General features: G+C 41.4%; 51 protein-coding genes and 2 pseudogenes (1 of these 53 running past the window's edge). 26 read left to right on the top strand and 27 right to left on the bottom strand.

What is annotated here, in order from left to right; genetic code table 11:
* Positions 1 to 637: the 5' portion of a DUF1995 family protein gene (locus V7K27_RS28910; RefSeq protein ID WP_334951856.1), read on the bottom strand. Its footprint begins 98 nt before the window's first position; 637 of the gene's 735 nt are visible here — the first part of the coding sequence; its start codon is at positions 635 to 637; its stop codon lies beyond the left edge, outside the window.
* 135 nt (positions 638 to 772) lie between these two features.
* On the opposite strand from V7K27_RS28910, the gene V7K27_RS28905 reads away from it, so the two are divergent.
* The 3 genes from V7K27_RS28905 to V7K27_RS28895 all read left to right on the top strand — a co-directional run bounded on the left by V7K27_RS28905 (position 773) and on the right by V7K27_RS28895 (position 3,394).
* Entirely contained in the window at positions 773 to 1,447 is a 675-nt protein-coding gene (locus V7K27_RS28905; protein WP_334951855.1) for a cold shock and DUF1294 domain-containing protein, read from the top strand.
* Positions 1,448 to 2,216: 769 nt separating this feature from the next.
* Positions 2,217 to 2,480, top strand: coding sequence for a helix-turn-helix domain-containing protein (locus V7K27_RS28900; protein WP_334951853.1), 264 nt, complete (start codon positions 2,217 to 2,219; stop codon positions 2,478 to 2,480).
* Positions 2,477 to 3,394 carry a hypothetical protein gene (locus V7K27_RS28895; protein ID WP_334951852.1) on the top strand — a complete coding sequence of 306 codons (918 nt, stop codon included), beginning with the start codon at positions 2,477 to 2,479 and terminating at the stop codon, positions 3,392 to 3,394. The genes V7K27_RS28900 and V7K27_RS28895 overlap by 4 nt, the downstream gene beginning before the upstream one ends.
* Here V7K27_RS28895 and V7K27_RS28890 read toward each other — a convergent pair.
* From V7K27_RS28890 to V7K27_RS28880, 3 genes are all read right to left on the bottom strand, one after another.
* Positions 3,360 to 4,448 (bottom strand): DNA methyltransferase, encoded by a 1,089-nt coding sequence (locus V7K27_RS28890; protein WP_334951851.1) that lies wholly within the window; start codon positions 4,446 to 4,448, stop codon positions 3,360 to 3,362. The two genes, V7K27_RS28895 and V7K27_RS28890, sit on opposite strands and share 35 nt — an antisense overlap.
* Before the next feature lie 67 nt (positions 4,449 to 4,515).
* Positions 4,516 to 5,394: a DUF2726 domain-containing protein gene (locus tag V7K27_RS28885; RefSeq protein ID WP_334951850.1), complete on the bottom strand. Its 879-nt coding sequence runs from the start codon at positions 5,392 to 5,394 to the stop codon at positions 4,516 to 4,518.
* 111 nt (positions 5,395 to 5,505) lie between these two features.
* On the bottom strand, positions 5,506 to 6,675 hold the full coding sequence (locus tag V7K27_RS28880) for a cysteine desulfurase family protein (RefSeq protein ID WP_334951997.1): 1,170 nt from the start codon (positions 6,673 to 6,675) through the stop codon (positions 5,506 to 5,508).
* Between the two features lie 344 nt (positions 6,676 to 7,019).
* On the opposite strand from V7K27_RS28880, the gene V7K27_RS28875 reads away from it, so the two are divergent.
* The gene (locus V7K27_RS28875; protein WP_334951849.1) at positions 7,020 to 8,651 is read left to right on the top strand and encodes a DUF655 domain-containing protein; all 1,632 of its coding nucleotides are present in this window, start codon (positions 7,020 to 7,022) and stop codon (positions 8,649 to 8,651) included.
* Positions 8,652 to 8,868: 217 nt separating this feature from the next.
* Here the strand turns inward: V7K27_RS28875 and V7K27_RS28870 are convergent, their stop codons facing one another.
* The 4 genes from V7K27_RS28870 to V7K27_RS28855 all read right to left on the bottom strand — a co-directional run bounded on the left by V7K27_RS28870 (position 8,869) and on the right by V7K27_RS28855 (position 12,019).
* A complete protein-coding gene (locus V7K27_RS28870; RefSeq protein WP_334951847.1) occupies positions 8,869 to 9,954 on the bottom strand; it encodes a glycosyltransferase family 4 protein in 1,086 nt (361 codons plus the stop codon).
* Positions 9,955 to 10,288: 334 nt separating this feature from the next.
* Positions 10,289 to 10,504: a hypothetical protein gene (locus V7K27_RS28865; protein ID WP_334951846.1), complete on the bottom strand. Its 216-nt coding sequence runs from the start codon at positions 10,502 to 10,504 to the stop codon at positions 10,289 to 10,291.
* Positions 10,505 to 11,346: 842 nt separating this feature from the next.
* Complete coding sequence (locus V7K27_RS28860) at positions 11,347 to 11,718, bottom strand: helix-turn-helix domain-containing protein (RefSeq protein ID WP_334951845.1); 372 nt, start codon at positions 11,716 to 11,718, stop codon at positions 11,347 to 11,349.
* A 7-nt stretch (positions 11,719 to 11,725) separates the two neighbouring features.
* Entirely contained in the window at positions 11,726 to 12,019 is a 294-nt protein-coding gene (locus V7K27_RS28855) for a type II toxin-antitoxin system HigB family toxin (RefSeq protein ID WP_334951995.1), read from the bottom strand.
* A gap of 704 nt (positions 12,020 to 12,723) precedes the next feature.
* Between V7K27_RS28855 and V7K27_RS28850 the strand changes: the two genes are divergently transcribed.
* The 4 genes from V7K27_RS28850 to V7K27_RS28835 all read left to right on the top strand — a co-directional run bounded on the left by V7K27_RS28850 (position 12,724) and on the right by V7K27_RS28835 (position 17,109).
* Positions 12,724 to 13,305, top strand: a complete 582-nt coding sequence (locus V7K27_RS28850; RefSeq protein WP_334951844.1) for a hypothetical protein — start codon at positions 12,724 to 12,726, stop codon at positions 13,303 to 13,305.
* A 341-nt stretch (positions 13,306 to 13,646) separates the two neighbouring features.
* Positions 13,647 to 14,456: an ABC transporter permease gene (locus V7K27_RS28845; RefSeq protein WP_334951843.1), complete on the top strand. Its 810-nt coding sequence runs from the start codon at positions 13,647 to 13,649 to the stop codon at positions 14,454 to 14,456.
* Positions 14,457 to 14,781: 325 nt separating this feature from the next.
* Positions 14,782 to 16,620, top strand: coding sequence for a bifunctional serine/threonine-protein kinase/formylglycine-generating enzyme family protein (locus V7K27_RS28840; protein ID WP_334951842.1), 1,839 nt, complete (start codon positions 14,782 to 14,784; stop codon positions 16,618 to 16,620).
* 27 nt (positions 16,621 to 16,647) lie between these two features.
* The gene (locus tag V7K27_RS28835; RefSeq protein ID WP_334951840.1) at positions 16,648 to 17,109 is read left to right on the top strand and encodes a hypothetical protein; all 462 of its coding nucleotides are present in this window, start codon (positions 16,648 to 16,650) and stop codon (positions 17,107 to 17,109) included.
* 568 nt (positions 17,110 to 17,677) lie between these two features.
* Here V7K27_RS28835 and V7K27_RS28830 read toward each other — a convergent pair.
* Complete coding sequence (locus tag V7K27_RS28830) at positions 17,678 to 19,219, bottom strand: phytoene desaturase family protein (protein ID WP_334951839.1); 1,542 nt, start codon at positions 19,217 to 19,219, stop codon at positions 17,678 to 17,680.
* Between the two features lie 374 nt (positions 19,220 to 19,593).
* On the opposite strand from V7K27_RS28830, the gene V7K27_RS28825 reads away from it, so the two are divergent.
* The 5 genes from V7K27_RS28825 (at position 19,594) to V7K27_RS28805 (ending at position 24,396) form a co-directional block, all read left to right on the top strand.
* Positions 19,594 to 20,442 carry a prohibitin family protein gene (locus tag V7K27_RS28825; RefSeq protein WP_292760917.1) on the top strand — a complete coding sequence of 283 codons (849 nt, stop codon included), beginning with the start codon at positions 19,594 to 19,596 and terminating at the stop codon, positions 20,440 to 20,442.
* A gap of 210 nt (positions 20,443 to 20,652) precedes the next feature.
* Positions 20,653 to 21,069: a DUF1824 family protein gene (locus tag V7K27_RS28820; RefSeq protein WP_334951837.1), complete on the top strand. Its 417-nt coding sequence runs from the start codon at positions 20,653 to 20,655 to the stop codon at positions 21,067 to 21,069.
* A gap of 72 nt (positions 21,070 to 21,141) precedes the next feature.
* A complete protein-coding gene (locus tag V7K27_RS28815; RefSeq protein WP_334951835.1) occupies positions 21,142 to 23,067 on the top strand; it encodes an ABC-F family ATP-binding cassette domain-containing protein in 1,926 nt (641 codons plus the stop codon).
* A 215-nt stretch (positions 23,068 to 23,282) separates the two neighbouring features.
* A complete protein-coding gene (locus V7K27_RS28810; protein WP_334951834.1) occupies positions 23,283 to 24,254 on the top strand; it encodes a putative nucleotide-diphospho-sugar transferase in 972 nt (323 codons plus the stop codon).
* A 16-nt stretch (positions 24,255 to 24,270) separates the two neighbouring features.
* Positions 24,271 to 24,396 carry a hypothetical protein gene (locus tag V7K27_RS28805; RefSeq protein ID WP_334951832.1) on the top strand — a complete coding sequence of 42 codons (126 nt, stop codon included), beginning with the start codon at positions 24,271 to 24,273 and terminating at the stop codon, positions 24,394 to 24,396.
* A gap of 235 nt (positions 24,397 to 24,631) precedes the next feature.
* Here V7K27_RS28805 and V7K27_RS28800 read toward each other — a convergent pair whose 3' ends face one another.
* Positions 24,632 to 24,877 (bottom strand): hypothetical protein, encoded by a 246-nt coding sequence (locus V7K27_RS28800; protein WP_334951831.1) that lies wholly within the window; start codon positions 24,875 to 24,877, stop codon positions 24,632 to 24,634.
* Between the two features lie 236 nt (positions 24,878 to 25,113).
* Positions 25,114 to 25,569, bottom strand: coding sequence for a DUF29 domain-containing protein (locus tag V7K27_RS28795; RefSeq protein ID WP_334951829.1), 456 nt, complete (start codon positions 25,567 to 25,569; stop codon positions 25,114 to 25,116).
* A gap of 149 nt (positions 25,570 to 25,718) precedes the next feature.
* On the opposite strand from V7K27_RS28795, the pseudogene V7K27_RS28790 reads away from it, so the two are divergent.
* Positions 25,719 to 26,051 (top strand): annotated as a pseudogene (locus tag V7K27_RS28790) (Rpn family recombination-promoting nuclease/putative transposase); the annotation flags it as partial.
* Positions 26,052 to 26,409: 358 nt separating this feature from the next.
* On the opposite strand, the gene V7K27_RS28785 reads toward V7K27_RS28790, so the two are convergent.
* The 4 genes from V7K27_RS28785 to V7K27_RS28770 form a co-directional block, all read right to left on the bottom strand.
* The gene (locus V7K27_RS28785; RefSeq protein ID WP_334951827.1) at positions 26,410 to 29,097 is read right to left on the bottom strand and encodes a GAF domain-containing sensor histidine kinase; all 2,688 of its coding nucleotides are present in this window, start codon (positions 29,095 to 29,097) and stop codon (positions 26,410 to 26,412) included.
* Between the two features lie 379 nt (positions 29,098 to 29,476).
* Positions 29,477 to 29,641 carry a hypothetical protein gene (locus V7K27_RS28780; RefSeq protein ID WP_334952004.1) on the bottom strand — a complete coding sequence of 55 codons (165 nt, stop codon included), beginning with the start codon at positions 29,639 to 29,641 and terminating at the stop codon, positions 29,477 to 29,479.
* 4 nt (positions 29,642 to 29,645) lie between these two features.
* A complete protein-coding gene (petN, locus tag V7K27_RS28775; protein WP_012408302.1) occupies positions 29,646 to 29,735 on the bottom strand; it encodes a cytochrome b6-f complex subunit PetN in 90 nt (29 codons plus the stop codon).
* Between the two features lie 42 nt (positions 29,736 to 29,777).
* Entirely contained in the window at positions 29,778 to 30,059 is a 282-nt protein-coding gene (locus V7K27_RS28770) for a hypothetical protein (RefSeq protein WP_334951825.1), read from the bottom strand.
* Here V7K27_RS28770 and V7K27_RS28765 point away from each other — a divergent pair.
* The 3 genes from V7K27_RS28765 (at position 30,058) to V7K27_RS28755 (ending at position 34,133) form a co-directional block, all read left to right on the top strand.
* Positions 30,058 to 32,010, top strand: a complete 1,953-nt coding sequence (locus tag V7K27_RS28765; protein WP_334951823.1) for an ATP-binding protein — start codon at positions 30,058 to 30,060, stop codon at positions 32,008 to 32,010. The genes V7K27_RS28770 and V7K27_RS28765 overlap by 2 nt on opposite strands.
* A gap of 255 nt (positions 32,011 to 32,265) precedes the next feature.
* Positions 32,266 to 33,528, top strand: a complete 1,263-nt coding sequence (locus V7K27_RS28760) for a sensor histidine kinase (protein WP_334951822.1) — start codon at positions 32,266 to 32,268, stop codon at positions 33,526 to 33,528.
* Between the two features lie 170 nt (positions 33,529 to 33,698).
* Positions 33,699 to 34,133, top strand: coding sequence for a hypothetical protein (locus V7K27_RS28755; RefSeq protein WP_334951992.1), 435 nt, complete (start codon positions 33,699 to 33,701; stop codon positions 34,131 to 34,133).
* Between the two features lie 23 nt (positions 34,134 to 34,156).
* Here V7K27_RS28755 and V7K27_RS28750 read toward each other — a convergent pair whose 3' ends face one another.
* Entirely contained in the window at positions 34,157 to 34,546 is a 390-nt protein-coding gene (locus tag V7K27_RS28750) for a hypothetical protein (protein WP_334951821.1), read from the bottom strand.
* Between the two features lie 983 nt (positions 34,547 to 35,529).
* Between V7K27_RS28750 and V7K27_RS28745 the strand changes: the two genes are divergently transcribed.
* The 5 genes and pseudogenes from V7K27_RS28745 to V7K27_RS28725 all read left to right on the top strand — a co-directional run bounded on the left by V7K27_RS28745 (position 35,530) and on the right by V7K27_RS28725 (position 39,073).
* Positions 35,530 to 35,958: a hypothetical protein gene (locus V7K27_RS28745; RefSeq protein ID WP_334951820.1), complete on the top strand. Its 429-nt coding sequence runs from the start codon at positions 35,530 to 35,532 to the stop codon at positions 35,956 to 35,958.
* A 136-nt stretch (positions 35,959 to 36,094) separates the two neighbouring features.
* Positions 36,095 to 36,275, top strand: a pseudogene (locus V7K27_RS28740) (SDR family NAD(P)-dependent oxidoreductase); the annotation flags it as partial.
* A 57-nt stretch (positions 36,276 to 36,332) separates the two neighbouring features.
* The gene (locus V7K27_RS28735; RefSeq protein ID WP_334951818.1) at positions 36,333 to 37,736 is read left to right on the top strand and encodes a glycoside hydrolase 100 family protein; all 1,404 of its coding nucleotides are present in this window, start codon (positions 36,333 to 36,335) and stop codon (positions 37,734 to 37,736) included.
* Between the two features lie 431 nt (positions 37,737 to 38,167).
* Entirely contained in the window at positions 38,168 to 38,470 is a 303-nt protein-coding gene (locus tag V7K27_RS28730; protein WP_334951816.1) for a hypothetical protein, read from the top strand.
* 123 nt (positions 38,471 to 38,593) lie between these two features.
* Positions 38,594 to 39,073, top strand: coding sequence for a hypothetical protein (locus tag V7K27_RS28725; protein ID WP_334951814.1), 480 nt, complete (start codon positions 38,594 to 38,596; stop codon positions 39,071 to 39,073).
* Positions 39,074 to 39,392: 319 nt separating this feature from the next.
* On the opposite strand, the gene V7K27_RS28720 is transcribed toward V7K27_RS28725, so the two are convergent.
* The 5 genes from V7K27_RS28720 to V7K27_RS28700 all read right to left on the bottom strand — a co-directional run bounded on the left by V7K27_RS28720 (position 39,393) and on the right by V7K27_RS28700 (position 44,040).
* Entirely contained in the window at positions 39,393 to 39,575 is a 183-nt protein-coding gene (locus V7K27_RS28720; protein WP_334951812.1) for a hypothetical protein, read from the bottom strand.
* A gap of 185 nt (positions 39,576 to 39,760) precedes the next feature.
* Entirely contained in the window at positions 39,761 to 42,928 is a 3,168-nt protein-coding gene (locus V7K27_RS28715; protein ID WP_334951810.1) for a UPF0182 family protein, read from the bottom strand.
* A complete protein-coding gene (locus V7K27_RS28710) occupies positions 42,898 to 43,035 on the bottom strand; it encodes a hypothetical protein (RefSeq protein WP_334952002.1) in 138 nt (45 codons plus the stop codon). The genes V7K27_RS28715 and V7K27_RS28710 overlap by 31 nt, the downstream gene beginning before the upstream one ends.
* A gap of 194 nt (positions 43,036 to 43,229) precedes the next feature.
* Positions 43,230 to 43,439: a hypothetical protein gene (locus tag V7K27_RS28705; protein WP_334951808.1), complete on the bottom strand. Its 210-nt coding sequence runs from the start codon at positions 43,437 to 43,439 to the stop codon at positions 43,230 to 43,232.
* Positions 43,440 to 43,800: 361 nt separating this feature from the next.
* Positions 43,801 to 44,040, bottom strand: coding sequence for an EF-hand domain-containing protein (locus V7K27_RS28700; RefSeq protein WP_334951806.1), 240 nt, complete (start codon positions 44,038 to 44,040; stop codon positions 43,801 to 43,803).
* Positions 44,041 to 44,184: 144 nt separating this feature from the next.
* Between V7K27_RS28700 and V7K27_RS28695 the strand changes: the two genes are divergently transcribed.
* Positions 44,185 to 44,535, top strand: coding sequence for a hypothetical protein (locus V7K27_RS28695; protein ID WP_334951804.1), 351 nt, complete (start codon positions 44,185 to 44,187; stop codon positions 44,533 to 44,535).
* Positions 44,536 to 44,562: 27 nt separating this feature from the next.
* Here V7K27_RS28695 and V7K27_RS28690 read toward each other — a convergent pair whose 3' ends face one another.
* The gene (locus V7K27_RS28690; protein ID WP_334951802.1) at positions 44,563 to 48,795 is read right to left on the bottom strand and encodes an nSTAND1 domain-containing NTPase; all 4,233 of its coding nucleotides are present in this window, start codon (positions 48,793 to 48,795) and stop codon (positions 44,563 to 44,565) included.
* Positions 48,796 to 48,995: 200 nt separating this feature from the next.
* Between V7K27_RS28690 and V7K27_RS28685 the strand changes: the two genes are divergently transcribed.
* Positions 48,996 to 49,331 (top strand): CU044_2847 family protein, encoded by a 336-nt coding sequence (locus V7K27_RS28685; RefSeq protein WP_334951800.1) that lies wholly within the window; start codon positions 48,996 to 48,998, stop codon positions 49,329 to 49,331.
* Between the two features lie 310 nt (positions 49,332 to 49,641).
* Here the strand turns inward: V7K27_RS28685 and V7K27_RS28680 are convergent, their stop codons facing one another.
* The 3 genes from V7K27_RS28680 to V7K27_RS28670 form a co-directional block, all read right to left on the bottom strand.
* The gene (locus V7K27_RS28680; protein ID WP_334951799.1) at positions 49,642 to 50,115 is read right to left on the bottom strand and encodes a hypothetical protein; all 474 of its coding nucleotides are present in this window, start codon (positions 50,113 to 50,115) and stop codon (positions 49,642 to 49,644) included.
* A 146-nt stretch (positions 50,116 to 50,261) separates the two neighbouring features.
* Complete coding sequence (locus tag V7K27_RS28675) at positions 50,262 to 50,597, bottom strand: type II toxin-antitoxin system RelE/ParE family toxin (RefSeq protein ID WP_334951798.1); 336 nt, start codon at positions 50,595 to 50,597, stop codon at positions 50,262 to 50,264.
* Complete coding sequence (locus tag V7K27_RS28670; protein WP_334951797.1) at positions 50,581 to 50,871, bottom strand: type II toxin-antitoxin system Phd/YefM family antitoxin; 291 nt, start codon at positions 50,869 to 50,871, stop codon at positions 50,581 to 50,583. Before V7K27_RS28670 ends, V7K27_RS28675 begins: the two co-directional genes overlap by 17 nt.
* A 349-nt stretch (positions 50,872 to 51,220) precedes the next feature.
* Here V7K27_RS28670 and V7K27_RS28665 point away from each other — a divergent pair, with 349 nt between their 5' ends.
* Together V7K27_RS28665 and V7K27_RS28660 are read left to right on the top strand one after the other, a co-directional pair.
* The gene (locus tag V7K27_RS28665) at positions 51,221 to 53,650 is read left to right on the top strand and encodes a GH116 family glycosyl hydrolase (protein WP_334951796.1); all 2,430 of its coding nucleotides are present in this window, start codon (positions 51,221 to 51,223) and stop codon (positions 53,648 to 53,650) included.
* Between the two features lie 1,257 nt (positions 53,651 to 54,907).
* A complete protein-coding gene (locus V7K27_RS28660; protein WP_334951990.1) occupies positions 54,908 to 55,378 on the top strand; it encodes a HetP family heterocyst commitment protein in 471 nt (156 codons plus the stop codon).
* Positions 55,379 to 56,690: 1,312 nt separating this feature from the next.
* Here V7K27_RS28660 and rpe read toward each other — a convergent pair.
* Complete coding sequence (rpe, locus tag V7K27_RS28655) at positions 56,691 to 57,398, bottom strand: ribulose-phosphate 3-epimerase (RefSeq protein WP_334951795.1); 708 nt, start codon at positions 57,396 to 57,398, stop codon at positions 56,691 to 56,693.
* Between the two features lie 13 nt (positions 57,399 to 57,411).
* A partial coding sequence (locus V7K27_RS28650) for a hypothetical protein (protein ID WP_334951794.1) occupies positions 57,412 to 57,671 on the bottom strand: 260 nt, incomplete at its 5' end.

Raw genomic sequence — 57,671 nt, 5'->3', positions numbered from 1 at the left:
AAAGGATGAGATCCAACTCATCACCCGATGGTTTTGTGGGTAATTCGGCAATTGTTTGATATTCGCCGTTAGTTTCCAGCCAAACTTCCCACTGTCCTGGATAGCAGCGACGTAGGGCACTTTGATCGTCTATGGGGCGCAGGTAATAGGCGGATTCAATCGTACTGATAAAACGATCGCGGATTTTTCTAGCTGTATAACCAATGCCCACAGTTCCAGAATCTTCTAGACGGGGACTTAACAAGACTAAAGGGCGATCGCCTATTTCTTCACACAGCTTTTCCACTTGCGGTACTTCTACGGAAGTGGGGGCAATGAATAAGAAAATTTCATCCTCTGGCTGAATTTTTGTCTGCAAGGAAGCAGCCCTACCCGTACCAATATCCAAAATTTGAAATGGTGCATCAGCCCAATTGCGGCGGGCTAAGGCCGCAGCCCCAGCGTCAGCAAAGAAAATCTTCAAACGGGAATCATATTCTGTAAACAGGGGCAGAAATTGTTCCGCCACCGGCATATACTTGAGTTCTGGGAACAGGAACTCAACTTGTAGGCGAGTACAGCCATCTGCAAGGGCAGCTTGGACGGCTACACGAGATTGGGCGATCGCATCTTCAAGACTGTTAGGTAGTTGACTCATAGTTTATATCTCACTCTAGCATTAGTTCCATTGTTTCAGTATTAGCTCTGATTTTGGCGTTGCTAAATTTGAATATGAATAATTTGGTCTTGATATGGGAACCTTAAAAATAAAGTATTGATATCAAGGTCTTTCATGAAACCTGTTTTGCGTAAAGGAAAATTAACAAGATGGAAGGATGACAAAGGTTTTGGGTTCATCCGCTCCAGTGATGGCACTCAAGACGTTTTTCTTCATATCACTGCAATCAAAGAAACAAATCATCGTCCACAAGTTGGTGATGTGATTTGCTATCAGCTAACGGTTGGTAAAGACGGCAGAATTCATGCTTGCAACGCCTTTATTGAAGGAGTTGTATCCAAACCTATGCCGATCGCGTCATCTTTCGCAATCGAGAAAGAAACATTCCAGCCTCAAGCTAAATATTCTTTAATATTCGAGGTATTGCTCTTATCTTTATTACCAGGTTTAGGAGCAATGCATTTTGCCTTGACGACTTTCAACCCAATTCCTCTGATTCTCTATCCTGTAATGAGTTTTGTTACCTTTGCACTGTACGCGGATGATAAATCTCGTGCAAAGCAGGGGCGTTGGAGAATATCAGAAAAGAGATTACATTTGTGTGAATTCATGGGTGGATGGTTGGGTGGATTCATCGCCCAACGAAGATTACGTCACAAAAATAGGAAGGTTTCATACCAAGTTGTATTTTGGGTAATAGTAGCTATTCATCTGATATTTTGGTTGGATTGGCTTTTCTTTGGGAAAAGACTGGTGGGTTTATTTTTCAGCGTTGTTTTTAGAGGGTAGCAGAAAACTCTTGCAAAACAAACTGCTCAGTCGAGATTCCCTGACTGCTTGCCCATTTTTCAATCTGCTGTTGAAGTTGAGGAGGAAAGTTTATAGGAGTAAATGCAAAGGTGCTTCACATCCCAATTTTAGAAGTGTGATGCCTGCGGCGGGCGGAGCCATCGCATAGAAGACACACTCAAAATTTTACCTGTTGATAAAAGACTCGTTTAAGGCTTTCAGGGACAGTGACATAGAGCGCCAATCAGATAAAACCTAGATATTTTGATACGCGATACCCAAGCCAAATCCCCACAAGGCCACCAATGACGCCCAAGAAGATCGAGGTGAACGATAGCAAACTTCCACCCCACAATGCAGGGAGGTAACTGCCAATCGTAGAGCCAAGAAACATCCCAATTCCAATGATGGTTTTACTCATTCAAGAAAAGCCTTAATCAAAAGTAATGAAAATAAGTCATGATTAAACTCCTTTATGACTCAAAATATTACCTTTTGGGAAAAGACTTGTTTAACCCTTTCGGCAGGCGTGACATAGAGAATTGCGTAGGCGTAGCCCGTCGTAGACTAGAAAACACTCCGACAAATGCTGTATCTAAATTTTAGTATGAGCGATCAACGCTTAACTAAAGATAAATCCGGTGTCAGCCTTTGCAAAACTTGCTTCAACACTATTACAGCTAGGATATATCTAAATATCCTATTTTGGGATTATCCTAAAATAGGTTTATTGTGTTCAACGTATATATAGTGCTAAAGCCAAGGCACAATGAAATTTGTTTTCAGTCACGACTATAAAATATTCCGTCGCTGTCTGATTGCGGCTCGTAAGGAGGCAAAACTAACTCAAGAAACGCTTGCTAAATCCTTGAAAAAGCCACAATCTTTCGTAGCCAAATATGAAAACGGTGAACGGCGGTTAGATGTAATTGAGTTTCTGTTAGTTACTCGCGTAATCGGCGTAGATCCTTGCGATATTCTCAGAAAAATTGAACAAGGAATATCTGAAGCATCTTGTGAGGAGGAGGTATGAATACACAGGATGTAATCGGGCTGGCATCTCAATATCTAGATAATTTATCGGGTCATATTTTTGACGTGTTAGATATATCTAAGCCTGTAACTGTAGACGCAGCGCTAAACTTGGCTAAAGTTATCTCAAAGCTTTCACCCTTACTCGGAAATTTAATCGAATTTAACACAGTTGAATTTTTGAATAAACAAAATGAATTTTCTGAGTTTGGAAAGTGGCAGAGGCAAGATCCAGGTTTTCCAGATACTATTTTTGTGGGAAAAGTTCAACCGACGCCAGGATTAGAGATTAAAGCATGGTTTCCATTAGCAACGGAAATAACAGCACGCTTTAAAGACAGCCAAAATCACTTTCAGTATGATCAGACCTATGTTGCTATGCTGGCATGGTTGCCTGAGAAAATTATCTATGGCAAGCCTCGTATTCTTGATGTATGTGTTGTCTCTGGTTTGTCGGTAGCTTTAGCTAGAGATACTCATTATCATAATCCGCCAGATTATCTTGTTTTGGAGCCAGAAGATACAACTCAAAGAACAGCAAATTTACAGCAGACAAACACTAGCGGTTATAAATTTCAAGGTTCTGTTGAAGAGTTCTTAGAAGCTCAAAAAATAGTTAATTCATGGGGTATAGAAGGAAAAATCTATAAACCAACTAGAGAATATCAGCACCTTTTGCGTGAACTATTGATCCGGTATAAATACAGATTGGATACTAATTTCGCAAAGATGGACAGAATCGTGCATCCAGGTATTGAAAAATTTAAGCGGCGTGTCTATAATATTGAAGTTTCTAGTATTACGGTTGGTCAATGGAATAGACTTCTATCAAGCCGTAGAGAAGATAGTATCAAGAAATCTCTACAAGATTATCTAGAGATTAGAGAAGAGAGTATTGATGAACTTCTTGATTAAATCTCTGCACTCCATAATAAAAATAATCTGGGTCAATTTCGCAAGAGTAAGCTTTTCGTCTCAGTTGACGTGCTGCTAGAGATGCACTGAATAGTCCTCCGAAAGGTTCCCAGATAACATCGTTTTTATCACTTGACGCTTCAACAATAACGCTCATTAAGTCGAGGGGCTTCTGATTAAGGTGTAATGCTTTTCCAGAAGTAATCTTAACTCTCTCATCACCCCGTAGAGCTTGCCGATCCCAAACATTTGTAAAACCATGAGGGCATCTGAATTTGGAGCGCATCTTACTCCATTCTTGCCCTGTTAAAGATTGGTTTCCATCCAAAGAAAAATAAGGTCTTCCTTCTGGATTCCCATGCTCATTTGCATAGTTCACTAACCTCTCAAACATCTCTGGAGGAGGGAAATACCATAAGTGTCCTTGATCGAAATACTTCCTAGTTGCAGCATTGGCTACACCACAAGCATCGTTTGCCCGTCTTAGTTGTAATCCAGAACGTTTCCACTCTTTTAGCAACCATTCTTTCAACGTCAGTTCGTTGACTTTAACTTCTCTTACATATTGAACACACACTTCTGTAACTACAGGGAATCTACGAATTTTTTCTGTATTAACATTCCCTGCTATATGACCTTTTCCTTTATTCCAAATATTACAATTTACATAACGCCAACCGTGCTTTTCTAAAAGTGGATGCACAACAGCCCAGCCAATTTCTGAATTCCAAAACCACAGTGTTGTGCATGGTATAGCTGCTTTTGACCATGCTTCAATATGAGGTTCATACCAATTAGGTAAATCAATATGATCTGAAGTGTCTCCTTCAAAACCAAGAACACCATAAGCTCCATCTGAAACGATGACTGTAGGCTGCTCCCAATTGTTGTAATGTTCGAGACTATCACCCAGATATAGAGCAACGCTTTCATCATTCCATGCAGAAAAATTTAACTTGGTGTTGAGGTTGACTACTTTTCCACGACCAACTGTGCTGGTAGGCTTGCGTTTTAAAGTCTTGAGGGAACTCGGTTCTGGGTTAGATAGACTCATTTATTGATTTACGTGGCTCTAAAACTTGAGTACCTCTCATTTTATCCTGTTTTGGGATATCTTTTTCTTATTCAAGAAACTTGGGAATCAAATATTTTTTTCTAAATTCTTCCTCTTTTTTTTCTATTTCTTGCTTTGTTAACCCTAAAAATTCACTCTTTTCATATTTAATAATTTCGTCAACAATATTTAATATTGCTAATTCTTCACATAACTCGTATGCAGAAATAGCAGAAAAATTAACTGATTTACATTCAGCAAAGCCAAAAATATATCTACCATTGTTAAGTGGTAAGATGGCCAAAGTCGCCCACGCAACTTCATCAATATCATGTCCTTTAATTATTCTTGGAATATAGGTTGTGCAAAGCTTTTCTTTATACAGATTATGTAAGTATAGTCTTGACTGTGCAAAAGGATCTTGACCAATAAATGAAGACCAGATAAACGGTTCATCACATGGAACTAAACCATTATTTTGCGCTTCATAAAAAGCTTTTTCTAGAAACCAAATTTCAACAAGCCAGCTTGCTAGCGAATCAAATTTTCCTGCAAAAATTGAACGCCTATTGAATTTTGGTAATTCACCAACTTCTTTGAGGAAATTAGTATTAATTCTAAATATAGGTATTTGCAATTTTTTACATATTGAATTTTTTAATTTATCGTTTTTGATAGATGTTTTATATTGTCCATGAGAAGTTTCATCAAATTCTATTACAAACTCTGGAGATAAATACTTTCCTATAGTAACAACGAAATCAAAATGAGCTTTGAGCGCGTATGAATACTCATCACAAGTTAGACCGGAATTTTCAATTTTTTCAACATCTGCTATTCTAACTTTCGTAAGCACTTCTGCATTGTATTTAGAAGCCACTTTTTTTAGTTCTTCATTAGTAGATATCTCGTACTTATTTACAAGTAAATTTTTCATTTGCTTCATAACTTTTTTATAAAAAATCAAAAAGGCATTTGACGGGCTTGCTCTTTAAGCTCTTGCAGGGACATAGAAAACACTCCGACAAATGCTGTATCTAAATTTTAGTATGAGCGATCAACGTTTAACTAAAGATAAATCCGGTGTCAGCCTTTGCAAAACTTGCTTCAATACCATTACTGTCCAATCTATATCAGCTTCCGTGGTATCACGTCCCAATGTGATGCGAATTCCGCCCAAAGCCGCTTTTTCGGAATAACCCATCGCTAACAATATCGGGCTAGGGCTAAGTTTACCACTGTGACAGGCAGCACCAGCACTGATGCCGATGCCAGCAAGGTTTAGCTGTCGTACCAAGGTTTTACCGCTAAGTTTTTCCCCATCAGCATTTTCTAGGCACATACTTACATGATGAGGTAAACGATCGCAGCTATCCCCTGTAGGAATTAAACCAGGAATCTCAGCTAATTGGGCAAAGGCGCGATCGCGTAACTCGATCAACCGTGGTGTTTCTGTAGCTAATTCTTGCGCTGCTAATTCTGCTGCTACACCAAACCCCGCAATTATCGGTACTGCTTGGGTACCAGAACGCAGTCCCATTTCTTGTCCACCACCACTTAGTAAGGGCATCAAATCCACGCCAGGACGTACATACAACGCCCCTGCACCTTGCGGCCCATATATTTTATGACTAGAAAGACTAAGTAAATCTACGGCAAGTTGTTGTACGTCTATGGGTAAGCGTCCAGCAGCTTGCACCGCATCTGTGTGGAACAAAGCCCCATGCGATCGCACAATTTTACCCAGTTCTGCGATCGGTTGCACTGTCCCAACTTCACTTTGTCCATAAATCACCGAAACCAAGACTGTATTATGTCGCAAAGCCGCCTTTAAATCTAGGGGATTGACTCTGCCTTTAATATCTACAGACAAGCGCGTAACTTCCCAACCCCACATTTCTAGCGATCGCACTGTCTCAGAAATTGCGGAATGTTCAACGCTGGAGATAATTATATGTTGAGGAACAGCATACAACCGAGCCACACCCATAATTGCTAGATTATCTGCCTCAGTGCCACCAGAGGTAAAAATGATCGATTCAGGAGTAGCGGCGTTAATTAAACCAGCAACTTGAATTTTGGCTTGTTCTACAACCGTTGCAGCCCGTTGTCCCCACTCATGTAAGCTGGAAGGATTGCCCCATTGTTGAGTGAGGACTGTTTGCATAACTGCGATCGCTTCTTTTCGAGTGGGAGTAGTGGCACTGTAATCTAGATAAATTTGCATATAACCGATAATGGTGAGAACACACGTTGGTAGTAGGCTGCTGATCTTCTCAGCATATACAGCTTGAGTCAAGAAATCCTGAAAAAAATCTCTGTAATTCTGCCTCAAGCAGTGGATTTTTCCCTTGACTTGAAAAACTATTTCTCTACTTAATTCAAAACACAAAATTTTGGGAATGATAAATATAGCAGATTTCAAGGAAAGTGAAGTACACAAGCTAAATCTCAAAGCTAGGTATAAAGCCTGTTTTACTTCTGACTCCTGAATTCAGAATTCTGACTCCTGAATTCTGATTCCTGAATTCTGCTGTATATCCACTCCCAATCCACTTTTAACAGATTACAGTGCAATTTATCTCTAGACAAAGATATTTTTTATATATCTTTTTACTGATCTTTCCCCTCGCTAGTTGTCAACGAGTCCAGTCCTACAATCAGCGTCCAGCACCATTACCACAAGATCCGTTAGTTCAAGTTTACTTTAACCATTCTGAGTCTTCAGAATACAAAGAAGCTTACCGTCAGCAAACTCGCCTGGGGGATGATTTAGAAAAGCAGATTGTCGATGCTATTTCGCACGCTAAATCTACAGTAGATGTGGCGGTGCAAGAATTACGTTTACCCAAAGTTGCCCAAGCATTGGTTGATAGACAAAAAGCTGGGGTAAAAGTCAGGATCATTTTAGAAAATATCTATAGCCGACCTTGGGGTAGTTTAACATCTACTGAAGTCGGTAAGTTAGATAAAAGAGAACAGGAACGCTATCACGAATTTCGCCAATTTATCGATATTAACCAAGATAATCAACTTAGTCCAGCAGAAATCAATCAAAGAGATGCTTTGATGATTTTGCAAAATGCCAAAATTCCCTGGATAGATGATCAAGCTGATGGTTCAGCCGGTAGCAGTTTGATGCATCACAAATTTGTGATTGTGGACGATCGCACTGTAATTATCACTTCGGCCAATTTTACTTTAAGTGATACTTCTGGTGATTTTACAAATTCCAGCAGTTTAGGTAATGCCAATAATTTATTGCAGATTGACAGCCCGGAATTAGCATCTTTATTTACAGAAGAGTTTAACGTTATGTGGGGCGATGGGCCGGGAGGTAAGCCAGATAGTCAATTTGGTTTAAAAAAGCCGATACGTTTACCTAAACAAATAACTTTAGGTAACACCCAAATTACTGTGCAATTTTCGCCTACTTCTCCCACCCAACCTTGGATTAACAGTGGTAATGGTTTAATTGGTAAAACTTTAGATTCAGCCACAAAATCTATTGATATGGCGTTATTTGTTTTTTCCGAACAGCGTCTTGCAAATATTTTAGAAAAACGCCATGAACAAAGTGTGGAAATTCGCGCTTTAATTGAACCACAATTTGCCTATCGTCCTTACAGCGAAGCATTGGATATGATGGGGGTTGCTCTCAGCAACAAATGTAAATATGAAGTTGATAACCATCCTTGGTCAAATCCAATTACGACTGTAGGCGTACCTGTGTTACCTAAAGGCGATTTATTGCATCACAAATTTGGTGTTATTGATAGTCAAACAGTCATTACAGGTTCTCATAATTGGTCAGATGCTGCCAATAGTGGTAACGATGAGACACTTGTAGTAATTGAAAATCCTACAGTTGCTGCCCATTATGTGCGAGAATTTGCTCGTCTTTATACCAAAATTAAACCGGGCTTACCACCAGGAATTCAAGAAAAAATTAAATTAGAACAAACACGGTGTCCCCAGATAAAAACTTCTTCATCAACTGAGCTACAAGCAATTAAAAAAGTAAATATCAACACCGCAAGTCTAGAAGAATTAGCAACTCTTCCTGGTGTGGGTAAGAAGTTAGCACAGAGGATAATTATTAGCCGTCAACAGCAAAAATTTACATCTTTACAAGACTTAGAACGAGTTTCAGGAGTTAGTGCTAAAACATTAGAAAAATGGAGCGATCGCCTGATTTGGTAGTGTAGTGGCGCAAAGCTGTGCGCCCCTACTATAATCTGTATTCTAGCTAGTTAAAAACAGCTGTATCTCTAAACCCTAGAATATTATATGAATGCGATATTTAAACCTCGTCCATTTTTAAACCTGGAGTAGTGCGGGCATCTTGCCCACTACTACCAGCAGGGAGCAAGATGCTCCCACTACTTTTAAAAACTATGCTTCTCAAAATAGATATGGTTTAAATGCGATCGCTAGCTAAATCAAGCAAACTGCGGAAATGTCCATTCTGAGAAAATCGTTCTGTTATTATTTGTTGATAAACCGCCTCATAGCCATCAGTCATGTGTTCAACGCTGAAAAGGTTTTCGACATACTGACGACAGGCATAGCGGTCTAACTCTATTACGCGATCGATCGCACTGATGCACTCTTGAATATTATTGCAGAGGAAACCCGTCTTGCCGTGGGAAATTACCTCCTCAGTAGACCCCAATTTCATCGCAATCACCGGCGTACCCGAAGCCATTGACTCAATCATCACCAATCCAAAGGGTTCTCGCCAAGTAATCGGGAACAGAGTTGCGACTGCACCTCCCATCAGAGCATTTTTTTGAACGTGGTTGGCTTCACCCAAATACTCAATTTGCTTCCCATCAATGTGCGGTTTAATTTCCTTCTCAAAGTATTCCACATCAACGGTATCGATCTTACCTGCCATTTTCAAATGCCAACCAGCAACTTTTGCAATTTCTATGGCTAAATGCGCCCCCTTCTCTGGAGACATCCGACCTAAAAACGCCAGGTAGGGCGCATCTTCTGGTTGGGAATGAAAATTATAACTGCTAACATCAATCCCGTTGTAGACCGTTGCGATACAGTTCAACCCTAACCTTGGTTCTCGTTGTGAATTGGAAATATTAACGTAGGGTTGTTTTTTACCAAAACTAAACATCTTTTCGTTGTCAGGGGTAAAAATACCGTGCAACGTGTGAACCGTAGGGGTTGTGACGAGATTCGCGTAAGCTAGTGCCCCATGCCCGATATGGGAGTGAATAATATCAAACTCTTCTGCACGTTCATACACCGAAGCTAGATTCAGCATCTCGTAAATGCTGAAATCTTTGATAGTCGGATCGAGTCTGAGGGCACGGGGATGAACTGACGTTAGTTTTGCCAGACTAATAGAATCTCCAGATGCAAATAAAGTTACTTCGTGTCCGCGTCGGACTAATTCATCGGTCAGTAACCCAACTACTAACTCAATACCACCATAAGCTGGAGGTGGAACTCTCTCCCACAATGGAGCTACTTGAGCAATTTTCATCACAAACCTCCTAAAAAATAAAACTTGAATTAGAAGTTTTTTCTTTCTGTAGTTCTAGTGCTTGTAATTGATTCACTCTGCATTAGAAAGCAACTTCAGATAGTAAACTTATTAACAACTTTCTTCAAATCTTATGCTGTTACTTCTATATTTTTTGTCTATCCTAGTACGGAAATTACCCACTTCTAAAGACGTAAATACATTCTAATTTATTAATTTTTGTGTGATTTGGTACAATTTTAAATATAGATTTTTTTATAAATAGGAATGTTCTAGAATCGTCAAAATCTAAGTTAAATGATGATATTGGGCGAAAAAGCTCTACTATCGCCTGTCAATTATCTGATTTAGAAATGTTAATTAAAGAATAAACTGCATAGTCACTTTTTGGGCGGCTTTCCGTACCTAAAGGATAACCCGTAGCCACCGAAAGGGTAGATTTTCCTAAAGTAGTAGTCCACCAAAGCAACTTTGCTAGGTATCCAAAAATTTGACAAAAGGAAAAAACTTTTCCCCACTCCCCACTCCCTACGGTGTATACACAAGTCATCGAATTACCCAAAAATCTTGAAAAACCTCACCCTGGTTATGCTACGCAAAACCTGTCCCTCTCCTTACTAAGGAGAGGGAAAGAAAGATTTACCCTTGGGTAATCTTGGGTGAGAGGATGTTTTAAAAGTCCTCTTCTCGGTAACAAAACGTTTTAGATCCCCCTAAATCCCCCGATAAATTGGGGGACTTTGATTCCGGTTCCCCCCTTTTTAAGGGGAGCCAGTGCGTTGGGCGGCGAGCCACTCTTGTTGCACCTGGCGTGGGCTAGGGGGGATCAATAAGTGCCTAGAATCACAGCAAACTACTTTTAAAACATCCTCTGAGGTTTTAATCTGTGGGTTATAGAGTCAATTTGGATAAGGTTTTCCGACTTGTGTATATACCGTAGGTGTCGGGAAGGGGGTTAGGTCAATCGTTAGCTTTTCCACATGACCTGAATTGTCAGACGAGAAATCTATATGTATCAAAGTTTGTGTGAAATGCTATGAGCTTTGGCATTCCACATTTGCAGCATAATTTAATTGATTTTGTGGGATCAGTATTTAGTCCATCCTTGGCACTTACTTAAGTATATTTAAAAGTGTTTTTTGTAAAAAATTTGACGCAGGTTTGTTTTTGGGCTAGGATGTAAAAAATTCAATATAAAACCAAATATACACGCGAATTAGTAGCTATAAAAGCTAAAAACATTTGTTTTTAAAACAAATTAGGCTTCCTGCTACTGTTCTTCTTTGTGCCGTCTTGGTCTTGATTGTTTTTAGTTTTTAAGTGATCAGAGTGACACCCGCTCTCTTAGGATTTGCACTTTTTACCCGATAAATATTCACAAATATCGCATTGTTATTGAGCGAGTGAGTATGGCTGGATCAGGGTTTTGGCAGGAATCCCTAGCTGGTGATGTAGCTTTCGGATCATTTCCAGAGTCAGAGGCCGCTTACGATTTAAAATCTCTGCGACTCTTGCTCGACTGCCGATCGCTACTTCCAGATCATGTCTGGTTAAACCCCGACTCTCCATATAGTAAAGAATCGCTGCGATCGGCTCCGGTGGTAGAATTGGCTCATGCTTATTTTCGTATGCTTCTACCAGAGTTACCAAGATTTCTAGTTGATCGAACTCTGGGGTTCCCTGTGTGGCATCAAAAAGCCGCTCTATTTCTTTCAAAGCCGCTTTGTGATCTTCTTTATTCCTGATGGGTTGTAGACTATACATATTCACCTCAAATAGTCTCTGCGTTTATCTTGTCGTATTCAGCATGGCTACCGACAAATCGGATGAAGATAATGCTAATGTCATAGCGGACGTGAACTATCAAGCGATATTTATTGCCTTTGATGTTGAACACAACTCGGTTATTAGCGATAAAGCTAGCATTGGCATAGACACTTTTAATGTCTGCCGGACTTTGCCAATTAGCTTGAGCAACGTCGTCAATCCAAGCTCTCAGTGCTTGCTCAATCTCTGTATGAACTTCCCAAAATTCACGGAGAGTACTACGAGCTATGATTCTCATCATTTTATCATAACTTGCTCCCGTTTTGGGAGCAATAGTCTCACAATCCCAAAATGGACTTTTTACCCAATAAACATTCACTCGGCATGATACCGAATCTACGTGTGAAATACTCAGACTTGCCTAAGAGGATGTTTGAAAAGTATGGGGCGAATAGAATTCGCTACTACACAAACAAAGTCCACCTCCGTGGACTAATGCAAAATCAAGCGTTTTTAACCCACGAAGGTGGGTTTTGTCTGTGTAGCCGCGACTTCTAGTCGCCCGGCTAGTGATAAATTAGACTTTTCAAACATCCTCTAAGTCTGAAGTCTGAGCTTCCCAATTCATCGGGAATTTTCCACATGACCTGAATTGTCAGACGAGAAATCTATATGTATCAAAGTTTGTGTGAAATGCTATGAGCTTTGGCATTCCACATTTGCAGCATAATTTAATTGATTTTATGGGATAAGTATTTAGTCCATCCTTGGCACTTACTTAAGTATATTTTAAATTACTTCTTGTAAAAAATTTGACATAAGTTTTTTTGGGCTAGGATGTAAAAAATTCAATAGAAAACCAAATACACACGCGAATTAGTAGCTATAAAAGCTAAAAACATTTATTTTAAAAATAAATTAGGCTTCCTGCTACTGTTCTTCTTTGTGCCGTCTTGGTCTTGATTGTTTTTAGTTTTTAAGTGATCAGAATTAGGAGTTTCTATGAATTTTTCTCGTCTTTCAGTATTAGTTGGTGCTGTAACTGCTGCGGCTGTTAGTATAGCTGCTTTCCCCTCTTCAGCACATGCTCTAGATTTCAATTGGTCTTTTAGTAATGTGACTGGTTCAACTTCAGGTACTGTGACTGGTACTGTGAACGGACTTGTAGAAGGAGCTAATAGTGGTGGACCTCCAGCAGTAGTGACAGTAACGAGTGCACCCTTGGCGGCATCGGCGGGATTAGGAACTTATACTTTTTCGGATGGCACTTTTACAGTTACAGGAGGGAATATCACCTTCGCAGATTGGCATGGTGCTTTTGGAAGTAACAACTTATTTTTGGGAACAAATGCTGGTGGTGGAACATATTATCCACAGTTAGCTGACACTGGATTTAATATTGCCAATAGCAATCCTGGCGCTTCCGTCTCCTTCACATCTGCTGCTGTTCCCTTCGACATCCCAGGAGGCGCCACAATTCCCGCAGTGGGTGGGCTACTAGCTTTGGGCTTGATGAGAAAAGCCAGAAAGAGCCTAGCATCAAATACCCGCTTCTCTGAGCCGATCAGGGAGATGGTTAGCTAAAGGACTATTTCATTCTAGACATAAACCACCCGCAATACGGTTCGGTTAAGGCAAGAGACGCGATTTATCGCCGTCTCTACAAAGGACTGATTATTGTAAAGACGGCGATTTATCGCGTCTTTGTGATCTAGAATCTGTCATGAAAAAACCTTATCCGAACCGTATTGAAACCACCCGGAACTTCAGTTCCGAGCTAATAGCCAAAGTCCTTGTGTAATTAATTTTATCCGATTACTTACCGCGAACGTTCCTCGCAATGACAAAAGCATGAATTAAATCATTGACTTATTACATAAAATATGATATTTTGTATTGCTATCTAAGGAAAATCGCATATAAACGTGAATATCTCTTCATCTCTCAAAAAACCGCGTGTCTCATGGCAGGCGGTTTTCTCACTGCTGATATTTGTGTTCATGTACCTGCCCATACTGGTACTTGGCTTTTATAGCTTCAATCAGTCGCCCTACAGTGCAACTTGGCAAGGATTCACTCTCGATTGGTATGGCAAGTTGTTCAGTGACGATCGCATCTTATCAGCTTTCCAAAACAGTATGATCGTTGCTGGTTTTGCAGTGGCAATTTCAGCAGTGCTGGGAACCTTGATGGCGGTTGGGTTGGCGCGTTACGAATTTCCTGGTAAGAAATTGTATCGCGGTATTGCTTACCTACCGTTAATTATTCCCGATATTGCGATCGCAGTGGCTACCCTAGTATGTCTAGCGGCATTTGCAATACCTTTGAGTTTGTGGACAATAGTTGCAGCCCATGTCGTGTTTTGTCTGGCCTACGTCGGACTTGTAGTTGCTTCCCGACTGACTAATTTAGATCCTCACTTAGAAGAAGCAGCACTAGATTTAGGCGCTACACCAACGCAAGCTTTTATCAAAGTATTGTTACCTCAATTAATGCCTGGTATTGTAGCTGGTTGTCTTTTGGCTTTTGTTCTCAGCTTAGATGACTTTCTCATTGCCAGTTTTACGGCTGGTAGCGGTTCTAACACCCTGCCAATGGAGATTTTTAGCCGCATTAGAACAGGAGTTAAACCTGATATTAATGCTCTCAGTGTGATGCTAATTTCAGTATCTGCGATCGTTGCTCTTGTAGCTGAATTAATTCGTGCTTCTGGAGAGAATAAAACTTTCAAATAAGATTTCTAATTTGCAATAAAAGTTATAGGTAGGTGATTTGGTTATTCATGAACTTTTTTGGATAGTGAACAACAGCTATATTAAAATGTAGGGTGCATTAGGCTTGCCATAACTCACCAATATTATGGCAATATGCTGTACTTTCTGCTAACATAACGTCCTAGTATAGATAAGTAAATAAATATAATTTATTCATCCTTATGCCCTCGTGTGAAAGATAGTTTTAAGCACATGAATAAACTTCCGTGTTCGCTTCTCTACATGACTGTTTTCAATTAGATAATATTGGGGCTAACTTTGGAGAAGATGCTATTTCCCCCTGATTATGCAAATCTGCCAAAATCCCAATTGCTCAAATCCATTCAACTCTGATAGCAATAGATTTTGCGTGAGTTGCGGACAAAGCAACTTTGGCAAATTTCTCAGAAACCGTTACCGCGTATTGAGACTCTTAGGTGAAGGTGGGTTTAGTAGAACCTATGCAACAGAAGATGTAGACAGACTAAATGCGCCTTGTGTCATCAAGCAATTTTTCCCACAATTTCAGGGAACAGGACAACGCACTAAAGCAGCAGAATTTTTCAAAGAAGAGGCTTTTCGGTTGTATGAACTGGGAGAAAATCATACCCAAATTCCCAGATTACTAGCTTATTTTGAACAAGGTTCTAGCTTGTATCTTGTGCAAGAATTTATTCAAGGAAAAACTCTCTTACAAGAAGTTCAGCAACAAATCTATGGCGAAAAACAAATCTGGGAACTTTTAGCTGATTTATTGCCAGTTTTGGAATTCATTCATACTCATAATGTCATTCATCGGGATATCAAACCAGAAAATATTATCCGCCGTGCAAGTGATGAAAAACCCGTATTAATTGACTTTGGCGGTGCTAAACAGGTAACACAAACCAGTTTAGGAAGACAAGCTACAGTAATTTATACCCTTGGTTATGCCCCAACTGAACAAATGGCTGGATTTGCTTGTCACGGCAGTGATTTGTATGCTTTGGGTGTAACTTGTGTGCGTCTTTTAACTCAATGTTTGCCTTTTCAAGATGCTTCTGGACAGATTAATGACCCTATTTATGATGCCATGAATGCTAAGTGGTTGTGGCGCGAACGGTTACAGAAAAAATGTATTACCATCAGCGACGACTTAGGGAGAATTTTAGATAAATTACTCAAACATCTACCGAGTGAAAGGTATCAAACAGCAGTAGAAGTTATCAATGATTTGAAGTTTACAAAATCAAACATTGAACCTGTTGCCCTAAAAATTGTTTCGATGTCTCAACCCAGATTACCGCCGCTACCACAAAAAGTAATAGTACCATTACCTCCCTTAGAAACCTTTGAATTTGACGTAGTTACAGTAGACACAGGTGGTAGAGAAGTAAACCGCATCAGCTGCAATGCAAACTTTTTTGCTGAAGAATTGGGTAAGTCTGTCACATTAGAAATGGTATCGATTCCTGGTGGTACATACATGATGGGTTCACCGGAGTTTGAAGGGGATGCTGACGAACGTCCTCGACATAAAGTTACCGTTGAACCATTTTTTATGGGGAAATTTCCCGTAACTCAAGCACAGTGGAAAGTAGTAGCAGCTTTACCCAAAGTCAAACAAGCTTTAAATCCTAATCCGTCGAAATTCAAAGGTTTAGATAGACCAGTGGAAAATGTATCTTGGTATGAGGCTGTAGAATTCTGTCTCAGGCTATCAGAAAAAACTGGACGCGACTATCGTTTACCGAGTGAAGCTGAATGGGAATATGCTTGTCGTGCTGGAACTACAACCTCCTTCCACTTTGGCGAAACAATTACCTCTGAGTTAGTCAGTTGCACTATTGAACCAAAAAGCAAATTCCGTAAAGAAACAACAAACGTCGGTAGTTTTGAAGTCGCCAACGCCTTTGGATTGTACGATATGCACGGGCTAGTTTGGGAATGGTGCGCTGATTCGTGGCATAACAATTACAACTATGCACCCTTAAATGGAACAGCTTGGGAAGTTGGCGGTGATATTCATCGCCGGGTGCTGCGCGGTGGTTCTTGGAGTTTCAGTGCAGAACTTTGTCGCAGCGCCAGTCGTAGCTGGAATGAGTCAGACGGTGGACTGAGGATTTGTGGTTTTAGAGTAGTATTTTCCGTAGAGGAGATTATTTAGTAATTTAATTCAAGGGCTGTATAAATTATGAACGACAGAATTGAGAAAGGTGACATAGTACTTATAAATAAAAGTGGAATATACCACAAGCAAATTGGTGAAGTAAGTGAGATTGATTACAATATTTTCTTCGTCAAAATAGTGATAGTAAAGTTAGGTAATCAAGAAGCAAACTTTGAAGAAAAAGATTTACAATTACAAACTAAAAAGCCGAGCCTGCAAGAAGTCATTGCATCAATAGACAAAATTATAGAACAAGTTAAGCAGATTCCCCACTTGCCGACAAGAGAGAAAGTAGAGTTACCTAACCGTCTGAAATATCTTAAATTAGATATTCCTAAACTAGATAAGCAGTTGATTCAAAAAAACTTTGACAGTATAGAGAAAATACTCTCAGCAACAAGAGAAGCAGATTCATCAGCAAGCTTTTGGCAGGAAATAGTTCCTAATTTGGAAAAAATAAGCTGGTGGATTAGAACAAGTTTGTAAACCAACAAGTAAGCTGTTGCGTATTTAATTTGTATATTGTAGTGCGGGCAAGATGCCCGCACTACAATATTATTGGGTTTTCTTGTTATAAAATTTAGCTGCACATCAGCTTAGGGAACTCCAAAAAATAAATTATTCCATCTTGTGGGATGGGCATCTTGCCCGTCCTTTGTGATTAGCGGGCTTTTCGGCCCGCACCACAAGAAATTTTTGGATATTTTTTTATTTGTCAGTCCCTTACCTGACAGTGTACTACTCACATCTTGCACCTAGCCCTAGCGATTAGAAATCGCAGCTATACAAACAAAGTCCACCTCCGTGGACTAAGACGAAATCAAGGGTTTCTAACCCACGGAGGTGGGTTTTGCCTGTGTAGCCGCGACTTCCAGCCGCCTGGTGCAAGATATAAGACTAGTAATTTTGGTAGCAGGTGCGGCTTTCTTGGCAACTAGATTTTATACTCAAAAAGTTATAGGACTTACGCAAAACCACACGCTGTAGGGGCAATTCATGAATTGCCCTAAGAAGAAAATCACTCTTTTCGGCTATTGTTTGCGTAAGTCCTGAGTTAAATGCAGCTAATATCCTGAAGCATAGCTAAATGCTTATTAATAGGTGCAAGTGTATTCGCGGCAATCATCCCACTGGCGGCGACTGCTGGTAAACCAATGCCGGGAAATGTCGAGTCTCCACAGCACATTAGTCCTGGTAGAGGTGTACCAGGGCCAGGAAACATACCAGATCCAGCCGCAATTGCTGGGCCGTAAGAACCTTGGTGACGGCGGAGAAAACGCTCGTGGGTTAAAGGTGTACCAACAAGGGTGACTTCGCAACGAGAGCGAATATCTGGAATGATCCGCTGTAGCGCTTGCCACATTACTTCTGCACGCGATCGCTTTTGTTCAGTATATTCTTGGTTTCTTCGATCCATTCCCTGCCATAAAGCATACGGCTCATTACCTGGAGTATACACATGAATCACATGCTTACCTGGTGGTGCTAGGGATGGGTCGAGAATTGAAGGGATTGATATCACTACAACATTCTGAGGTGCTGTGATGCCCAATTCCCAGTTATTGACTACGATGTAATGACAACGCAAATTTGACTGTAATCCTTGAGCATCAATGCCTAGATGTAGATGCATAAAGCTATCACACTCAGGTGTTGCTTGTCGTTTGGTGCGGTACTGTTTAGGTACTGCCTTTTCTGGTAGTAGCTTCAGTGTGTCCCAAACCGAGGCATTAGAAATCACTGCCCGCCGCGATCGAATTTCTTGGCGATCGCGCAGACGCACACCCACCGCACGATTACCTTCTACAAGCACTTGCTCCACATGAGCGCCCAGTATCAGCTTCCCACCATGTCGTTCCAATCCTTGTACAAGGGTGTCAACTAAAGCACCACTACCACCAATCGGATATTCAAGTACTGCATCTGGTCGATACCAGTCCGCAAACATAAATGCTACCTCTGCGGCACTAGTGCCATCTGCGGGCAGTCCAGAAAGCAGAAAACACAGCAAATTCAGCCAATTTCGGGTAAACGGATCTTTGACAACGCCATCCATAATCCGGCTGAAGGGGCTTGTCAATTTGATGATATCTGGCAGATGTTTTGTCAGAGATGACACAAACGGGGCTACAGTTCTAACTGCACCAAGATCAAAGCGTAATGCGGCTGGTGGAATGGAAGTTGCTGCACTAGCGAATGGTTGCATAACGCGCTGGAGTTCTTGCCATTCGGCTACAGCATCATGACCACGGAATTTCATCAGCACTTCACAAAATTGCTCGGCACCAACCGACGTGTCAAAATCACCTTCTGGTAGACAACAACCCCAAGTATCGTAGGTTACACATGGTAATTCCGAGCCAATGGCATCTAGCACTTGTCGCAGGGGGTTGGCAGAGGGGCTGTAAGACAGTCCAGAGTAGAGGGACGGGCCAGAGTCAAATTTGAAACCATTGCGCTCAAAAGCATGGGCGGCACCACCAGCAATGGAGTGACTTTCGCAGACTATGACATCAAAGCCATACCGTGCTAAAACAGCAGCACAACTCAAACCGCCAATACCGCTACCAATGACAACTACATCTGTAATTTGCATATCCCTTATGTTTGCAACGATGGTTTCTTAAGGTTTGCTAACTCCAGGGTTAGCACATCTTAAACCCTATTGACAGGGGGATTCTAGCACAAAGGAAGAGTTTGGCAGAGCCGTCATCAACATAGAAACCATCTACTGTTCATTCATAGAATAAGTAGTCGCCAGCCAAATTTGTTTATGATACTGGTGTGCATACTCAAGCAAGCGCTGGAGAGAATGCGTTGAATGTTTACGCCTTGTTGATACCAGTTGACCAATGACTAATGACTAATGACTAATGACTAATGACTAATGACTAATGACCAATGACAAATGACAAATGACAAATGACAAATGACCAATGACCAATGACTAACTCACATGGAGAGAGGAATTTGAAAAATCAGCAATTGGGAAATTGGCAAACCACAGTTTTCGGAATTGTGTTAGCAATACTAGTGATTATCGGACTAAATTCCTTTATCATTATTACCCCTGGACAAGCAGGAGTGATCAGCATCTTAGGTAAAGCTAGAGATGGCGCTTTATTGGAAGGGATTCACGTCAAACCGCCTTTTATCACGGTGATAGATGTGTATGATTTGACAGTGCAAAAGTTTGAAGTGCCAGCAGAGAGTTCTACTAAGGATTTGCAAAATTTATCTGCGAGATTTGCGATCAACTTTCGCCTCGACCCCATAAAGGTAGTTGAGGTGAGAAGGAAACAAGGAACCTTAGAAAATATTGTATCAAAAATCATTGCACCTCAGACACAAGAAGCATTTAAAATTGCAGCCGCCAGAAGAACAGTTGAAGAAGCAATTACCAAAAGAAGTGAATTGAAAGAAGACTTTGATAATGCGTTAGGCGATCGCTTAGACAAATATGGGATAATTGTGTTAGATACTAGCGTAGTTGACTTAGCGTTCTCACCAGAATTTGCCAAAGCAGTGGAAGAAAAACAAATTGCTGAACAACGGGCGCAAAGAGCCGTTTATGTAGCACGGGAAGCTGAACAAGAAGCACAAGCAGATGTGAATCGCGCCAAAGGTAAGGCAGAATCTCAAAGACTCTTAGCAGAGACACTCAAAGCCCAAGGAGGACAGTTGGTTCTGCAAAAAGAAGCAATTGAAGCTTGGAAGAGTGGCGGCGCTCAGATGCCAAAAGTCCTCGTTATGGGTGGTGACTCAAAAAGCGGTGTTCCCTTCATATTCAACCTTGGGAATGTACAAAATCAACCGTAATTCGAGTAAATTATACTTAGGAAGGTGGATGAAATAAAATGCAAAACTTCATCTTGTCTCTAGCCTCCCTCTCCAATATATCGGAGAGGGATTGAGGGTGAGGTAAGTCAGGGCATAAATTGTATGTTATTTAATTCTTATTCCTTAGTAAGTTTACCTAGTCTCAACTCAAACACAACAGCAAAACTAACAAGAGAATAATTGGAGTTTATGTCAACCCCCAATCATCAAAATCTCACCGCCGAAGAAGCGAAAAAATTACTGAATAAATTCAACTGCCTAGACATCGCCCCTATCCTCAAGCCATCAGAAAAAGTAGTAATTCGTAGTGCCTTAATTTTACTTACCAACCTTGCTGATTATCAAATTTTAGGAATTTGTGCTGATACAGCAGAAGAAGGAATACTGGCTATGAAGACCTATTCTCTGGCTTTGGGTTATGAACCACCAAACAATTTACTTACACCTGAAGGGCCAGTTTATATTAAATTAAATGGTAAAAATGGCTTGTGTTATCTCGATTCCTATGCTGGACATCATCGTGGTGTATTAGTATCTTGTCAGTCTGACGACGAAGAGGGAATCAACGAGATGTATGGACATTTACCCTTGGATTTATTTGTATAGAATTCGGCGAAGGTAGGTAGGGTATCTGCCTTGCCTACTCACTAATGAAAAACAATTAATTACTTAAATCTTATGAGTATTATTACACTCCAATCAATAAAAAAAGACTTTGGCATCAAGGAAATTTTAAAAGATGCTAGTTTTAGCCTCGATGCTACCGATAAAGTTGGTTTAATTGGTACTAATGGTTCTGGTAAATCAACCATATTAAAAATGATTGCTGGTCTAGAATCGATTGATAGCGGTCAAATTTTGATCAACTCCGGTTCTAAAATTATCTACTTACCCCAGCAGCCAGATTTAGATGAAAATCACACAGTTTTAGAGCAAGTTTTTGCCGACAGTGGCGAACATACAGCTTTGGTGCGTGAGTATGAGGAACTGTCAGATAAATTGGTTCACTATCCAGATGATAACCAACTGATGTCTCGCCTTTCTGTGGTGATGCAACGGATGGATACGAGCGGTGCTTGGGAACTAGAAACTAATGCTAAAATCATCCTGACAAAATTAGGAATTTCTGACTTTGATGCCAAAATAAGCACTTTATCTGGAGGCTATCGCAAGCGCATTGCTTTAGCATCAGCGTTGCTATCAGAACCCGATGTTTTGCTCATGGATGAGCCGACAAACCATCTCGATGCTCTTTCTGTAGAATGGTTACAAAGTTATTTAAATCGCTATCGGGGCGCACTTTTTTTAATAACTCACGATCGCTACTTTCTAGATCGCGTTACCAATCGGATCATTGAAATTGACCGAGGCGATATTTACACTTATACAGGTAACTATTCATATTACCTGGAAAAGAAAGCTTTAGCTGAAGAATCTGCCGTAAGTAGTCAACGTAAACATCAAGGCTTGTTGCGGCGCGAGTTAGAATGGCTCAAAAAAGGTCCGAAAGCCAGAAGTACTAAGCAAAAAGCTAGAATTGACCGCGCTCATGCTTTGCGGGATACTGAGTTTAAACAAGTTCAGGGTAAAGTTGATATTTCTACAATTGGTCGTCGTATTGGCAAAAAAGTTATTGAATTAAATCAAATTTCTAAAGCATATAACGGACGCACCCTAATTAATAATTTTACCTACGAATTTAGCCCAGAAGACCGCATCGGCATCATCGGCGCTAATGGTGCTGGTAAATCTACTTTAATGGATATAATTACTGGGCGAGTTAAACCAGATTCAGGCATTGCAGAAATTGGTACTACAATTCACATCGGTTATTTTGACCAGCATTCTGAAGAATTGCTCACAAAAATGAACGAAAATCAGCGCGTGATTGACTACATCAAAGAAGAAGGAGAATTTGTCAAAATTACCGATGGTACTCAAATTACTGCTTCCCAAATGTTGGAGCGGTTTCTGTTTCCTGGTAATCAGCAGTATGCCCCAATTCATAAACTTTCAGGTGGGGAAAAAAGACGTTTATTTCTGTTGCGGGTTTTGATGGGTGCGCCCAATGTGTTGATTTTAGATGAACCGACAAATGATTTAGATGTACAGACATTGGCAGTATTAGAGGATTATTTAGAGGATTTTGCCGGGTGTGTAATTGTAGTTTCTCACGATCGCTACTTTCTCGATCGCACCATCGACACAGTATTTTCCTTTGAAGAAGGCGGTAATCTCCGGCTATATCCAGGGAATTACTCAGTTTATCTGGACTTTAAGAAGGCTGAAGAAGCACAGCAACAAGCTGCAAACGCTAAGGAGAAGCCCAAAAATGTCGAAGCTCAAAATGTTGCGGCTTCACCCAAGGATGTAGAAAATCAAAAGCGGCGTAGATTATCTAATTGGGAAAAAAAAGAATTTCAGCAGTTGGAAGGTAAAATTGCCCAGTTAGAAGCTGAGAAAGCAGAAACCGAGAAAACACTAGCGAATGTCTCACCGGGGAATTATAGCCAAGTGCAAAAACTCTATAATCATGTGGAAAAGCTCAAGCAAGCGATCGATGTGGCGACTGAACGCTGGTTAGAATTGGCAGAGATGGAGTAGACCTCTTGCATAAATCAACCAGAAACCTTGTTCAGTAAACCAAAATTTTTTCCCGAAAGAGCGATCGCTACAATATTTGTAGCTAAGGAGATCCACAGTCACTACAGAACTCTGGCTTCAGATTTATCACATCTGCACAGTCAGATTCCTCGTACAAGAACCGGACAGCCCCTTTGTGTCCTGGTTGTCCCCCTACCTTCAAACCACTCTTTTTCTTGACTGCTTTCTTTTTTGCATTCAGTGGATCGGCTGATCGTGGTGATGATGTCCAGCACGTTAAAGAAGCTGTAAAAATTTATAATTTAAGCATTGTTCATAATTTAAAGTTTTTTTCTATGAGAAATCGAGGGGTGGTTTATTGTGCAATGGGAAATATTATATATCTGGAAGCAGCTTTAATCAGTGCGATGAGCCTACGTCAACTGGAGCCAAAGATACCCATTACTCTCATCTGCGATCATCCGTTATTGAAACTTCTGCCTCTTGGTGACTACGAAATTACTCCTAGTTTTATTGAGGCAAGTGAGATAAATGATGATAGCTCATTCTTATCTAGGGACATTAAGACATGTCAATCAACCTTTAGTCTATACAAAGAAACACTTTTTCTAGACGCAGATATTCTTCCCCTAAAACCTATTTCTGAGCTTTGGGACTACCTCTCTCAAAAAGATATGGCTATGGTGGTTGACAGACTTCCAACCTTGTCCTTGTGCGAACATATTTCCCCAGAAGAGAAAAGTTACACCTTACAATATCTTCCAGAAGGCACAACTCAGTTTAATAGTGGGGTAATTCTTTGGAGGGACAGTATACAAACTCAGTTTTTGTTTGAGCTATGGCATCAGGAGTGGCTAAAGTTTAAAAAGCACGATCAGCTAGCCCTAGTTAGAGCCATTAATCGTACACAATTTTCTGTGACGAGGCTTCCTCAGATATATAACATTTCCCCAATCGACGCTGCATCTAGGGTGAACAATAAATCTGTTGAGATGCTTTCTCATATACATCAAATGTGCCAAATTAAAGCTGCATCTATGCTCGATCAGAAAAATGATATTTGCTTTCTCCATTGCTGGGGTCGGCTTGTTACTTCAGGCAAATTCCGTCAAATTGCTTACAAATTTTATCCAAATATAGTTGAGCAAGTAGTTGGCGCGATCACTTTTTATTTAGACAATTATTAATTCGGCTTAAAAACTTTTGAATATGAGATGGCGGGTGGTGTTCGTAGTAGCGTTAATCGCGTCTCTCCTAACTCTTTCTTTTGTTCCCATGCAAGAATCTGCGATCGCAATTAGTCATAAAATCATCACAGAAATTGTCTAAACTGTCGATGAGCGATCGCCAGAGGTTATCTTTGGCTTCGTTCTCGTCATCATCATATATTCCTGCCCTTCAACGGGGAGCTTAGTTACATTTGCTAACACCTGCACAAAGCCTTCTAACTCTTCTCTGTTAGTAATTGTAGTAATGGTAGTATTTGATTGTTATTGTTGACCACGCTAGTAGCTCTCCATAAATAATACTGAATTTATGACCATACAAATTAATGCATAACTCATTATCTCTGCTCTGAGCGGTTAGCAATAAATTCATCTATAGTCACCGACTCACCATCGCTATACTCAGTGCGAACTGCTTGAATTTCTGCCAGTGTTTCTGCATCGTCTTCATACAAAGCTTCTTCGGCTTCAAAAATTTGTTGCTCAATTAGCTCTTGAAGTTGACGTTTTTCTGTTAAATCAAGGGAAGATATTGCTTCTGCTAAAGTTTCTAAGGAGAGTTGTAGTTTAACAATGGCTGGCATTTTTCTCCTATTGGGTGTGTTTTTTTCGCACTTTGACACCATTATGATGATTTTAACAGTTATATTTTGTCAAGCCCTCATGCTTGTGGGGTGCGATCGCAGCAATTGGATTTACCTAACTGACGATTAGTGCGATCGCGCTTCCATAAACTGCGATCGCACTTCCACAAGAGACAACTAACTATTTCTCATAAACTGCTGCGATCGCCTACAAACTCTCTCTGATGTGCTTGGCTTTAATTTGGGAAGAAATCAGAATCTAAGGTTTCATCAGCAGAAAAAGGATAGTCTTTAGGAAAAATAGACAGAGGAAGCCCTGTTTCAATTGAAGCTTCTTTTCGAGCGTGTTGGTAACAATTATCAAAAACTTCCGTATAATAGCATTTTAAGCTAGGACTATCTAAAAATGCTTCTTGTAATCTTTGACGATGTTCATAGATTCTATATAACCAACTATTGGATCTGTTTTGAGGTTGAAATTTATATTTTAGAAGGTGCATTAAAAGCACTCTAAGATTACTCCTTAAAGCATTTTTATCACTTCTACCCATGCTTTCAATTTCTTCAATTAAATTTTCTAACTCTAATTCTAAAAATTTTTTATTTCTTAATAAATAAGCAGTGTGTTCTAACCACAAGTGATAATCTTGTGCATAGAGATTATTGGTTTTAGGAACAGATTGATTGCTCATAATCTTCTCCTTTATGGATATATAATTTTAACATTACTTTTGTTATTTCAGAGGGGGCGATCGCGTAGCTTACCGCAAGCTACACGTAGTGTTACCTCGAAAAAGCCGCAGCAGTCATTGCTAACGCCTCAATTGTTATAAACTTAACTATGATAGACCACGATCGCCTATTCAAAGAACTTCTAACCACCTTTTTCTGGGAATTCATCGAGTTATTTTTTCCAGAGATAACAGCTTATCTCGAACGAGATACGATCTCTTTCATTGACAAAGAAGTATTTACCGATGTGACTGCTGGAGAAAAGTATGAAACTGACTTAGTAGTAAAAGCCAGATTTAGAAATCAAGAAACCTTTTTTCTAGTACATCTAGAACATCAAGCTTATTATCAAGAAGTTTTTGATTTGCGAATGTATCGCTACTTTGCCAGGTTGTATGAAAAATACGCCTTGCCAGTTTATCCCATCGCCTTCGGTTCATTTAAAATAAGGGACTGACAAGAAATAAATTATCCCTCTTGTGGGGTGGGCAGGAAAGCCCGCCCTGAATATAGGACGGGTGAGGACACCCATCCCACAAGATAATTTGGGATGTTTTTTTATTTGTCAGTCCCTAACGTGAGTTCGACAAATCTTATTTGACCTCTCAAGAGCAGCCCCTCTCCGACGCACACAGGGGAGCAAAAAGCTGAATTTTTCGTTGCTCCTCCCTTTCCGTTTCGGAGAGGGAGGCTGTCCGGGAGAGGTTCATCGAACTCACGTTAAAATAGCGTAGGTGTACCCCTACTGAAAAGCCAAGGGACACCTAGTGGATACACCAAAAGGTATCGCCTGTTTTTTCTTAACTAACTATCCGTTTCATCGGAATTTCTATCCAGAACTCACAGCCCTTACCAGGTTCAGAAACACACTTGATATTACCACCGTGTTTTTCTACAATAATTTGGTAGCTAATAGATAACCCCAAACCAATACCTTGTCCAGGTTGTTTGGTGGTAAAGAAAGGTTCAAAAATGCGCGATCGCATCATCTCTGGAATCCCACAACCATTGTCAGCAATGCAAATCAGAATAGTATTCCCGGATATCACTTCTGTACGAATCCAAATTTTCGGATTTTCAATTATTTTACCAGTAGTTGCTGAGTTTTGCAGTGCATCGATCGCATTGTTGAGAACATTCATAAATACCTGATTCATCTGGGCTGCATAGCACACTACTGGAGGCAATTTACCATATTGCTTAACTACCTCAATCGCAAAAGAATTAGACTGTGATTGCAGTCGATGTTGTAAAATTAGCAAAGTACTGTCGATGCCTTCATGAAGGTCAATAGGCTTTATTCCTGTTTCGTCAAGTCGAGAAAAAATTCGTAACGACAAGACTAGTTGAGAGATCCGATTTGCCCCCATTCTCATTGAAGCAAGAATTTTGGGCAAGTCATCACTAATGAAATCTAAATCTACTGCTGCTGATTGCTTTTGAATTTCTCCTGTTGCCTTAGGATACTCTTTCTGATAGAGTCCCAATAATTTAAATAAATTTTCGGTATGTTCATTAACATAAGTGATGTTGCCGTAAATAAAACTAATTGGGTTGTTAATTTCATGTGCTACACCAGCAACTAACTGCCCTAAGCCTGCCATCTTTTCACTTTGAATCAACTGGCTCTGAGTGTGCTGTAATTTTTTCAGAGTCTGGGTGATTTCTTCTTTTTGACGTTGAGTTTGTTCGAGTAATTCGGCTTGCTGAAGTCCTACTCCTAACTGAGTACCAATCTGCATCAGCAAATCTACCTCATCTTCTTGCCAATCGCGGGGTTTGATATTTTGATAAGCTGCGAGTAATCCCCAAAGTTTCTCACCCTGAAAAATCGGCACAATTATATATGCCCTCGCCTCCATTAGTTCCAGCAGGGCAATATAAGGAATAGAATAATCGGTGCTGTAAATATCCTTAATGACAAAAGTTTTACCACTAGAAAAGTTTCCGTCTTGGGTTTGTTGCGAGTAATCATTTGCGGCAGCTACGCCCATCGTAGACGTCGCAGGTACAATTTCCTTTATTGGTGTCCAACCTGGGGCTAAAGACTCAGCAACAAATTCGCCACTCCAATCAGCCTGGAATCGATAGATTGTCACTCGATCAACTTCTAATAGCCGTCGAACTTCTTCTGTACTGGTAGCAAAGATGGTGGCAATATCAAGAGACTGGCGAATTTTCTCTACTGTTGCGGCTAATGCTTTCTCCCTTTGGGCTGCTTTCCGTTCTCGTTCGGCGGCTTTAGCCAGTTTTTGGGCTTGCGCCTGCACCTGTTTCAATGACTCAGCTTGCTGTAATGCTACCCCCAATTGGGTACTAACTTGGGTAAGAAAGTAAACCTCATCTTTTTGCCAATCACGGCTTCGGGCGTTCTCGTACACTGCTAGTAAGCCCCAGAGCTTCTGACCGTGGTAAATCGCAATGATCACATAAGCTCTTGCTTGATATATCTCTAAGATTTTAATGTAGCAGTCGCTAAAGCCTGCACTGTAAATATCATTACAAACACGGTAAACTTCACACCTACTGAAGTTACCACCCTCTGTATCTTGTAAGTAGGTATCAGCGACTGGGGGTTTAGCTAAATCTTTGGCACTACATTCGCTGACGTTTTCTTTCAATTCCGGTCGCTGTAACTGCTGCTCCATCAAGGAGATCCAACCCTCTGCCACTGATTCAAACACGAATTCACCACTCCAATCGGGATTGAAGCGATAAATAGCCACGCGGTCAGCATTTAGCATCTGCCTAAGTTCTGCGGTGCTTGTGCGGAAAATGCTTTCCAAGTCTAGGAATTGACGAATTTTCTCAATGGTTATGGCTATGCTTTTCTGCCATTGGGCTGCTTTTTCTCTGGCTTTTGCTTGTGCTAGTTGTGCTGATTGTAATTTAACTTGTTCCAGGTAATCTGTTTGCTGCAAAGCAACTCCCAGATGTTCGGCGATTAATTGCACAAACTCAATTTCTGATGCTTCCCATTGCCGAGGACTACTACACTGATGAATACACAACAATCCCCATAAATCTTTACCTTTGAGCAAGGGGGCAGTTATATTGGCACGTACTTGGAATCTTTCTAGAATCTGGATGTAGCAATCACTGGCATTACCTTGATAAATATCAGCTATTGCTTTAATCCGACCTTGCTGATATAGTCCTGCGAATTCCTGATTAAAGCAGTGGTCGCGCAGTTTAGCTCCTAGTGCCGAATGCCACTCTGTTGCCACATCTTCATAGATAAATTCCCCTTCCCATGCCAAATCAGGATAAAAACGAAACACGCCAACCCGATCGCTTTTCAGAAGCTGGCGGACTTCAGTGACTGTAATTTTGAAGATGGTTTCTATATCTAGAGACTCGCGGATGCGGGCAATAACTCCAGACAAGGCTTTTTGTTGCTCATTCTGACCTAAAGAGGATGTCACATCTGAATGAGATTCTTGCTGCTCTGAAGGTTGTATAGGTTGAATCGTAGAGGCGTTTTCCATTCCCAGTCAGATTTTAAATATTGAAAGTCTTCTATCTCATAATTCCCCTAGACAGTAGAAAGGTAACAATTATTTCCTTTAAATACCAAAAAAATAAAACAGGAGTCAGAATTCAGAATTCTGAATACTTTACCCATAAAGGGATAGAGTTTTAAGGCGAGAATATTTTAATTTTTTTCGCTTGACTTCGGGCGAGGTTTTGACCAATATTTATTACCCACTCGTACAGAATTCATACGCTCATTCTGACCGGAGCTAACGGAAACGTCTCCGGCTCCGCTCCTGAGTTCTGAATTATTCTTAATAAATACCAAAAAAACAATTTAGGGACACGATAATTATCGTGTCCCTACAAAAAAGTTTTTCAACCACGAGAAAATTATCGCCGCTTAGGAGTGGCGCTGCGGGTGGTGCGTTTCTCTTCATCTCGACGACGGCGATCGCGCCAATCTGCTAGGGTCAAATAACCAATACCACCAGTGACTACTACGAGCAGCACTACAGCTACTATTGCCAAAATACTCAAAAATGGACTTTCCACCATGCCTCTACAGTCCGTTACGACCCCAAACTACCATTGCAATTGACCAAGTGAACACAACTAACAGTGATACCCAACCTAGTGTCAAAATCTCCATAGTCCCACTTTTCAAATAATTACAAAAGGTTTCTAATCTTTATCATACAGGGATTGGGTAGGTTGAGATTTTTTTATAAATGATATTGTAACTTTGGCGGGCGATGTCTACGATGGTAACAGAGCCAAGTCGTTCGCGCAGCGTCTCGTAGACAAGTGCGGGCGTAACTGCCGCAAAGAACACACATCTTTTATTGGTACGGTAGTAGTTTACGTCATAATCAAGACGAATGTAAAAAAGTAGCGATCGCGGTTTTCCCCTTGATGTTTTGGGAATACTAGGGTTATGGATATATATTTCAAATCCAGCAACCCCTAATATCATGCCGACATTTTTCAACTATCCTTTCCAGTCTGACGGTTTTATTCCCCACGGACATTGTTATCTCTGGCAAACTGGATTAGTTTGGCTCCACATTATTTCTGATGCCACGATCGCTTTTGCATATTATTCTATTCCCTTCCTACTAATTTACTTTATTTCCAAGCGCAAAGACGTTCCTTTCAATGGAGTTTTTCAATTATTTAGTGCTTTTATCATTGTCTGCGGTACTGGACACTTGATGGAAATTTGGACGCTTTGGCATCCAGACTATTGGATTGCAGGTGGTTTAAAAGCTCTAACTGCGATTATTTCGATATACACGGCATTTGCATTAATTTATCTCATGCCTCAAGCTCTAACATTACCCAGTCCAGCCCAGTTAGAAGTTATCAATCGAGCGCTTTCAACTGAAATTGTAGAGCGCAAACGCATCGAGAAAGAACTACGCTTTGCAGAAGAAATTGCTCAAAACTCCAGCCAAGCCAAGAGTGAATTTCTCGCAAATATGAGTCATGAACTACGTACACCCCTCAACGGCATCCTGGGCTTTGCACAAATCCTTCAACGCACAGAATCTTTGAGTGAAAAAGGACGCAAAGGAGTCGGCATCATTTACCAATGTGGTTCCCATCTTTTAACCCTGATTAATGATATTTTGGATCTCTCCAAGATAGAAGCTCGGAAACTAGAATTGCATCCTGTTGATTTCTACTTGCCTGCTTTTATAGATAGCGTAACTGAAATTTCCCGCATCCGGGCAGAACAAAAGGCGATCGCATTTCACGTCCAACTCGATCCTGATTTGCCAACGGGTATTCATGCTGATGAAAAACGCTTGCGGCAAGTACTGATTAACTTGCTTAGTAATGCCATTAAATTTACTTATCAAGGCAGTGTCACCTTCAAAGTTCAGGTCATTGCTCAAGAATCAAATGCCAATAGACAGACTAACCACAAAATTCGCTTTGAGGTAATAGATACCGGCACGGGTATAATCCCTGAAGAAGCCGAGAAAATCTTTCAGCCCTTTGAGCAAGTGGGAAATCAGAAACGACAATCTGAAGGTACTGGCTTGGGATTAGCAATCAGCCAAAAAATTGTATTGTTGATGGGTGGTCAAATTCAGGTGCAAAGTACCTTATCCAAAGGTAGCACTTTCTGGTTTGAGGTAAAATTGCCAGAATCTAAAGATTGGGCAAAGGTTTCCAGAGTGGTTGAGCAAGGAACCATTATTGGTTATCAAGGACAAAGGCGTACCATTTTGATTGCGGATGACAGATGGGAAAACCGAGCGGTAATTGTAAATTTACTAGAGCCAATTGGGTTTACTGTTGTAGAAGCTATTCAGGGTCAGGAAGGATGGGAACAGGCTCTAGTACATAAACCAGACTTGATTATCACTGACCTAGTAATGCCTATATTGGATGGATTTCAGTTCATCGATTGTTTGCGTCAATCTGAGCAATTTCCAGAGATTGCGATCATCGCTTCTTCAGCCAGTGTGTTTGCAGCCGACCAGTACAAGAGTATTGATGTCGGTGCAAATGTATTTCTACCAAAGCCTGTAGAAGCTGAAACGCTGCTGGAAATGTTACGGCAATTTTTGCAATTGGAATGGATTTTTGACGGTAAGGTAGATGCAATCAAAAAAAACCAGGTAGATGGTTTGGATGAACCAAATAAGATGATTTATCCTGGTAACGAGGTTTTACAACAGTTACTCGAACTCGCACAAGACGGCGATATTCAAAAAGTTTTGGAACTGGCTCAACAACTTTCTGCATCTGATCAGCAACTAAGCGTTTTTGCCGAGCAGCTTATCCAGCTTGCTAGTAATTTCCAACTCAAACGTTTGGAAAGTTTTATTGTAAGTATTCAGGAGTCAGAATTCAGGAGTCAGAATTCAGGAGTCAGAATTCAGGAGTCAGAATTCAGGAGTCAGAATAAATGAGACAACCTGTAAAAACATTTCAAGAGGAGCTTGAGGAAGTTAGGAAGTTACTAACTATAGTGATTCTCTCTTGGATGCAGTACATTTTTGACCTCTCTCCTAAAAGGAGAGAGGCTTTGAATCTTACTCCCCAACGCTAGTAGGGAAGTGGGGGTTAGGTCTGTATTGAACTCAACTGCAAATCGCTATAGCTATGCAAATTCCATTCTGAATTCTGACTCCTGACTTCTGAATTCTTTTATTTTTAAATCCATCATGAACAAGAACAAAAATACGGGATTTATTTTGATTGTGGATGATAATCCGACAAATTTATCAGTCCTGTCTGAAGCGCTCAATAGTGAGGGTTTTCGTTTCCGTGTTGCAGTCGATGGAGAAAGTGCGATCGCTCAGGCCGAACGCAATCAACCAGAGTTGATTTTGCTGGATGTACAAATGCCAGGTATTGACGGATTTGAAACTTGTCGTCGTCTGAAAGCCAATCCTGTTACCCAAAACATTCCGATTATTTTCACCACTGCTTTATCAGATACGGAGAACAAAACGAAGGGCTTTTCCCTTGGTGCAGTAGACTATATCCCGAAACCGTTTGCACAAGAGGAAGTCATTGCTAGAGTGCGCGTGCATTTACAACTCAAACAATTGACTGAATCTTTGGAACAACAAGTTAGCGATCGCACCAAGGCTTTGCAAGAAGCCCAAGTCCAACTGGTGCAGCAAGAGAAACTATCAGCACTCGGAGAGCTAATCGCTGGTATTGGTCATGAACTCAATAACCCGATTAACTTTATTTCTAGCAATATTCCACCCTTGCAAGAATACATTGCAGGAGTAAGCAAGTTGATCTTACTGTATGAACAAGAGTATCCAAACCCAACAGCCAAAATTAGCACTGCTATTAAGGACTTGGATCTAAATTTTGTTCTCGAAGATATGCCAAAAATCTTGAAGTCACTTCAGCTTGGAAGTGAACGAATTCGGAACCTTTCTGATTCACTTCGCAATTTCTCTCGCTCGGATAGTGATGCCAAAATATCTGCTGATTTGCACCAAGGACTAGATAGTACACTAATGATTTTGCAACACCGCCTCAATGCTAATGGCGATCGTCCCCGCATTGAAGTTATTAAAAATTATGGCGTATTACCAGAGGTTAGCTGCTATCTAGGGCAGATGAATCAAGTATTTATGAACATTCTGGCAAACGCAGTTGATGCGCTTGATGAAGCTATAATGGAAGGCAAAATGAGCAATCTAATTCCTCAGATTCAAATTGCAACAGAAATAGCTTCTGAAGAATTGGTTGTGATTCGGATTGCTGATAATGGGGTTGGTATTCCTGAACGGCTTAAAAAACGCTTGTTTGAGCCGTTATTTACCACAAAAAAAGTTGGTAAAGGCACTGGGCTTGGCTTGTCAATAGCCTATCAAATAGTTGTAGAGAAACACAAAGGTGTTTTAGAAGTGAATTCTCAGTCAGGTCTGGGAACCGAGTTTATCATCAAAATTCCCACATGAGAACAGCATTTAATTAATTACAAAACTGCTCTAGCATTTATCATACTGGAAACTGGGGAAAAACTTTCCCAATAGTTCTCTACGAGAGGCTGCGCCAACGGCAACGCTCAGTACAAGTGCCCAATCCCTAATCTCTATATACAGTGAACGTAATTTTAGATCCTCAATTAATGGCAGAACGCCTAGAATCCCTGAAAGCTGGAATAATTGGGGGTTTATCTGTATGTTTCGCTTTTCTGCTCGCTAGTCTGTTGAATACTTTTGTATTGGCAAAGTATTTTCAGACACTCGCAAGTCTGCAAAGTGATGTTAATTGGCATTGGTGGCTGAGTGGTGCAGTTGCAACTTTTACTGGTTTGCTATTTGGTATCACCTACCGCTACATCATCCGATCAGATCAAAATCCTCAACTCAAAACCGGTGGTGTGCTGGCCTTTGGCTTGGTGCGGGGATTAACTCAGATAGAACTTGGGTGGAATTCTCATAGCACAATTTTGCCTTTTCTGGTGTTGGCTTTTGAAAGTATATTATGGTTTGCGATCGCTGCGATTGCTCTTAATATCGCTATTCAACTCCATTGGGTTAAACCTTTTTCATCAATCTAAATTCCCTTTCCCTAAGTTCTTGTTTAGCCAAAGGGATTTTTGGATGATTTTTTTTTATTACTGGGTGAGTATTCAGAGCAATTAATCGCTTCTTGGGTGAGAACAATAGAAGGGTTGACTGCACATTTTAGATAATGATTATGGGAATAAAAGCGACAGTTTTTACAGGGAAGTTTATCTAACCCTTTGATGGAAAAAACCATTTTATCAGCTAAAAATGCCCGGAATTTTCGCAATATTAGGAAAAAAACTATCCAACTAATTACCAAGCCAACAGGAGATAAAGATATCGCTAGATCAGGGAAAGTTAATTCATGCGTTTTTGCTTGCTCCTTTTTTGCTTCACTCAGGATTACTGGATGTAAATTACTATTGGCTGCTACAGTTTTTTGCAACATTGGATCATGATACATATTATTTACCTTTTGCTATATGTCTTTACTATATTAATTTTTGCTAGCTGGGTAACTAAGTAGTAATTTGGAAAAAGATCCGACCTATTACTCTTTCATCATAATTAGGTTGATCGCACTCTTTGGTTTGGAATATATAGACGTTTTTTTAAAAGGAAATTCAGCAAAATTTGAGAAATAAGATTAGACTCTATGGGAATCATGACAAATTTAAAACTCGTCCAGATTATAAATATAGATATCAAAAAATGCCGCGAAATAAGGGTGTTTATCGATTAGGTTTATCCATCTATATTTTAATTAACTAAAAATTACTATAGCAGTCCTAAATCATTTGTTAAAATTATATGTCTCTTTCTTATTTCTTCCCTTTGCGTCCTTGGCGTTCTTCTCTAACGAGATGCTGTGCGAACGCACAGCATTCCGTTGGCGCAGCCTCTCGTAGAGAAGGAAAGGCGGTTCGTTTCCTTGTCTATATTTTTCACGACTCATTTAGAATTGCTATACCTAGTTTTCAGTAACTAGGTCAAATTTCAATGTTGACAAGCTTTTAATTATAGGTTTAGCAAAATAAAACTTCAGTTCTATCTGTCAAGAGTTTTGCTTGTTATTTTAATTTATATACCCAAGGGAATAAATTAGATAATGGACTTATAATTAGATGTTTTTATGTTAAAATAGACCAAAAAATATTCTTAAAAGTTTCTAAATATTAAAGCTATCTCACTTTCAGGTCAGATATATCTGGCTTGATTGGCCTGACGTTAAGTTAACACGCATAAGCAATGCTGTGCCCTTAAAACAAATGTGGTTAAAATAAATGAAAACTGCTATATATTGTCACGACGAAAGAGTATGTCCTTAAATTGGCTCTGTAGATAGAGAAATATCCTGAGCAAAGCTGGTATATTTACAAGCTAAAGTAGTAAGAATTTTGACTAAGATTAAGAAATTAACTTGGTATTTTTATAAGCTTTGGCAGTATGAATGTGGAATTTTTTAACAGGATTCCTTTGATGCCTTTAGTATTACTCTTATTGGCTTACACTCTTCTGGGATGGTATCTTGCTGGTAATAATATAATTTGGTTAGTGGGAGCTTTTGTCGCTGCTATGGTTATAGCTGTAGTGCGAAAGAGCATTTCTTGGTTAGATCGTCTAGTTGAATTTGGCTCTCAAACCTTAGTTATCATATTATTTTTAAGTATATCAATTGCTTTAGTAGCAACTTGGTCATTATTATTCCGGCTCTTTATCATACCCTTAGCAACTACGCTTTTAGCTGATTTTGAAATGCGCTTTTCTGGCTACAATAAGCTAGATTCATTTTGGGTTTTAATAGTCGTAGCAGCATTGGGTTTGGTAGTGGGCGAAGTAATAGATATTTTACTTTTTCCCAGTAGCAGATACTAATTCCGAAGGCAGCAGGCAGAATAAACCTAAACTTAAAAACGTGGGACTGTGCCAATTTTAGATTTGGAATTGAAGGAAGAATCTAAAATTGTTTGATTGAGTACAAATTCAAGCAAGGGCAGCTAGAGCAAGAAATATGATAGGGTTAGAAGGAAAGAATGTCTTAATTACAGGTGCAACGTCAGGTATCGGTAAGGCGATCGCAATCAGACTTGCCGAAGCACGGGTGCAACATCGCCATCAATTACCGCAAAGACTTTAAAGCTGCGACAGACACAGAAGAAATGGCATTGCAAAAAACTTGCGAAAATATCGAATACCTGCGTACTTTCCACAATTGAGCCGATACATACCATCAGTGGAATTAAACGCCTATGACTAGCGCGATCGATAAGAACAGTCTGCTGTCAGCAGAAGCCTGGGAATTGTTGGAAGAGTCGATAATTTATTACCAGGGAAAACCCATTGGGACTGTAGCCGCTCACGATCCAGAGTTAGATGCACTCAATTATGACCAGTGCTTTCTCCGCGATTTTGTTCCTTCTGCCTTAGTGTTTCTCATGCACGGCAAACCAGAGATTGTCCGCAACTTCTTAGTAGAAACACTGAAATTACAAAGTCATGAAAAGCAGATAGACTGCTTTGAACCGGGAGCGGGATTAATGCCTGCAAGTTTCAAAGTACATTCCAAGGGGAATGAGGAATTTTTGGTCGCTGATTTTGGTGAACTGGCGATCGCTCGTGTTCCCCCAATTGATTCCTGTATGTGGTGGATTCTCTTGCTACGCGCCTATGAAAAAGCTACAGGCGATTTGTCTCTAGCGCGTCAGCCAGATTTTCAAGCCGGAATCAAGCTAATTTTGGATCTTTGTCTGGTACATCGGTTTTCCATGTACCCAACAATGTTAGTTCCCGATGGCGCGTTTATGATTGACCGCCGTATGGGAGTCTACGAACATCCTCTAGAAATTCAGGTGTTATTCTACGCGTCCCTCAGAGCTGCTAATGAATTGCTTTTACCAGATGGGGATGGCGATGGCTACATTGGCAAAGTCAATAGGCGATTGGGATCTTTGAAATATCATATCCGCAACTATTACTGGCTAGACCTGAAGCGATTGGGGGAAATCTATCGTTACAAGGATAACGAATTTGGTAAAGAAATTGTTAATAAATTCAACATCAACTCAGAATCAATCCCCACTTGGTTGACCGAGTGGTTGCCCGAAACTGGAGGATATTTAGCCGGAAATTTGGGGCCGGGACGGATAGATTTTCGCTTTTTTGCTCTGGGAAATCTGATGGCAATCTTAGCTTCCTTAGCCGGCGAAAAAGAATCTCAAAGCATTATGAATTTATTTGCCCAACGTTGGCAAGACTTGATCGGCTATATGCCTGTTAAAATCTGCTTTCCAGCAATGGATGGTTTAGAGTGGAGAATTGTTACAGGATGTGACTCTAAGAACAGGGCTTGGTCTTATCACAACGGCGGTAACTGGCCTGTTTTACTGTGGTTATTTACCGCCGCCGCACTCAAAGCAGGTCGAACAGAACTTGCCCAAGCTGCGATCGCCATTGCCGAAAGGCGTTTATTTAAGGATAAATTCCCAGAATACTACGATGGCAACAATGGTCGTTTGATTGGCAAAGAAGCCAGAATTTATCAAACTTGGAGCATTGCCGGATTGCTGGCTGCTAAACAGTTCGTGGAAAATCCAGAGTACTTGGAATTAATCAGCTTTACAGAGGGTCTTGAAGTCCCAGGCTGTAGTCTGTAGGTACTGAATGCCCTGTAAGGCTCTAAAGAGAAGATGATTTAGCGGTGTAATTATACAGGGTGTCTTTGCCAACTAGTACAGCTTGGCGTAAGTCTAGCTACCATCTCAATTAACCAGACTTGTTGCAGACAAGTTGCTTAGAGCAACTGGTTAAAGGTAGGCAAACTTACGCCTGTACTAGCTACACTTACGTAAGTAGAAGTTAATAAATACTTAAGTTCTGCTATATAAAATCCTGAGCAAGAAATTGCAGCGATCGCACAGCCTCTTCTCTACCATAAGCTGCGCCAAGGAGTTACCCAATATCTAAATTCCCTTCTCAAATACCCGATAACTGATACACTATATAATAAGAGGTATCTGAAGTGTCATACTTAGTAATATCATCAGATAGTCTTTGCATCCTTAACACGTTTTAACGTGTATAAAACATGAAAAATACTTCAGATTTAATTCCAGAATTTGAAAAACTATTCAGACAAAAATTACAACTAAATAATTGTAAGCTCAGAAAGAAAAGACAAGAGAATAATTATGAAATTATTACTCCAGCCAAAGACATTTTTTTGATGTATTGGTCTGAATTCCCAGAAGTTAACTTAATATATCAGGCTGTAGGGGTACGCACTCAGCAGACTGAAGTTTATGAGCGAGCTATCCGCTCCCACATTAGTTTTTGTCTGAGTAGTATCAAGGAGAATCTTCACTCGGAATCACCATTACTAGTGAACTAACTAATACTCAGATAACACAGACGATACTTACCACTAACAGTAGTCCTAAATAAACTCTCGCCAGTTATATGACAAAAACTGGCGAGAGTTAATCACTGAAAATCTGTTGATCAAGAGATAAAAATGGAATCGGAAAAAAATCAAGATCAAGATCAAGATCAGCTAGATTATAAAACCTTGTTAGCCAATGCAAAGCAAGCTTTAAAAGTTGAATATCATAAATCAGCTGCTTTAGCGTCCCAACTGCAAGCCATAAAAACTCAGTTGGAGCAAGTTCAGGCTGAAAACAAAACTCTGAGGGAGAGTGCTTATGAAGATGTAATTAAGCACTTTGAGGCGCGTACTCAAGCAGCAGAAGCACTAGCACTAAAAACAGATGTGCGCCAAAAGTTCCTTGAAGCCAATGGTTGCAAGGATGATCAAAGCTTCGATACTCTATGGGATAGCATTAAAAATAAGATTCAGATCCAAGACGGTGAAGTGAGAATCGTTGCTCAAAATGGCACTCCCAAATTCACCTTAACAGGCAGCATGATGACTTTGAGGGATTTCATTCAATCCCTCAAACAAGACCCAATCTCGGGAAAATTTTTCTTGAACTAGATAGCCAAATTAAAATAATTCGTAATTCGTAATTCGTAATTAAGTTTTGTAACGGGGATTTAGCGAGAAACGCGGTCTTGGGCAAAGCCCCAAGTGGAGCGATTTCTCAAGACAGCGCTGCATTGCGGTCTTGGGGTCTCCCCCGCCGCAGGATGCGCGATCGCTTTGCGGACGCACCAGAAGCGCACTAAAGGAGCAACTTTGTAAGAGAAACCCAGCCACAAAACTTGCGTTTGTTAGTTGCTATACAACTTAAACCGCCAGAATTCAGTTAATTAAAGCCTCCCGCTAGAAGCAGACTGAGGATTGTAGCAGAAAGTTATTCATCTTCGTCTCCTGGCGGTCGTTCGCTCTCGCTTTGTTGGGCGTTCCACTCCAAAACAATGCGTTCCAACATCTCAGCTTGTGTACAGTTATTAACATCGGCGTATACTTTAATCAACTCCCTGACTTTAGGACTAACGTGGCGAATTTCTAGTTGGTTATCTTGTATCATGTCCATTAAGCTTTAGTGTCTATTAAATATGTTGAACCATTAAACGATGGCTGTTGCAATAAATGTTGTTAACAGATATCTTCCAAAAGCTGCCCAACTCTTGGAGACGAGAGGCTTCTTTTTGTTTATACCAATTACGAATTACGAACGCGAGTGCGTGCCGGAGGCTCTATTACGAATTACGAATTACTTTAACCTGGCGGGGCTGCTTCTTCAAAGGGACGGATAATCGTAGGGGCTGGTGTAACTTCTGGTTTAAAAATTCCCTGCAATGCTTGTTCTAAAGTTTGTGCCATGACAATCCGGTTTTCGTAAGCTACGACTACCCGCACCAAAGTTGGTAGGCTATTTTGTGTGGCTTCTAGATAGATTGGCTCGACATACAGCAGCGATTGCTCAATGGGAATTACTAGTAGATTGCCTTGAATGGCTCTCGAACCCTGGCGATTCCACAGGGAAATTTGCTGGGAAATTACTGGGTCTTGGTTAATCCGCGCCTCGATTTGCTCTGGCCCGTAAACTAGGCGTTCCTTAGGAAAGACATATAACACCAGCCTACCGTAGTTTTTGCCATCCGATCGCGCCGCTAACCAAGCGATTAAATTAGTCCGTTGTTTGGGAGTGTAGGGCAGAAGCAGAATAAATTCTTCTCTACGAGAGGCTGCGGCAACAAAGCTTACAGTGGGTAGACTAGTAATCAAATAATACGGCTCTACCGGACGGGTTTCACTGCCATAGATTTCGTTGGGGATTTGCCACTGGTCTTCCCGATTGTAAAATACCTGGGGATCAGTCATGTGGTAGGTCATCAACCGCTTAGATTGAATTTTGAAAAAGTCCACCGGATAGCGGGTATGACTGCGGAGATTTACTGGCATTGTACTGAGCGGTTTGAACAGATTGGGAAATATCGCTGACCAGGTGGCAATGATCGGATCGCTCTGATCGGCAATATAAAACTTAACAGTGCCGTGATAGGCATCAATCACCACTTTGATAGAATTGCGAATGTAGTTGATCCCATCGCTACCAGTGTCTGAATAAGGATAGCGATCGCTCGTCGTGTAGGCATCAACAATCCAGTAAAGATAACTGGGATTACTGGGCAAATCTTGATTAGTAGCAGCTACTAAATAGGGGTCGCTGTCAAATTTGAGGAAAGGTGCGATCGCTTGAATTCTTTGCTTGACATTTCGCCGAAGTAGCACTTTTGTCTCTGGCAAAAAGTCCCGCGTCAGTACCATCTGCCAATCTTTCAAATACATCGCAAATAACCAGCGTCGCCATGCTGAACCGATTTCAACGCCACCCAGACCATCGTAAGAGTTGTAAACATTGTCACTACCACTAGGGTAGTCTAGCTCTCTAACTCTTGTGCCAGTCATCACATAAGTATTAGTAATTTCACCGTAATAAATTCGGGGTTGCCCAATGGGAATGCTTTCACGAATCGCTTCATTGGAAGTTGTGAGGGCGCTACTATCACCGCTAATATCTTTGACAAAATATTCTGGTAGCCCACCCGGACCAACTGTATTAACTGGGCTAACAGTAAACCCAAAACCGTGGGTATAAATAAGCCTGCGGTTAACCCATGTTTGAGCTTCCTGTGGTACGGCACTGTAGTCTAATTCTCGTGCAGCAATCAGTACCTGTCGCCGTTCTGTTGATTCAATTGGTTTTTGTTTCTGACTTTTCAGGTCATGTGGAAAAGCTAACGATTGACCTAACCCCCTAGCCCCCTTCCCGACACGGGAAGGGGGAAAATTCAAAGTCTCTCTCCTAGAAGGAGAGAGATTTAGAGAGAGGTTTTCCAGATCCCGTGAAAAGTCAGGTTTTTGTTTAGATTCTGGTGGCTTTTGCGGCGCAGATTTCCGGCGTGAAGTTACATCTGTTTTGAGAGTGTAGCGGTCAATATCGGCATCGGGGAACCGATAGTAAGGCCGAATTTGTTGCAGTTGACGGTTAGTTTCTAATAGTGGTCGCTGATCCCACAGGCGAATATTCCGAATTGTCAAGTCATTATTTTGAATATTAGCTTCGGTCAATGTTCCTTGCGGGTTGAAGGTTCTAGCATCGATCGCCTCTAAATCGAATGCTTGGCGAGTTAAGGCGATAGTACGCTGAATGTAGGGTTGCTCTCGTTGCAACTCATTCGGTTGGACAATTAAGTATTGTACCACAGTAGGTAGAACAACCTCAGCTACTACAACCATTATTAGATAAACCCCTAACCCGTAAAATACTAAGCGACGATACTGAGATTTGGGTCGCCAGAAAAACGTTCGCCAAAGTAGGTAAAAGGCGATCGCAACTGCCAGGATGCACAAGATGGTGTAAGTTGGCAACTGGGTTGTCACATCCGTATAGCTGGCACCATAACTGACTCCACGGGTAGAATACACGAGTTCATAGCGACTCAGCCAATAACTTAAAGCTACTACCAGCATCAATAAGCCACCCATACCGTATAAATGACGCTGCTGCTGGGGCGAAAAACCAGGGAAAATCCCCTGACTCAAACTGTCTGCTGACAGGAGATAAGTGAGAGTAACGGCGACGAAGCCATACAAACATAATCCCATCAGCCAGAGTTCTAGCAGTTCCCACAAGGGTAAGGAAAATACGTAAAAGCTGATATCTTGACCAAATAAAGGCTCAGTGCTGTTGAAAAGGGTGGGGTGGAAATATTGCAGCACCTTTGGCCAGTGGCGGGAGAGGATGAATGCAAAAATGGGACTGAATAAAATTGCGATCGCAGTTAGTAAAAATTGGGGATAAATTAAGATTGCGATCGCACCTCCCGTAATTAAACCGAGATACCAGACATGAGAGACAATCTGCCTTAAGAGTTGCCGGATTGTCTCTGGTCGAAATAGGGCGGGAATGGGTAGACTAGCGTTATTAACTGGAGAATGCCAGTAAAAAAGAGCAATTTGACCATAGTGAGCCAGCATCAACCCAATCAACAAGCTCAGTAACAGAGTTAGGGGTAATAACCAGCGCAATCTTAATGGTTTAAAGAGTTGCGGCGCAAGTATCTGGGTTTCATTGCGTCTGGGATAATCAGGAGTAAGAAAATTTGTTAATTTACTGCTGAGTTCTGCTGACTCAATCTTTAGAGACTGGGGATATTTTAGCCGTTGTGCGAGAGCCAGGTTTAGCAGTAGATAGCCAGCAGTTATCCCAGCCACAACTACCCACAAAATACCACGAGTCAATATCCTCAACAGAAATACTTGGAGGTAGCCGACTTCCTGAAACCAAAAAATCTCTGCTCCCAGGCGGGAACCCAGATCGAAGAGTAGCCACAGCCCCAAGAATATAATTAATAGTCTAAAGCTCCATTTCCAATACATTCCGTGGCAGCCAAACTAAAGGTGCGATCGCGTAACTTTTGATCAAAGAGTTTGAGAAAAGGTGCAAAGATACGTAATTTACAGCAGAAATCATGTATTTGAACCACATCTGTCGTAGGGGCACAGCATTGCTGTGCCCCTACCGCGTGGTCTATTTACTGTAAATGTGATTTGTGCCATCAGCGATCGCTAACAATGTAGTTCCAGTTTAGAACATCAGAGTTCTCAGGGTAAACGTAGACGCGCCATTAGACTACAAGCGATCGCTCCGAGGGGCTACGCCTACGCCCTTCACTTACCATTATTCACCCTTGGATCTCGGAGTTCCGAGTTCAAAGGTCGAAGTTCCAAGTTCAAAGGTCGAAGTTCCGAGTTCAAAGGTCAAAGTTCCGAGTTCAAAGGTCAAAGTTCCGAGTTCAAAGGTCAAAGTTCCAAGTTCAAAGGTCAAAATTCCAAGTTCAAAGGTCGAAGTTCCGAGTTCAAAGGTCGAAGTTCCGAGTTCAAAGGTCAAAGTTCCAAGTTCAGAGGTCGAAGTTCCGAGTTCTGAAGGTGAAAACTGGAGTTCTGAGCCTCAACATTGGAGATTAGAGGTTTATTTCTCCTGTTTTCTTCTCATTAGGAACTTCCAGAGAATAAAATATAGCGCTTCTCAATTGCATGAAATACAGACCTAACCCCCAGCCCCTTCCCTGCAAGGGAAGGGGAGTAGGACTTAAAGCCTCTCTCCTAAAAGGAGAGAGGTCAAAGTGTATTGCTTCCATTCGAGAACCGCTATATACAGCCAATAAAAAACTCCACCCACAAGGGGATGGAGTTTTAGTCATTAGTACCAATGACCAATGACAAATGACTAATGACTAAACCAATATTTTTTAGTTCGCAACAAAATTACCTGCTTCCTTAACTGCTTCCTTTAACTCTTCAAAGGTAATACTACCGTCTTCGTCTGAATCATACCGTACTAGTAACTCCTGGGGGCTATTGGTATTTGTTTCTGATGAGATGATTGCACTTAAGCCAGGACTTAAAAAAAGCTCATTAATGGAGACTTTGCCGTCTTGATCGCGATCTAAGGTATTAAAAAGAGATTGAAGCTCTTGCTGGGTTGCCATAAGTTTCTATTTGAATTGGTTTTTCAACTTAATATCTCATTAATATCTCAAAATTAAAGAAACTTATATCCTTAGACGTAGAAACGGGTATCGCTGGGGCTTAGATCAGGTGTAGGCTGTGATACAGGGTCTACAGTTGGGGCAATGAAAATCAATCGGCACGGTCGAGCCAAAGTTCTAACTCAACAAGAGATACAGTTAATTTTTAGTCATGGCTTGGAAAATGAGTGCGATCGCTCCGACGGGCTACGCCTACGCCCTTCACTCACCATCATTCACCCTTGGATCTCGGAGTTCCGAGTTCAAAGGTCGGAGTTCCAAGTTCAGAGGTCGGAGTTCCGAGTTCAAAGGTCGAGGTTCCGAGTTCAGAGGTCGGAGTTCCAAGTTCAGAGGTCGAAGTTCCGAGTTCAGAGGTCAAAGTTCCAAGTTCAGAGGTCGAAGTTCCGAGTTCTGAAGGTGAAAACTGGAGTTCTGAGCCTCAACTTTGGAGATTAGAGGTTTATTTCTCCTGTTTTCTTCTTATTAATCCACGCTTTTATCTTCTTCTTTACTCCATACATATTTACGGCAGACTTCGCAAGCGGCTTTTGCTTCCTCTGTTTGCGGATTGGTGAAGATGGGATGGTAACGCAACCTGTTGCAACAGACTTGCAACCATGCACGCCAACCACCCCGCCACAACCGCACAGTGCCGTCACCACCACCACTGACAATGGTCTGCCCATCTTGGCTAATGGCGACAGACCAGACAGCACCCCCATGACCACGGAATGGTTCAGCTAAGAAAAGACCTTGGAAATTCCACAACCGCACCATGCCGTCAGTACCACCACTGACAATGGTCTGCCCATCTTGGCTAATGGCGACAGAAGAGACAGTACCCTCATGACCACGGAATGGTTCAGCTAAGGGAAGACCTTGGAAGTTCCACAACCGCACCGTGCCGTCAGTACCGCTACTGACAATCGTCTGCCCATCTTGGCTAATGGCAACAGAAGAGACAGTACCCTCATGACCACGGAATGGTTCAGCTAAGAGAAGACCTTGGAAATTCCACAACCGCACCGTGCCGTCAGTACTGCCACTGACAATGGTCTGCCCATCTTGGCTAATGGCGACAGACCAGACAGCACCCTCATGACCACGGAATGGTTCAGCTAAGGGAAGACCTTGGAGGTTCCACAACTGCACCGTACAGTCAAAACCGCCACTGACAATGGTCTGCCCATCTTGGCTAATGGTAACAGAATTAACATAATCTTTATGACCACGGAATGGTTCAGTTAAGGGAAAACCTTGGAGGTTCCACAACCGCACCGTGCCGTCACGACCACCACTGACAATTGTCTGCCCATCTTGGCTAATGGTCACAGAATTGACATAATCCTCATGACCACGGAATGGTTCAGCTAAGGGAAGACCTTGGCGGTTCCACAATCGCACCGTACCGTCACGACCACCACTGACAATTGTCTGCCCATCTTGGCTAATGGTCACAGAATTGACATAATCCTCATGACCACGGAATGGTTCAGTTAAGCGAAGACCTTGGAAGTTCCATAACCGCACCGTGCCGTCACGACCACCACTGACAACTGTCTGCCCATCGCCGCTAACGGCAACAGAATTGACATAATACTCATGACCACGGAATGGTTCAGTTAAGCGAAGACCTTGGCGGTTCCACAACCGCATCATGCCGTCACGACCGCCACTGACAATCGTCTTCCCATCGCCGCTAACGGCAACAGAATTGACATAATCCTCATGACCACGGAATGGTTTAGCCAAGGGAAGACCTTGGCGGTTCCACAATCGCACGATGCCGTATTCACCGCCACTGACAATCGTCTGCCCATCGGCGCTGATGGCAACAGAACAGACCCAACCCTTATGACCACCGAATGATTCAGTTAAGGGAAGACCTTGGCAGTTCCACAACCGCATCATGCCGTTACGACAGCCACTGACAATCGTCTGCCCATCGCCGCTAACGGCAACAGAAGTGATATCATTCTTAAAAAAATCATGGAATGGTTCAGTTAAGGGAAGACCTTGACGGTTCCACAACCGCACCGTGCCCTCATCACCGCCACTGACAATCGTCTGCCCATCGGCGCTGATGGCGACAGAATTGACAACACCCTCATGACCACGCAATGGTTCAGCCAAGGAAAGACCTTGGCGGTTCCATAACCACAACATGCCATCACCGCCACTGACAATCGTCTCCCCATCGGCGCTGATAGCGACAGAATGGACAACACCCTCATGGCCACGCAATGGTTCAGCTAAGGGAAGACCTTGACGGTTCCACAACCGCACGGTACCGTCACGACCGCCACTGACAATCGTCTGCCCATCGCCGCTAACGGCAACAGAACAGACATTATTCTCATGAATACGGAAAGGAATGAAGACTATTACTTTATTCATCACCCGAATCAAACTGTTCTGAACTGGTGCGAGAATCTGCTGGGGTAATTTCTCTTGATTCTCACCCATAGCTTGAATTGCCAAAACTAGACTTTCTAGGGGTTGGACTGTCAATAAATTCTCTACCCTCGTAGCTTTCTGTCGCAATTGTGATTCAGTGAGTGCCCTTTCCAGTTTGGCAATGCGGTCTTTTTCATCGGCATCGCTGCGCTGGTAAAAATCCTCATCTTCTTGGGGTGATTGTAAATGGGGCTGCAATTGTTGCCAGCTATCCCTGACTTCCGCCAGCAGTCCCCCTTGCATTAAATATTTGTCATCCTGCCTTTTGTTCACCCATTCTCGCCGCGTATCTTCTAACTGATCGCTCAACCGCCGCAAATCTCGGTCTTGTTGTCGCCACTTGGCAAACTCCTGCCAACCTTCAATTAAAGCTTCATGGGCTAAATCAATCCAAGCTTCTCCTTTTTCATCTTTCCCTGTAACCAACAAGCGTCCCTTAACTAATCCCGCTTCCCCATCTAGCAACTCACTAAGTTCTTGCTGCTGATTGGCGTCATTACCTGCAATATTTAATAGTGTGGCTTTTGGTTGGCGCTGTCGGGTGTCTTTTTCCCCCTCTCCCGTTCGCACTAAGCGCAGAAAAATTCGCCCAATCCATTCTTTCTCCTGCTGAGTGCGTTTTTGGGTTGGCAATTCCTCCTCAAAATCTTGGTAAAGATAAACTTTTTTTGCATGGAGATTCAACGCCCCTGTTAATCCTCCCAACTTTCCATATTCTTCTAGGGTGAGTTGATGTTGATTGCGATCGCGTTTCTCCCAGAGTTTGGTTAAAGCAAACTCCAACAGAGGCAAAAACCCTGGTTCTTGTTTAACATCTTCAAAAATCTTCAGTAGTAGCCCTTCTTCAACACTATGACCTTGAAGTTTGGCTGGTTCGGCGATCGTGTCCTTTAAATCAACTCCGGTTAAAGGTGGCATATAAACAGCCTGGGTTTGAATTAACTGAGTCAGGGAGGGATATTGCAAACAGGGTTCGAGAAAATCCGCTCGCATGGTAATCACAACTGCTAACCGCGAATCGGTAATCTCTACTACCTGAGTCAGTAAGTCAATAAATCTCTGCTTTTCTTGCTGACTAGCACCGCCAGTAAATACTTCCTCAAACTGATCCACTACCAATAAAAGTTTTACTGAACTAGGGAGATTTTCGAGAATTGCAGATAAATTATTCTGCTCATTGTCAATTAAATCCTTCAGTTGCTTCTCTTTTCTAGCCCCTGGAAAAAATTGTTGAAAAGCTCCGCGCAACTTATTTAAAGGTTCAAATCCGGGTTTAATTGGTTCTAAGACTTGCCACTCACTATCATCTAATTGTGGAATCAAACCCGCCCGCACTACTGAAGATTTGCCACTCCCCGACGCGCCAATGATCGGGACAAATTTAGCCAAGTCGAGTTTCTGTTGAATATCGTTAACTACTTTTTGACGACCAAAAAAGAATTTTGCGTGTTGCTTGTCAAAAGCTTCTAAGCCCCGATAGGGACATTCGTCAAGTACTTTTGTAATAACTACTAATTTCTTGGGTGGATACCAAACCAAAGGAATTGACCTACCACCGCCCATGTAAATTGCTTCTTGTCCACTCTGCTTGAGTTCTCGTGAAATGAAGCTGATCAAGTCATTGACATTAATTTCCCCGGTTGTTTCATCAGCTTTATCCTCAGCGAGTCCTTTGAGAATAGCTTTGGTGAAAATTCCACCTTCGTCATCTTCACGCGCTCTTTCAAAGGCACGAGAGGCTGTAATTAAGCTGTAGTCTTGTTTGCTGTTGAAAATGGAGAAACCAGATTTGATAAAACTCCTCTCTAATAAAGACCCCGCATAGCAGCAATCCAGCAATACTACTAAGCTGCTGAGTTGAGATTTAGCAATTAAAGTGTTGAGGTCATCAAAGGCGATCGCATTCTGTCCATCTACTTTATTACAATCCGAAGTTGCCAAAAAGCCTTTCGGTTCACCTGTGTTGCTGAGTGCTTCAAAGCCATGTCCGGCAAAATAAATCAGTGCCTCACTACCTTTGGCCTTTTCTAGCAGAAATGTTCTCAGTGTTTGACCGAGTTCTTTACCAATTAACTTTTTATCCGGTGTGACTTGCCAGCGATTTTCACTCTCGATTAGCTTACCCGGTAACGGCTGAACATCAAACCGACCACGTTCACGCAGCAGCTCTACTATTTTTTCTGCATCGTTTACAGCTTTTGGTAAGTTTGTCAAATTGTCATACTTAGCAATGCCAATCACCAGGGCATATCGAGGCATAGTGTCTAACCAGGTATCCGTTTCGATGTGCGACTTATTCTTGGAACCCCGCTTCCATTCCTCTCCCCAAAACGGGGAGAGGCTTTGATTTTGCTCCCCTTCCCTTGTAGGGAAGGGGTTGGGGGTTAGGTTTCAGAGAAAGTCGTACATGGCGCGTAATATTACAAGAGTAACAACTCAAACATTAACTGAGGCTACAGATGTCAGAAGTGCAACGCCTGATTGTCAAAGAAGATGATCAAGAGTACGAAATCTATGTGGAATCAAACACAGCCGCAGACGTTCCAGAAGAAGAGGAACCAGGATACCGTGATGGTTTACCTACGGTTAATATCAGAGAATTTCAAAATAAAGTTCGTGATTATGCCAAGTTAGCGGTTGGTGCATTCAAGAATTTACCTGACGCTGAGGAGGTAACAGTTAAATTTGGCATCAAGCTGGGTGGTAAAACTGGGATTCCCTTTTTAACTGAGGGTTCGGCTGAGAGTAACTTTGAAATTCAGGTTAAGTATAACTTGACGCAGAAAAAACCATAACTCTACGCTCTAAACTCACCATCATTCACCATTGGATCTCGGACGTTGCTGTTCAAAGCACGAAGTTCCGAGTTCAAAGGGAGAGCGATCGCCTTTGGATCTCGGATGTTGCTGTTCAAAGCTCGAAGTTTCGTGTTCTCATCTCGAAATTTCGTGTTCAGAGGTTGAAGCTTCGAGTTCAGAACTCGGAACGCCGAGCAATTTACTTTAACATCCGAGTTCAGAACTCGGAACGCCGAGCAATTTACTCCAACATCCGAGTTCTGAGCCTCAACATTGCACTTTAGAAGTACGATTGCCGAGTTATTTTCTACAACGCTACTGCTTGAGGCTTGACTTTCCGAGATTTACGGGCGAACCTTTGCCCCATTTCCTCAACTACTGTCTCTAAACCAGCGCCTTGTCCACTAGCTTTAGCATAAGTATACACCTGCAACGCGGCTGCATAGGCTTCACTACCCACCGCTAAAAATGTATCATCCACCAATTCATGGAATTGCGTCAGCGACAGCAATACTGGATACAACGCTTCAAACAATTGTACATCCTTCCGCATTTCATCCAGGTCAAACGATCGCGGTAAAAACTCTGGGTTCTGTGTCGCCACCTCCAATGCTTTGGTGACAAAGGCGCGGCTTTTATCTCCCATTTTGGGTAAAGCTTTGCGTTCCTCGTTAGTTAAATCAATCAAAAATGGTAGCTTTTCTTTAATTGTGGCGATCGCTTGCAACACCGCATCTCTCTCTGATTGCGCTAGTGTTGCACTAATTGGGGCTGTAGACATAGAAATTAGTCTCTGGTATGGTTCTTACTTTTAGAATGCCCACATATACAATTTAAATTTCCATGACACCAATAAAGATTACCAAGTTCAAAAGGTGAGCGATGTCTACGACAAGCCGCTTTGCGTCTACGCCACGTTTTTAACAATCAAAATTCTTCTTCCTCGTCAACTTCCTCGCCTATCAGTGGAGCTTGCGAGCTATGACGTACATGAAGCACAAAAACAGTATCTTCCCGAATAACGAACAAAATTCGGTACTTATTTCTTGACTTACCGTAAATAAGTTGACGGATTTCTTCAGTTAGTGCGTCATTTTCTAGAGCTTGAGCGCAACGTAGAGGCTTTTCTTGCAGAGTCGCAATACTATCCATTAACTCCCGAAACCATTTATCCGCATAAACTGGGTTGCGCTCTTTCAACCAAGAGTAAGCAGTATCAATTTCAGCTTTTGCAGTCTGAGTCACCCTAACTTGAAATGCCATACTTTTGCTGCATCTCTTGCTCAAATTCTCTAAGAGTACTGGTTCTACTAGCCTCTACATCTTCAAGTCCCTGCTTAATTCCGGCGATTGCTTCCAATCTTTCCAACGCATCCAGCAGTTTTTGGTAAGACTCTGCATCCTGAACTACAAGTTCGGCTTTGCCATTAACTGTTAATACTACGGGTTTTCCTGTCTGCTTCATCTGCTGTAGGAATTTCAACGTATTGCGTTTAAAGCTAGAGAGTGAATGAATGTCTCGACTCATGTTTAGCATAGAGTTGATGATGCATTAAACTTGCACTTTATTTAACCCTATCTCAAAAGCTTCCGTCCAGTACAAATTTGTATTGCAGGGTAACAACATTACGCGGTGTGCAACTTTCTCTCAAACCTAACCCCCAGCCCCTTCCCTACTAGCGTTGGGGAGCAAGACTTAAAGCCTCTCGACCCTTGTCTGACAACAGGCTGACGCCAACGGGGAGAGGAATGGAAGCGGGGTTTCAAGAATAAGTTGCACATCGCGTAACATTGTTCATTGTTATGCCAGTACCGCGTTTTACTTGAGAAAAATCGCACATCACGCTAGTCTTCATTGACGTAACTGCACGCTGTAACATCAGGTGATGACAAATCAACTCTCTCCAGAAATTCCTTCTTGCACTTGGAGCCGTCCTATCGGTTTAGGCTGGGACAAACCTTATACCGTCCGCTACGCTAGCAATATCGATGATGGCCCTTGGCATGGTATGCCTTTAGGCGGCTTTGGTGCAGGTTGCATCGGTCGTTCTTCACGGGGAGATTTTAACCTGTGGCACATCGACGGGGGTGAGCATACCTTCAAAAACGTTCCCGCTTGTCAATTCAGTGTGTTTGAGTCCAATGGCGCATCTTCCCAAGCCTACGCTTTATCTACGCAAGCGCCAGAAGATGGCACTCTCAAAGCTTGGCAATGGTATCCAACACTCTCAGGCACAAAAGGGACAGGCAATTATCACGCGCTCTACCCACGTAGCTGGTTTGTGTATGAAAATGTATTTCAAGCACAGTTGACTTGTGAGCAGTTTTCCCCAATTTGGGCAGGTAATTACCAAGAAACTAGCTACCCTGCGGCGATATTCCTCTGGAATGCTCATAACCCCACAGATGCACCTATTACTCTGGGCATCATGCTCACTTGGCAAAATATGGTGGGCTGGTTTACAAATTCCCTCAAATCTCCCGAAGTGCGGGTACGCGATGATGGTAGTCCGGTTTACGAATACCAACCGCGCTGGGGCGAAAGTCAAGGAAACTATAACCAAATAGTTGAAAATACACAACACTTTGGCTGTCTTTTAGGTCGGGTTGGTAGTGATGAACTTTTACAAGAAGGTGACGGAAGTTGGTGTATTGCCACGCTGAAGCATTCCCAAGTGGAAATATTCCACCACAGCCGATGGAATCCTGAAGGAACGGGTGAGGAAATATGGCAAAGCTTTGCTAAAGATGGTTCTTTGCCCAATTATCTCGATCCGACTCCAGCAACAGAGAATACACAATTAGGGGCGGCGATGGCTACGCCGGCCGCAGGCATCGCAATCCGTTTCACTCTCCAACCAGGCGAAACTCTCGAAATCCCCTTTGTCGTCGCTTGGGATTTGCCGATTACAGAATTTGCGGCTGGAGTTAACTATTACCGCAGATATACAGACTTTTTTGATAAAAGTGGTAACAATGCTTGGGCGATCGCATCTACTGCGCTACAAGAATATCAAAGTTGGCGATCGCAAATTCAAAGTTGGCAAAAACCCATTCTCAACCGAGAAGATTTACCCAACTGGTTTAAGATGGCTCTATTTAATGAGCTTTACGACCTCACTAGCGGCGGTACTCTCTGGAGTGCTGCATCGGAACTTGACCCCATCGGTCAGTTTGCGGTGCTGGAGTGCTTAGATTACCGTTGGTATGAAAGTTTAGATGTGCGGTTATATGGCTCTTTTGCGCTGCTGATGCTGTTTCCAGAACTGGAAAAGTCAGTGATGCGGGCATTTGCACGGGCAATTCCTGAAGGTGATGATACTCCCCGAATCATTGGCTATTACATGACAATTAAAGCAGAAAGTCCGATCGCAGTTCGCAAAGTCGCAGGTGCAACACCCCACGATTTAGGCGCACCGAATGAACACGTCTGGGAGAAAACCAACTACACCAGCTATCAAGATTGCAATTTGTGGAAAGATTTAGGTAGTGATTTTGTCTTGCAAGTATACCGTGATTTTCTGCTCACGGGTGCTGACGATATAGAATTTTTGGCAGACTGTTGGAATGGAGTTGTCGAAACTCTCGACTACCTGAAAACTTTTGACCTTGATGGCGATGGGATTCCCGAAAATTCCGGCGCACCTGACCAAACTTTTGATGATTGGCGGTTGCAGGGTGTTAGTGCCTATTGTGGTGGGTTGTGGTTAGCAGCGCTGGAGGCTGCGATCGCAATTAGCGATGTTTTATTAACGCACCGCCGAGGTAACGCAGCACAGTTGGCGTTACAAAAATCTATCTATGAAGCTTGGTTGGAACAATCTCGCCCCATCTATGACGAAAAACTCTGGAATGGGCAATATTACAAACTTGATAGTGAAAGTGGTTCCGATGTGGTGATGGCAGATCAATTGTGCGGACAGTTTTATGCTCGTCTGCTGGACTTACCTGATATTGTACCGAGCGATCGGGCTTTCTCAGCCCTGAAAACTGTTTATGATGCGTGCTTTTTGAAATTCTGCAATGGTGAATTTGGTGCTGCTAATGGTGTTCGTCCTGACGGTTCACCAGAAAACCCCAAAGCTACTCATCCCCTGGAAGTCTGGACGGGGATAAACTTTGGGCTGGCGGCTTTTCTTATGCAGATGGGAATGAAGGATGAAGCCTTGAGGTTGACGCAAGCTGTGGTGCAGCAAATTTACGACAATGGTCTGCAATTTCGCACGCCTGAAGCTATCACCGCAGCTGGTACTTTCCGCGCTAGCACTTACTTACGGGCAATGGCGATTTGGGGAATTTACTTAGTTATTAATTAATTAGCTATCAAAGTGGTTCCGATTTTGATGCAACACACGTAGGTTAGCACAGCTGTGCTACCTTACAAATGGTCGTATTCCACGTATATAGCAATTCTATTTGATTTCGTTCAAATCACAAGACTCAGATCCCCGACTTCTTAGAGAAGTCGGGGATCTCGTTGTTCACGAATTATTTAGGATTGCTATAGTATGTGCGTTGGCAAATTTAGCCTGTCTTCATCTGAGAAAGCAGAGTCTAGATTTGTGATTTTATTTTCCGAGTGTTTCCGGAAGCGAAAGAAAATTTCAGTAATGGTAAGAGTTGAAGGATTGAGAATTCAAGACTACTCTTTCAAAAAATGCAAATATTACTAGCTTTGAAAGCATCTCGTCACAGGTCTTTTGCTTAACTAAGTTGATAATAATTAAAACTATATATTTTACTACTAACCACTAATTCTCTTTTAAAACTAGGCTATCTGTGATTACTGGCTGATGATCATGAAATATTCATGATCATTTTATAGTGATTTCATTTAGAGAAGCTAAAGCTGTAGCCTTTGTGTATCAACAGTTTCAAGGTTAATTGATAACATTATTTAATTAAAAATATTTTCAATACCTATGGCTAGTCACGTTTTTTTAAGTGTGTATACATTCATTTTTTTAGAAGTTGCTTTACCTTATGGTTAATGCTAATATTTTCTAGCGACTCGACAATAATAAAGAATTTAAATTGATATCGTGTGAGGGGTAAGACCCCTCATTAATTAGTAAAGGAGGACAAAATTAAAAGTTGCACAATACACAAGTACGTATCGAAATATATTCAGTAAATTTCACTTATCAATCTGCTAGTTTAGTAGATGACATTAGCCACAAAAAATAGTATAAATACGAATAGCCTTTTTAACGGTCAAAGATAAATAAATTTTCTCTACTAGCCGAAAAAAATATGCAAAATTCCCGGAAAATGCGGAATTCAGCAGTAGTAAGAAATACAAGCAGGTGAACAGATAAAATTTATTGAATTAGGAGTTGAAAAAGTTTAAGAGGACAAAATTGTATCTATCAAGAGCCACGCGAGACTTTTGTCCTACCAGTCAGATGAAAAGACAAAAGTAAATTTTTAACTTTCACTCCCATTGATGATATTTTCGCACAAGCGATTAAACAGCTGCAAAAAAGCTAGTGCAGTTTGTAAATCTCAATTGAAACACCAACAATCGCATAAACTGAACTATTTTACTTCATCCCAGAGAACTAAAAACTATGATGAATCAAGACATTGCTGGCATTAGTAGTAACTTAGATAAGACAGTGAAAGCTCAACAATTTGACAAAGTAGTTGAAGCAATTCTTGCTGGAAAATATTCCTGGGCATGTGTTTTAATGCTACGATTTGCTGGCTATAATCCTCTGCATTACATTCCATATCGCACCTACAATCGATTGCTAAAAGAAAACTCTAAAGCCACTAGGACAAATCAACAGCAAAGTGAAAATATAAAAATGCTGAAACAGGCTAATGATTCAATATCTGATAGTAATGGATCATCAACCTGCTTAAGCAAAATCAAAGATTTAGCTTATTTGGAAGTAGTTGGAAAGCAAAAAACAGAAATTCGTGGTGGTAGTTTAGATCAGAGATTGGCACAGCAAATAAACGATCATCAATCAATGAAATCGCAAGTAAAACCAGAAAGCACTCCAGATATTTCCTTGAAACGCTGTGGATTCAATTAAGAACTATTTGGAATCAATAGATTCTGTCCTAGAGTTGATTGAGTGTCTGAGAGCCTGCTATGCTAAAATTTATAGCATGGTAGGTTTTCTATAACAATGATTAATTTGATATTTTTTTCAAAAATCTGCCAAAATGGCAAATATATACTGATGGGATTGGTAAACTAATAAAAACTACAACTTCAACCAAAATAGAGGTGATTGGCAAGCAAGTTAATTTAAAAAATAAAATCAATGATTAGTTCTGACTATGAAAGAAATCAAACTGATTACAAAAGTAGTCAGCATTTCATGGAGTAAATAACTCCTAGACCAAGACTGATGATGCAACCGTTGCTACTGGTGGTTCTATTTTCGAGGAAGTCTGAGCAAAGAGAATTTGGAGCGGTAGCTTCTCCCAATCCAAACTTTACACAGCTTTCACCGACTGCAGACGGTGCGAGTAATGCTTATATAACTTTCTATACTGTGGTTGGTGTTGCTTTAGTTAATAAAGCAAACGCTTAACACCAACACCAGGAACGGAAATAGAAAAGTTTCGGTGAAATCGTTTTCGTGGCTGGTAGAACTAGTATCTCATACGCTTCTCTTTCAACTATTGTAATCCTAGTCCTCCCAACCTGGATTATCTGTGGTTTCTAAACTTTCAATTTATATAGCAACTACTGGAAGTTCAAAACTTGAATAGCTTCCAGTATTTTTATGTCTAAGAAATAAGAATTAAATAACATACAATTTATGGGCTTACCTCACCCTCAATCCCTCTCCTTATAAAGGAGAGGGAAGCTAGATATAGGATGAAGTTTTGCATTTTACAGCAGAATTCAGAATTCAGGGGTCAGAATTCAGAAGTAAAATAGCTTTTACACACGGGTTTGAGACTTTGCTTGTGTACCTCACCAACTTGAAATGCGCTGTATTTAACAAAGTTTAGGGGTTTAATTCCCCAGCAAGTTTTGATGTCTAAATCTAAATCCCCTATCATTACTTAATTAGGACTTACGCATTGACAAGAAAGAGTGAATATATATAACGCGAAAAACCACATTTTTCGTAGGGGTAAAGCGCATTGCTAAACCCCTACTACAGCATGATCTATTTACGATCCAAGGATAATTGATAATTAAGAAAAGCCTGAAACAACCTATTTTGATTGATGCACATCATGATGAATTTGTACAGTGCGTAAGTCCTATTAATTACGAATTACGAATTACGAATTACGAATTATTTAATCCACGTTCCTAAATAAAAATCAGGTGGGCAATTTGCCCACCTGATTTTTGTAGAGTACAGTTAATCTAAAAATGAATTAAACCTTGGCTAATTCTGGGGTAGGACGCTTGCTATTGCGAATTGCCCTAATCGCCTCAGCATAATCCTTGGCGTTAAATACAGCTGAACCGGCGACAACTGCATTGGCTCCCGCTTCCAAAACTTGCCAGGTATTATTTGCCTTCAATCCTCCATCCACTTCAATCCAAGGGTCAAGACCGCGTTCATCACACATTTGGCGCAGCTTGCGGATTTTGGGTAACACACCAGGGATAAAGCTTTGACCACCAAAACCAGGGTTGACGCTCATAATCAGTACTAAATCGCACAAATCTAGAACGTATTCAATTAGCTCTAGAGGGCTACCAGGATTAAGTACAACTCCAGCTTTCTTGCCAAGCTCTTTAATTTGCCCCAAGGTGCGGTGCAGGTGTGGAGAAGCATTATGCTCGCAGTGTACGGAGATAATATCGGCGCCCGCCTTAGCAAATCCCTCTACATACTTTTCTGGCTCCACAATCATCAAGTGGACATCCAGGGGCTTGGTCGTAATCGGACGAATCGCCTCCACAATCAGAGGGCCTATCGTAATATTAGGTACAAAACGACCGTCCATGACATCAACATGAATCCAATCCGCTCCAGCTGCGTCTACGGCGCGAATTTCGTCACCCAGACGACTAAAATCGGCTGATAGGATAGATGGAGAAATTACAATGGGCTTTTGAGATAGGTTTTGGGTCATGGCTAGTGGGTTTTTAAGCGTCCTCGTCTGTAAGCATTGTAACAAAACATTGAGCAAGACTCATAATTTTCATCTCGGCTTTTTGGGGAGTGGGGAGTGGGGGAGATGAGGGAGATGAGGGAGATGGGGGAGATGGGGGAGAATAACTAATGCCATGCCTAATGACCAATGACCAATGACCAATGACAAATGACAAATGACAAATGACAAATGACAAATGACAAATGACAAATGACAAATGACAAATGACAAATGACAAATGACAAATGACAA

The organism is Nostoc sp. (assembly GCF_036919575.1).
Taxonomy (GTDB): domain Bacteria; phylum Cyanobacteriota; class Cyanobacteriia; order Cyanobacteriales; family Nostocaceae; genus Nostoc.
Note: the sequence above shows the minus strand (reverse complement) of the source record. Positions and strands in the feature narration are given on the sequence as shown.

Excerpts from the sequence above, each read along its gene's own strand:
- V7K27_RS28820 (WP_334951837.1), top strand. The coding sequence starts at position 20,653 with ATGTCAACCCCCAATCATCAAAATCTCACCGCCGAAGAAGCGAAAAAA.
- V7K27_RS28675 (WP_334951798.1), bottom strand. The coding sequence starts at position 50,597 with ATGGCATTTCAAGTTAGGGTGACTCAGACTGCAAAAGCTGAAATTGAT.
- V7K27_RS28760 (WP_334951822.1), top strand. The coding sequence starts at position 32,266 with ATGAACAAGAACAAAAATACGGGATTTATTTTGATTGTGGATGATAAT.
- V7K27_RS28860 (WP_334951845.1), bottom strand. The coding sequence starts at position 11,718 with ATGTATAGTCTACAACCCATCAGGAATAAAGAAGATCACAAAGCGGCT.
- V7K27_RS28745 (WP_334951820.1), top strand. The coding sequence starts at position 35,530 with ATGAATGTGGAATTTTTTAACAGGATTCCTTTGATGCCTTTAGTATTA.
- V7K27_RS28755 (WP_334951992.1), top strand. The coding sequence starts at position 33,699 with ATGGCAGAACGCCTAGAATCCCTGAAAGCTGGAATAATTGGGGGTTTA.
- V7K27_RS28730 (WP_334951816.1), top strand. The coding sequence starts at position 38,168 with ATGAAAAATACTTCAGATTTAATTCCAGAATTTGAAAAACTATTCAGA.
- V7K27_RS28900 (WP_334951853.1), top strand. The coding sequence starts at position 2,217 with ATGAAATTTGTTTTCAGTCACGACTATAAAATATTCCGTCGCTGTCTG.
- V7K27_RS28660 (WP_334951990.1), top strand. The coding sequence starts at position 54,908 with ATGAATCAAGACATTGCTGGCATTAGTAGTAACTTAGATAAGACAGTG.
- V7K27_RS28795 (WP_334951829.1), bottom strand. The coding sequence starts at position 25,569 with ATGAGCAATCAATCTGTTCCTAAAACCAATAATCTCTATGCACAAGAT.
- V7K27_RS28690 (WP_334951802.1), bottom strand. The coding sequence starts at position 48,795 with ATGCCTCGATATGCCCTGGTGATTGGCATTGCTAAGTATGACAATTTG.
- V7K27_RS28890 (WP_334951851.1), bottom strand. The coding sequence starts at position 4,448 with ATGAGTCTATCTAACCCAGAACCGAGTTCCCTCAAGACTTTAAAACGC.
- V7K27_RS28770 (WP_334951825.1), bottom strand. The coding sequence starts at position 30,059 with ATGATATTAGGGGTTGCTGGATTTGAAATATATATCCATAACCCTAGT.
- V7K27_RS28720 (WP_334951812.1), bottom strand. The coding sequence starts at position 39,575 with ATGGACATGATACAAGATAACCAACTAGAAATTCGCCACGTTAGTCCT.
- V7K27_RS28815 (WP_334951835.1), top strand. The coding sequence starts at position 21,142 with ATGAGTATTATTACACTCCAATCAATAAAAAAAGACTTTGGCATCAAG.
- V7K27_RS28880 (WP_334951997.1), bottom strand. The coding sequence starts at position 6,675 with ATGCAAATTTATCTAGATTACAGTGCCACTACTCCCACTCGAAAAGAA.
- petN (WP_012408302.1), bottom strand. The coding sequence starts at position 29,735 with ATGGAGATTTTGACACTAGGTTGGGTATCACTGTTAGTTGTGTTCACT.
- V7K27_RS28830 (WP_334951839.1), bottom strand. The coding sequence starts at position 19,219 with ATGCAAATTACAGATGTAGTTGTCATTGGTAGCGGTATTGGCGGTTTG.
- V7K27_RS28670 (WP_334951797.1), bottom strand. The coding sequence starts at position 50,871 with ATGCTAAACATGAGTCGAGACATTCATTCACTCTCTAGCTTTAAACGC.
- V7K27_RS28865 (WP_334951846.1), bottom strand. The coding sequence starts at position 10,504 with ATGACTTGTGTATACACCGTAGGGAGTGGGGAGTGGGGAAAAGTTTTT.
- V7K27_RS28680 (WP_334951799.1), bottom strand. The coding sequence starts at position 50,115 with ATGTCTACAGCCCCAATTAGTGCAACACTAGCGCAATCAGAGAGAGAT.
- V7K27_RS28850 (WP_334951844.1), top strand. The coding sequence starts at position 12,724 with ATGAATTTTTCTCGTCTTTCAGTATTAGTTGGTGCTGTAACTGCTGCG.
- V7K27_RS28870 (WP_334951847.1), bottom strand. The coding sequence starts at position 9,954 with ATGAAAATTGCTCAAGTAGCTCCATTGTGGGAGAGAGTTCCACCTCCA.
- V7K27_RS28695 (WP_334951804.1), top strand. The coding sequence starts at position 44,185 with ATGAAAATCAATCGGCACGGTCGAGCCAAAGTTCTAACTCAACAAGAG.
- V7K27_RS28840 (WP_334951842.1), top strand. The coding sequence starts at position 14,782 with ATGCAAATCTGCCAAAATCCCAATTGCTCAAATCCATTCAACTCTGAT.
- V7K27_RS28685 (WP_334951800.1), top strand. The coding sequence starts at position 48,996 with ATGTCAGAAGTGCAACGCCTGATTGTCAAAGAAGATGATCAAGAGTAC.
- V7K27_RS28785 (WP_334951827.1), bottom strand. The coding sequence starts at position 29,097 with ATGGAAAACGCCTCTACGATTCAACCTATACAACCTTCAGAGCAGCAA.
- V7K27_RS28725 (WP_334951814.1), top strand. The coding sequence starts at position 38,594 with ATGGAATCGGAAAAAAATCAAGATCAAGATCAAGATCAGCTAGATTAT.
- V7K27_RS28780 (WP_334952004.1), bottom strand. The coding sequence starts at position 29,641 with ATGGTGGAAAGTCCATTTTTGAGTATTTTGGCAATAGTAGCTGTAGTG.
- V7K27_RS28855 (WP_334951995.1), bottom strand. The coding sequence starts at position 12,019 with ATGAGAATCATAGCTCGTAGTACTCTCCGTGAATTTTGGGAAGTTCAT.
- V7K27_RS28800 (WP_334951831.1), bottom strand. The coding sequence starts at position 24,877 with ATGCCAGCCATTGTTAAACTACAACTCTCCTTAGAAACTTTAGCAGAA.
- V7K27_RS28665 (WP_334951796.1), top strand. The coding sequence starts at position 51,221 with ATGACAAATCAACTCTCTCCAGAAATTCCTTCTTGCACTTGGAGCCGT.
- V7K27_RS28835 (WP_334951840.1), top strand. The coding sequence starts at position 16,648 with ATGAACGACAGAATTGAGAAAGGTGACATAGTACTTATAAATAAAAGT.
- V7K27_RS28735 (WP_334951818.1), top strand. The coding sequence starts at position 36,333 with ATGACTAGCGCGATCGATAAGAACAGTCTGCTGTCAGCAGAAGCCTGG.
- V7K27_RS28700 (WP_334951806.1), bottom strand. The coding sequence starts at position 44,040 with ATGGCAACCCAGCAAGAGCTTCAATCTCTTTTTAATACCTTAGATCGC.
- V7K27_RS28715 (WP_334951810.1), bottom strand. The coding sequence starts at position 42,928 with ATGTATTGGAAATGGAGCTTTAGACTATTAATTATATTCTTGGGGCTG.
- V7K27_RS28885 (WP_334951850.1), bottom strand. The coding sequence starts at position 5,394 with ATGAAGCAAATGAAAAATTTACTTGTAAATAAGTACGAGATATCTACT.
- V7K27_RS28895 (WP_334951852.1), top strand. The coding sequence starts at position 2,477 with ATGAATACACAGGATGTAATCGGGCTGGCATCTCAATATCTAGATAAT.
- V7K27_RS28905 (WP_334951855.1), top strand. The coding sequence starts at position 773 with ATGAAACCTGTTTTGCGTAAAGGAAAATTAACAAGATGGAAGGATGAC.
- V7K27_RS28765 (WP_334951823.1), top strand. The coding sequence starts at position 30,058 with ATGCCGACATTTTTCAACTATCCTTTCCAGTCTGACGGTTTTATTCCC.
- V7K27_RS28750 (WP_334951821.1), bottom strand. The coding sequence starts at position 34,546 with ATGTATCATGATCCAATGTTGCAAAAAACTGTAGCAGCCAATAGTAAT.
- rpe (WP_334951795.1), bottom strand. The coding sequence starts at position 57,398 with ATGACCCAAAACCTATCTCAAAAGCCCATTGTAATTTCTCCATCTATC.